We start from the raw sequence: 57,671 nt of genomic DNA, 5'->3' as shown, positions 1-57,671 counted from the left end.
CGGGTTTCCACATGAAGGTGCCCGTGATCGACCGCAAGGCCGCCACGGTGAGTCTGCGCACCATGAAAAACGGTTTTGGGATCGACGTTAAGACCCAGGACAACGTGACTATCGGCCTTGAGGTCTCTGCTCAGTACCACGTGAGCTATGACATGGGAGCCGGCCCGGCAGATTCGGGCATCTACAAGAGCTACTACATGCTGCAGGAGCCCGTCGACCAGATGCGCGACTTCATTACCGATGCCCTGCGCTCTTCCATCCCTGGCTATACCCTTGATGAGGTCTTTGCCAAGAAGGATGACATTGCCAAGGACGTCAACGCCACCGTATCCGAGCAGATGGCCGCCTACGGCTTTACCCTCGTGTCGACGCTCATCACCAAGATCGCGCTGCCGACCGAGGTCGAGAACTCTATGAATGACATCAACGCCGCCCAGCGTAAGCGCGCTGCTGCGCAGGAGCTCGCTGAGGCCGACCGCATCAAGCGCGTTACCGAGGCGACCGCCGAGGCCGAGGCAATGGAAAAGGCGGGCGAAGGCATCGCCAACCAGCGCAAGGCCATCGCGCTGGGTATCAAGGATTCGCTCGAGATTATCCAGGAGACGGGCGTCGGCAACGATGAGGCCAACCAGCTGTTCATGTTTACGCAATGGTCCGAGATGATGACGGAGTTCGCTCGCACGGGTAAAACATCGACGGTCGTGCTGCCGAGCGACTTTTCGCAGTCGGCCTCTATGTTCGAGCAGATGCTGACCGCCGGCAAAGTTCAAAACGATTCGAAGGAGTAGGCGCGCGTGAAGTGCACCGTTGTATGCGTCGGTAAGCTCAAAGAGCGTTTTTGGAAGGATGCCTGCGCCGAGTACACCAAGCGCCTGGGCGCCTATGCCAAGGTGGATATGCGCGAGGTGGCCGATATCGACCCGGCCAAGGCGGGCGGCGTGGATGCCGCGCGCGACAAGGAGGGAGCGGCGATTCTTGCAGCCCTGCCGCCCCGAGCGCATGTGATCCTGCTGGCCATTGAGGGCAAAGAGCGCTCGAGTGAGGAACTCTCGGCGCGGCTCGATGATCTTATGTTGCGAGGCAACAGCGACATCGCCTTTGTGATTGGCGGATCGGACGGCGTGAGCGACGATGTTCGCTCACGAGCTGACGAAATGCTCAGCTTTGGACGCATTACCTTGCCGCATAACTTGGCGCGCGTGGTGCTGCTGGAGCAGGTCTACCGCGCCTGCAAGATTAGCCGTGGTGAGCCGTATCACAAATAGGTCGGCAACACGAAACAATGCCGTGGGACAATAGCTCTCGATTCGAAGAACCTGTCTGAGAGGACTATGAGATATGAAGATTGGATTTGTCGGTTTTGGCAATATGGCGAGCGCTATGGCCGATGGCTGGATTGCCGCCGGTGTGGCTGCGAGCGACATGTGTGCCTGCGCGGGCCGCTACGATGCCCTGGTTGAGCGCTGTGAGGCGCGTGGAATACTTGCCTGTCGTGATGCGGCGGAGGTTGTCGCTGTATCCGATATCGTGGTTGCTGCGGTCAAGCCGTACATGATCGAGAAGGTCTTCGCTCCGCTCAAGGATACTCTTGCCGATAAGGTCGTCCTTTCGGTCGCCTGGACTTGGGACAGTGTCAAGTGGGAGCAGGTTCTGCCGGGTGTCGCGCACATCTCGACGGTCCCCAATACACCGGTTTCGGTGGGCGAGGGCGTCATCGCCTGCGAGAAGTCCTCTACGCTCAACGGCGAGCAGCGTGCCGTGGTGCTCGATCTGCTCGGAAAGATTGGCACTGTCGTTGAGCTCGATACGAGCTTGCTGTTTGTGGGCGGTACCGTGGGCGGTTGCGCCCCGGCATTTGTTGCCATGGCGATTGAGGCCCTGGGCGACGCGGCCGTCAAGCACGGCATTCCGCGCGCCGACGCCTATCGCATTGTGAGCCAGATGGTTCTGGGTACGGCGAAACTGCAGCTTGCAACTGGGAAGCATCCTGCGGCGATGAAGGATGCCGTGTGCTCGCCCGGCGGCGCAACCATCAAGGGCGTCGTCGCGCTCGAGGACGCCGGCATGCGCAGCGCCCTGGTCAAGGCCATCGACGCCACCCTTCAGTAAACCTGCCATTTAGGGACAGGTTTATTTTGGCAGGTTTTTCCTGCGGTTTTATCTCTATAGCGAAAAGCGCCCCGCAACCGGGTTGATACCGGTTGCGGGGCGCTTGCGTTTGCCCAGATAAAACCGACCAAAATAAACCTGTCCCTAAATGGCAGGTTAGTCCCAGAAGCTGTCTTGATCTTCTTCGGATTTGGGCCCGCGGTCGACGTAGAGCTTATGGGTGCGCTTCTCCATTACAAAGGCAAGAATCGCAAACAGCAGGATGCCGCCGGCGAAAAGGATGGCAAAACCGGTGCGGGTGCCAAACAAAAAGGAAAAAACTGCGTCCATTGGGTGCCTTCTTGCGTAGTTGAGTTGGGTCGTAAACGCTCATAAGTATATACTTGCCCATACATGTACAAGGTTGCAACCTAAATGGAATGTATATCGCCGGAGGATCTAATGCTTGATATCAAGTTTGTTCGCGAGAACCCCGATGCCATCGATACCGCCATGGCTAACCGCCAGACGTCTTGGGATCGCGAGAAGTTCTTTGAGCTCGACGATGAGCGTCGTGCCGTCATCACCGAGGTCGAGGAGCTCCAGGCCACGCGTAATGCCGAGTCCAAGAAGATCGGCGCCCTGATGAAGGAGGGCAAGAAGGACGAGGCCGAGGCCGCCAAGGAGGCCGTGCGCGCCGTCAACGAGAAGATCGACGGTCTGGCCGAGCGCCGCACCGTTCTCGAGCAGGAGCAGTACGACTTTATGGCTCACCTGCCCAACATTCCCTGCGAGGCCACCCCGTACGGCAAGGACGAGGACGAGAACATCGAGCGCCGTCGTTGGGGCACCCCGCGTGAGTTCGACTTCGACTTTAAACCGCACTGGGATCTGGGCACCGACCTCGACATCCTCGACTTCGAGCGCGGCAACAAGCTCTCCGGTAGCCGCTTCACCGTTCTCGGTGGCGCCGGCGCCCGTCTGGAGCGCGCCCTCATCAACTTCTTCCTCGATACGCACACCAGCCGTGGTTTTAAGGAGTGGTGGCCGCCCATCGTCGTCAAGCGTCAGACCATGTTTGGCACGGGCCAGCTGCCCAAGTTCGAGGACGACGCCTATCATGTCTCGGGCGATAACTTCCTGATCCCCACCGCCGAGGTCGTGCTTACCAACCTGCATGCCGGCGAGGTTCTCGATGCCAACACCCTGCCGCGCCGCTACACCGCCTTCACCCCCTGCTTCCGCGAGGAGGCCGGCTCTGCTGGTCGCGACACCCGCGGCATCATCCGCCAGCACGAGTTCGACAAGGTCGAGATGGTCAAGTTTGCCAAGCCGGAGGAGTCCGACGAGGAGCTCGAGAGCATGACCGCCGAGGCCGAGTTCCTGCTTCAGCAGCTGGGTCTTCCGTATCGCGTGATTAGCCTGTGCACCGGCGACCTGGGCTTCTCTGCCCGTCAGACCTACGACATCGAGGTCTGGCTGCCGAGCTACAACGCCTACAAGGAGATTAGCTCCTGCTCCAACTGCGGCGACTTCCAGGCTCGCCGCGCCAACATCAAGTATCGCGATCCCGAGAACTTCAAGGGCTCGCGCTACCTGCACACCCTTAACGGTTCCGGTCTACCGGCTGGCCGCACCATGGCCGCCATTCTGGAGAACTACCAGAACGCCGACGGTACCATTACGATCCCCGAGGTTCTGCGTCCTTACATGGGCGGCCTCGAGAAGATCGAGCCGGTCGCGTAGGTTTGCTGCATAAGCGATTTGCGGGGGCGCCCCTATCCGGGGCGCCTTTTTTGTGCGCGGAGCCTTACCATGTCGCGCGGACAGCTCAATAGAAAATACACGAACAAATGTTCTGTATACGGTCGTCTACCTGCTATGCTTTTACTAGATACGAGCGAGAGAAGGGGATGTGATGGACCTGTTTGATGAGCGGGTAGTTTTGTTTGAGAGCGATGAAGGTGGGGAGCACCTGCTAGTTACGTGTGAGCCATCGGGTATGGGTGGCTTGGTGGTGAGGCAAACGAGCGAGGGTCCGTTGACCCAATGGTGCTTTGAGGAGTCGCCACATGTAGTTGAGACCTTTGTGACGCACGAAGGGCTTGCAACACTCGAACGGTTCTATGGAGTCGGGACTTCTAACCAGGTGGCACGCATGCTGAGTATCTCGTTTGCCGAGTATGATTGCGCCCAGCGGGTGCGCTCGCTATTGAGGGATCTCGGTGTTGGGTTCGATGTGGTTGAAAAGCCGATCGATCGTATGGGAAACGGTGATACATGCGGAGCTGCATGAGGAAAATGGTCTAGAAAAAAAATCAAGATTGTGCTTGACTCCAATTAACTAAAATGGTTTCATATGTCTTGCGCTGCGGCGTTACCTCAGCTGGATAGAGGGTCTGACTACGAATCAGAACGTCATAGGTTCGAATCCTATACGCCGCACCAATCGAACTTGAAGCCTCCGGCAACGGGGGCTTTTCTTTTTTGGAAGCCATGCATGGATTCGAACCTCGGTCGAGGCGCGAGCGTAAAGAAAACGCGAAGCGTTTTTAGCGAGCGGGCGAGCGCGCCGGCAGGCGGGCGAAGCCGGTGCGGATCCGCGAAGCGGATGCGCGGAATCCTATACGCCGCACCAATTGACTTTAAAGCTCCCGGCAACGGGGGCTTTTCTTTTTTGGAAGCCATGCATGGATTCGAACCTCGGTCGAGGCGCGAGCGTAAAGAAAACGCGGAGCGTTTTTAGCGAGCGGGCGAGCGCGCCGGCAGGCGGGCGAAGCCGGTGCGGATCCGCGAAGCGGATGCGCGGAATCCTATACGCCGCACCAATCGAACTTGAAGCCTCCGGCAACGGGGGCTTTTCTTTTACGCCGCCATTCGACGCCAGACACTCGACTGGAATCGTGCGCCTCCGCCCGCGGGAGACTATTTCTTATCTACTCGTGTAAGATTCCGAGTAGATGTCGCGGTCCGTCCGCGACCACTCCTTCGCTAGACGACCGATCAGGGTGATATTTCGTGGCAGAGCGTCCGACATACAAGCTCAGGTTTCTCGACCCCAAAAAGCGTTTTCCATCGATGCCAGAGCAACCCGCGGGGCGCTCGTATGGTGTTGTCTGGAAAGTTTTTGGCGAGGATCCTAAAGAGTCTTGCTACGTCGTCGAATTCGTAGGCAAAAGCCACATATCGCTTTTGGGCTACGTGAGCGTGTCAGGTGAGGTCTATAAGGTTGACGGCCCTGTTCAGAAAGTGCCATTGCCCAAGAGCCCCGACATGAAATTGGTCCTTGACGAGTCCGATTCCAGTGTTGGCGAGATTTTGGTGCGGGGAGCCAACGGTGCAATGCGCGCTTGCGCGCGAACGGTCGGCTCTCCCGAAGGGCCCATGCGTGAGCAGTCCGACCACGAGACATGGAATTCGAGCCGTGCTCTCCCTTATGGCGAGTTTATGGCCTCGATGTTCTTGCGCTACGTGATATTTGCCGACCCCAACAACACTCTTGCGAACACGGTACCTGCCGACGAGCTCGATGAGGGTATAAAAAACACCGCCAACAAGATCAAACTCGTAAAGTTGCCCGAGCCGGTCGAGGTGTTTTTGGGCTTTAACACGGCACCGCTCCCCGATGCTATCGAGACGCTGCTCTACCGCGTTGACCATGCCGATAATCCGAGCGGTATCGAGCGTTATGCCGCCGCCCTTATGAGCGAGGTCGATTTGCCCCGACTGCGCACCATCGCTGCCAAGTCCGAGATGGGCCTAGCGCGTATCGACCGCTCAAAGCTGTTCTATCTCAATTTTGATCGTAGCCTGCTGGACCAGGACGAGATTGACATGCTGCTTGCTATCGAGTGTCGTCTTAACCGCCTCTCCGGCATCCTTGAGCGCATCGGGGCCGGATTGGCCCCTGCGGCATCCTCGCCGAGCCTTGAGGGCTGCGCGCTCTTTGACGCGTGGCATATCGCCAAGACGACCAACGATGTTCCCCGACTGCTCGATACGGCCTCGAGTGACAACCCGTGGGGCAAACCGGGTACGGTAGCTTGCCAGCCAGGCGGTGAGTGGGACGTGCGCACCCGTTTTGCGCGCGCGGTCGAAGCCCTCAACGTGGTCACGCGGCTTGACTATACCTATCGGGCAAACGTTGCCGAGGGGATTATGCTCGTTCGGTTTGGGCGCTCGGTCGTGGATGCCATGCCCCAACGTGAATACGACGCCCAGGATGACGTCTGGCGTGAGTTGGACGAGGACGTGCGTACGATTTGGGCCGCGGAGCACGACGCGCGCGTGGCGCTCACGCTGGCAGCGGCTTGTTTTGCTGCCGGTGCCAGCATTACGCGCTGCTACGTTCAGATTGCGGCTCCCGATGGCGAGCAGGGCGAGCGCATCATTGCAACATATTCCTTTGGGCGTGCGGCCTATCTGGCCAATTGCGTTCCCGCCGCTAAGAATTTTGAAAGTATGGATATGGATGATATGCCGTGCAAGCGCATGCTTGAGGCATATGAGTCGGATGCGCCGGATGCGATTGAGCCCGCTGAGGTTCATGCTCGCCCGCGTGACGACCACCGTTCGCTGCCGCCGGCGTTGCGCGACCTGCTGCTTGCCGATACGGCTGATGAGCTTGAGGTTATGGAGGAGGGCGATGACCCGTATGTGGCGCGCGTCGCTGAGTTGCGCGAGCGGGCAAAAGTCGACCGCGCGGGTGCGTTTGAGGGCTTTTCCCGTCTTGTTGAGGAGCTGGAGGCCAAGTGCGCCGTTGCCGAGCTTTTGGCGACAGGACCGGTCCAGACGCTGTTTTGCGACAACCAACTGGTGCGTATGGTGCTGCCGGTAATGGAGGAAGACCGCTCCGTTCGTATTTTGCGCGCTCCCGATGCGCTGTACTTTGCCCAGCATGAGATTTGCAGCTTTTACGCCGATCAGGAGGATTTTGAGCGGGCATTGCCCGAGGTGCGTCATCTTTACGATCTGGCGCGCTCATCCATGCAATCACATTTTGCACTCATCAACGTGCTGGCGCGTCTGGAGCGCTATGACGAGGTCATTGAGGTGGCGCGCCACGGCCTGCGCATTGCCAGTGACCGTTCCTCAATCGGCTACCTGTTCTATCGCCTAGCGTTTGCCTACTGGAACTGCGATCAGCTCGAGCTGGCGTTGGCGTGCTACCGCTTGGTACCGCGCGGTGAGGAGTCGGGTAGCAACGCACTGGAGGAAATGCAGGGCCTTATGAACGAGATGGGTGTCAATGAGCCACCGACGTTCGAGGAAGCGGTTGAGACCATCAGTAAGGCCGGGCTCGAACTGCCGCCGGTGCCCGCCGTGTCCAACCAGCTGGCAGACGCGGCTGTGCAGCTGGTCGATAACGGTTTCTTTTTCCTGGCACGCGTCTGCATCTTCCAAATGTGGCGCACGATGGGAAACGATGAGCTCGGATCCCTCAGCCGGTCGTTGGGATAGGGGTTTGATTTATGGGGGAGGAAAGCCGGCCGGCCAATTATCAAAATTTCCCCTTGCCCGGATTCGAGTGTTTGGTTACTATGGAACGGCTGTTACGGAGAGCTGACCGAGAGGCCGAAGGTGCTCGCCTGCTAAGCGAGTATGCCCCAAAAGGGCATCTGGGGTTCGAATCCCCAGCTCTCCGCCAGTATGACTTGAAAGAAGGGTCCCATTTGGGGCCCTTTTTTGATTAGAAGAATGTTAGCTGGGGATTCGAACCCTCAAAAAATGAGGCGCCCCGTTGGACGCCTCATTTGGTTCGATGTGATATCGCTTTGGCCCTACACCTCAGGAGCCTTGGCTACGGTCTCGCTCTCGGCTGTGAGCGGGCGGTTGTCGATGCGGCGGCCCAGGCGGTCGAGCTTCACGAGCAGCCACTCGATGGGATTGGGCCCCGTTCCTTCCTCGTCGGCAACCAGGTCCATGACGGCAATCTTGGTGCCGTCCTGCTTAAGCGTAACGCTGCCCACCTTATCGCCAACATGCACCGTGCCCGAAAGGTCATCGTAGCTAACCTTTTCGGTCACTTCGCCGGCGAGTGAGAACACCGTTGCCTGCGCGGTGGGGTCGGCAAGCGTGGCGTCGATCGTTTTGTCTGTCCAGTCGGTTTGACTGACACGTGCCATCAGCGGATTTCCGTTGGCGGTCTTCTTTTGCGTATTGGCGATTTCGACCGTTACCTTGTGGTCGTAATACCAACTAGCAAGTGTGGCCGTATCGGCAAAACGCTGGTCGGTGGTGCTGGAGTTCAAGACAACGGTATAGATCTCGTCGCCATCGCGATTGTAGGCGCTTGCAAAGCAGTATCCGGCATTGTCGGTGGTGCCGGTCTTACCGCCGATATTGCCGTCTTGGCCCAATAAAACATTGTGCGTATCCATGGAATGCGAATGATCGGAGCCGTCGGCGCCCGTCACTTCGATCCAGGGATCTTTGCTCGCCATGACTTCGCGAATCGTGTCGTCCTTCATGGCCTCTTGCATCATCAATGCCACATCGTGTGCGGTTGAATGCATATCGCCGGCCCATTCGTCAAAATCCAGCCCGTGCGGGTTCTCGAAGAGCGTTCCCGTGCAGCCGAGCTTCTCGGCCTGCTCGTTCATGGCTTTTACAAACGTAGCGACGGCATCTTTGGTCTTGGGGTCAAGTTTTTTGCCCACGTGTTCGGCAAGCGCGATGGCGGCGTCGTTGCCCGAGGGGATCATCAGGCCGCGCAGCGCTTGCTCGACGGTGAGCTCGTCGCCTTCGAGGAGTCCCGCGGTCGAGTTGCCTACGGCTGCCGCCGCGTTGCTCACGGTGATTTTCTCGTCCATTTTGCAGTTCTCGACCGCGAGGATTGCAGTCATGACCTTGGTGATCGAGGCGATTTTGACTTGCTCGTCGGCGCTACGGGCATAGTAGACGGTGCCGTTTTTACCCATGACAAACGCATTGGAGGCATCGATATCGGGCAGGTCTTCGGCTGCAATGCCGCGTGCATCGGCGGCTTTGCCGCAGATGTTATCGGTCGTGAGCACTTGGGCGCCGGCGACAGACGGAATACCGGCGACAAGGGCGACGGCGCAGGCAAGGCCAACGGTCAGCTGCGCGGAACGCTTTACAAGAGGGGTAAGATGCTTCACTGATTTCGCTTTCGACGGGATGGTCTCCTTTGGCTCTAGAGTATATCGTTTACCGGCTGTGCCGCTTGGGGTTTGGCGCGTGCGGTTTATCTTCGTGTCTGAGCGGACGCTTGGGTGTGCACGGTCGATATGATTGCCCGTCGCGTATCGAGGAGGTCCTTACAAATACTTGACAATACGCTCACGCATATATGAGCTGCGATTTTTACTATCGATATTGCTGATTTGATATCGATGTGGAGGTATGCGGTATGACGGCTGCTGCGGCTGTGGGGCCCACGGAGCTCGAGGAGCTAATGGAAGCGCAGGCCGAGGCCGCGCATGAGCGCGAAGTTGGGGATGCGACTCGCCCCACGGCAGAGGACCTTGCCACCTCGCCGACGCGCATCGATGTCGAGGGCCTCGACCTGTTCTATGGCGATCACCACGCGCTTAAGGATGTGTCCATCAAGATCCGCGACAAGCAGATTACCTCGTTTATCGGTCCTTCGGGCTGCGGCAAGTCGACGTTGCTGCGTTGCTTTAACCGCATGAACGATGGCATCAAGGACTGCCGCATCGAGGGCAAGATTGCGCTCGATGGTCAAGATATCCTGGGCGATTACGACATCTGCCGCCTTCGCCAGCGCGTGGGCATGGTGTTCCAGCGCCCCAACCCGTTTCCCATGAGCATCTACGACAACGTCGCCTATGGCCCCCGCGGTATGGGTGTGCGCGATCGCGCTGTGCTGGATGAGCTGGTCGAGGATTCCCTGCGCCGCGCTGCCCTGTGGGACGAAGTCAAGGACAAACTCAAGGAGTCTGGTCTGGGGCTTTCGGGCGGACAGCAGCAACGTTTGTGCATCGCCCGTGCGCTTGCCGTGCGGCCCGATGTTCTGCTGATGGACGAGCCGACCTCGGCGCTCGACCCCGTGTCGACGCTCGTGGTGGAGCAGCTGGCCTGCGAGCTCAAAGAGACCTGCACGCTCGTGGTCGTTACACACAATATGCAGCAGGCGGCGCGCATATCCGATTCCGTCGCGTTTTTCTTGCTAGGTGAGTTGGTGGAGCACGCGCCCACCGCTCAGCTTTTCAAAAATCCTACCGACCCGCGTACGGCGGATTATTTGACGGGGCGTTTTGGCTGATACCATCTAGTAAAGGTGCCTTTAGGATTAAGATGCGGTCATGCCGGCCGCAAAGGGGTTCAACATGATCTATTACGTCGAGGACGATGACAACATCAGGGATTTGACGGTCTATGCGCTGCGCAAGCAGGGGATCGAGGCCGAAGGCTTTTCGTGCGACGGTGAGTTTAAGGCTGCCGTGGCGCGACGGGTGCCCGATGCCGTGCTGCTCGATATCATGCTGCCCGATACCGATGGCTTGGCGATTATGCGTCGCCTGCGTGCCGATCGCCTGACGGAGACGGTGCCCATCATGATGCTTACCGCCAAGGATACCGAGCTCGACAAGGTGATGGCGCTCGATGGCGGTGCCGACGATTATCTGACTAAGCCGTTTTCGCTCATGGAGCTTGCGAGCCGCTGCCGCGCACTGCTGCGTCGCGGCGGCATGGTCAAGCAGGCGAGCGATGTGCTCAGCGTGGGCGATATCGTGCTTTCGCCCAGCCATCGCGAGGTGACCGTTGCCGGCGAGCCGCTTAAGCTCACCCTGCGCGAGTTCGACCTGCTCGAGTACCTCATGCGCAAGCCCGGCGTGGTCTTTACCCGCGAGTCGTTGCTGCAGAGCGTGTGGGGCTGGGACTTCGACGGCGGTTCGCGCACCGTTGACGTGCACGTGCAGACGCTTCGCCAAAAACTGGGCGAGCATGCCAGCGCCATCGAGACCGTGCGCGGCGTGGGCTACCGTTTGGCCGAGCCTTCTGCCGGTGACGGTGCCGAAGGTGACGACACCGCGGCCACCGCATCGGAGGAGTAACCCGTGGTCTTCGCCCCCCAGGGAAAACATACGCTGTCGCACCGCGTTTTTGTGACGATCTTTGTTTGCGCCATGGCGGTTATCGTGGCGTTTACGGTGCTGGGTGCGTTCTTTGTGCAAAACACCTTGGCGGATGCCACGAGTGCCAATCTGGCGCAGGAAACCGAGCTCATTGCTGCCGCCCTCGACGAACAGCAGGAGCCCATCCCGTTCTTGCGTAGCCTCGATCGCGAGGACTTGCGCATCACGCTGATTAACAAGGATGGATCGGTTGCCTACGACAACGAGGCGTCGCCTTCCTCACTGCCCAACCATGGCGATCGCCCCGAGGTCATCGAGGCCTTTGAGAGTGGTTTGGGTTCCGCGGAGCGCGCAAGCTCTACGCTCGACGAGATTATGCTGTATCGCGCCGTCGCCCTTGATAACGGCCAGGTTGTCCGCTTGGCGCAAGCCCAGCCTGGCGTTGCGGCGATTTTGCTGTCGATGGTGGCGCCGATGCTGCTTATCGCAGCAGCGGGTGCAGTACTCTCGTTTTTTATGGCGCGCCGCGAGTCCCGTGCAATCATCGCGCCGTTGCAAGAGGTGGATTTGGACCACCCACGCCGTAGCTATGAGCACGCCTATGCCGAGATGGTCCCCATGCTTGAGCGTATTGAGTCGCAGCGCCAGGAACTCAAGCGCCAAATGGCGGTGCTAGCGGACAACGACCGAATGCGCCGTGAGTTCACGGCCAATATCACCCATGAGCTCAAGACCCCGCTTACCGCGATTTCGGGGTATGCCGAGCTTATTGCAAACGGCATGGTTGAGGGCGAGGACGACTTGCGCAACTTTGGTGGCCGCATCTATCGCGAGGCGGGCCGCCTGGCAGCGCTCGTCAACGACATTCTTACGCTTTCCAACTTGGACGAGGCGGAGCGAGCATCCGAGGGCGAGGCGGTGCCCATTGGGTCCACAGAACCCATCGAGCTCTCTCGCGCCATGTTGACGGTGGAACAGCGTCTTGAGCAAGTTGCCCGGCAGTCGAATGTGACCATTGGGCACGAGACGAAGCCCATGGTGATCGAAGGCGTGCCGCGCCTGATTGACGAGCTGATCTACAACCTTGCAAGCAACGCCATTCGCTACAACCGACCTGGCGGTACGGTCACGCTGCGCTGCGGGACCAATGACGAGGGTCATCCGTACCTGTCTGTTGCCGATACGGGTATCGGTATCGCGCCCGAGGAGCAGGGTAAAGTGTTCGAGCGTTTTTATCGCGTGGACAAGAGTCGTTCTAAGGCGCGTGGCGGAACCGGCCTGGGTTTGGCGATCGTCAAACACGCCGCTCTGTACCATCACGCCGCGATTGACCTGTCGAGTGAGCCGGGCGTGGGAACCACCATTACGGTAACGTTTCCCGTGCAACAAGAGGGACTGTTCGCGTAGCGGCATAGCAAAAACCGAGGATTAGGCGGTACGCCCGCGCCTCGGCTACCGCGTGAATTGTTGCGCAACTTACACGCGGACGCTGTATCTTATGTATAGAGCTTGGGCATGGTAGAAATATGCGATATTATACGAGCAGTTTTGTCAATACGAACTCGGGAACTGAAAGGCAAGCTGCATGACCCTTCTCGAATTGTTCCAGCTGCTTAAAAAGCATCTCAAGCTGGTCATTACCCTTCCGGTGGTCTGTGCGATCGTCATGGGTATCGCGTCCTTTGCCATGATGGACAATACCTACACCGCCACGACGAGCATGTACATTCTCGCTAAGACCGACGGCGGTCAGATGAGCTATAACGACCTTTCGGCGAGCCAGATGCTTTCCAACGATATCGCCACGCTGCTCGACAGCGATAGCGTTAAGAGTAGTGCCGCCAAGGATCTGGGCCTTTCCGATCTGGATGATTACAAGATTGCCGTTTCGTCTGAGACCACGACGCGCGTCATTACGCTTTCGGTGACGGGTACCGATGCCAAGGAGACGGCCCAGGTTGCAAGGGCCATGGCCAACTCGGTAAGCACGGTCGCCCAAAATGTTGGCGCCGCCCAGAGCATTAACGTGGTCGATGAGGCCAAGACCCCTGAGTCTCCGAGCGGCCCCAAGCGCTTGCTGTACGTTGCCGTTGCGTTCCTTGCCGGCGTCTTTATCGCAATTGCCTACGTTGTTTTGGAAGATATGCTCAACACGCGTATTCGCGGTGCCGAAGAGGCGGAAGAGCTCCTGGGTATTCCCGTTGTTGGCCGAATTCCGGCTATGAAAGGTGGTAAATAGGCATGGCTAAGGCGAAGAGCACCGATAAACTTGTTGTGCAGAATGCCGCCAAGACCCTTTTGGCCAACATTCGCTTTTCGAGCGTAGACGATCCCATTCGCACCATTACCGTTACGTCCTCGATTCCCGACGAGGGCAAGTCTACGGTTTCCATCAACCTTGCCCAGGCTATCGCCACCAGCGGCAAGAGCGTTCTTCTGGTCGAGGGAGACATGCGCCGCAGGTCTCTTTCCGATATGCTTGGCGTTCGTTCGCGTGGCGGACTCTACGCAGTCCTGTCCGAGCAGATTTCCATTGACCAGGCAATCGTCGAGACGGGTCAGAAGAACTTCTACTTCCTCGATGCTGAGCCTCATATTCCCAATCCTGCCGACATCATCGTGTCTCACCGTTTTGCCAAGCTGGTTAAGGCGTTGTCTGCCAAGTTCCAGTATGTCATCTTTGACGCTCCTCCGGTCTGCACCTTCATCGATGCTGCCGAGATCGCCAGCCTGACTGACGGCACGCTGTTTGTGGTGCGCGAAGACTTCACCAAGCGCGAGGAGGCGCTCAACGCCATCGCTCAGCTTAAGAAGTCCGAGAAGGTCAAGCTCATCGGTACCGTTATGAATTACTGCGAGACCGAGACCAGCGATTATTACTATTCTTACTACACCAAGGAAGGTAAGAAGGTAAAGAACGGTTCCCCTGCTCAGGGTGCTTCTAAAATGGGCATCTTTACCAATCGGGCAAACGTTTAGTTGATTAAGGTCGACCTATGCGCGACATTCATTGTCATATCTTGCCGGGTGTAGACGACGGCGCTGCCGATCTTGATGAGAGCTTGGCGATGCTTGCAGCTGCCAAGCAGGCTGGCGTAACCAGAATTGTCTGTACCCCGCATTGCCGAGATCCCTATTTTGACTACGACAAGATGTGGGATGCCTTTGAGCTATTGCGGGATAACGCAGATGGTTTTCCGCTTCAGATGGGCTTTGAGGTCAACCACCGAAAGCTCGTCGAGCTGGGCATCGACGCTGCGGAATACCTGCATTTCGATGGAACCAACGAGTTCCTGCTCGAGCTTTCGACGCATGCTGATTCCTATGCGTTTAGAGAGTACGAGAGTATGATTTACGATTTGCAATGCCGCGGCTACCAGGTGATCATCGCTCATCCCGAGCGATATCGCGCTGTTCAAAAGGATGTGAGTGTAGCCGAGCGTCTGGTCGATATGGGCTGCAAGCTGCAAGCTTCGGCAGACTTTATCGCCGGCGGCCGCTTTGGTCGCGAGAAAAAGCCGGCGCAGCGCCTGTTCGACCAGAACTTGTACAGCTTTATCGCGAGTGACGCCCATAACGTGGGCCACTACGATTGCCTGGCAAAAGCGCGTGCGAAGTTTAGCGTGCGCGGGGCTCATTTTCGCTAAAATCTGTCCCTAACGTTCTTACTGAATGAAGGGGCCGCCTTGGATATCCAACTTAAGACAGGTTGCTTTGAGGACGCGGCGCTGGTGCGCCGCGCCGTTTTTATGGACGAACAAGGCTATGAAAACGAGTTTGACCAGATTGACGAGGACCCGGGCTGCATCCATGTGACGCTGTATGTGGATGGCCAACTCACCGGCTGCTCGCGCGTGTTTCCCGAGGAGCTGGAGCGCGCGGCAGATGCGGAGGCTCCGGTGCCACCGGCGTGCGACTTGGACGAAGGCGTCGCCGCGGGGGAGACCTACATTATGGGGCGCGTCGCCGTGCTGCCGGCTATGCGTCGTCGCGGGTTGGCAAGCGCGATCGTCGAGGCCAGCGATACATGCGCACGCGATGCCGGAGCTAGACTTATTAAGCTGCACGCGCAGGAATACGTGTTGCCACTCTATGAAAAGGCTGGCTACACACAAATTGCCCCGGTTGACTACGAAGACGAGGGTCAGCCCCATGCCTGGATGGCCAAGCGCGTAGATGGCAGATAGGGACGTTCCTTTTCTGTCGACAGTTGGGGACACTCCTTGGCAATTGGCGCATCGGAGTGCTCGGACATACAGTTTTTCGATTCCGCATGTATATATGCGCGCTAATGGGTTATAAAATCTAAGTCTGAACATAGCAGGTCTGCGATACGGCTCGGGCAACCGAGCTGTTTTTGCGGACGGGGGTAGCGCGAAAGGACTGCACATGCGTCAATTTAAGACCGAGAGCAAAAAGTTGCTCGACCTCATGATCAACTCCATCTACACCAACAAGGAAATCTTCCTGCGCGAGCTTATCTCTAACGCGAGCGACGCCGTCGACAAGCTCAACTTTAAGAGCCTGCAGGATCCGAGCGTCAAGCTCGACCAGGGCGACCTGGCTATTCGCGTCTCCTTTGATAAAGACGCCCGCACCATTACCATCTCGGATAACGGCATTGGCATGACCGCCGAGGAGCTCGAGCGCAACCTGGGCACCATCGCCCATTCCGGCTCCGAGGAGTTTAAGACCGAGAACGCCGAGCAGCAGGGCTCGGATGTCGACATCATCGGTCAGTTTGGCGTGGGCTTCTACTCGGCCTTTATGGTCGCCAGCCACGTGAAGGTGGTCAGCCGCGCTTATGGCGAGGATGTCGCCCATGTGTGGGAATCCGACGGTCTTGAGGGCTATACCATCGAGGACGGCGAGCGCGCCGAGCACGGCACCGATGTCATCCTGACGCTGCGCGAGAACGAGAAGCTCGACGCCGATGGCGAGGCCGAGACCTACGATCGCTTCCTGACCGAGTGGGGCCTCAAGAGCCTGATTCAGCAGTACAGCAACTATGTGCGCTACCCGATCCAAATGATGGTCTCCAAGAGCCGCCAGAAACCCAAGCCCGAGGACGCGCCGGAGGATTACAAGCCCGAGTACGAGGACTACCAGGAGCTCGAGACCGTTAACTCCATGACGCCGATCTGGAAGAAGCGCAGCTCCGATGTTGAGCAGAAGGACTATGACGAGTTCTACAAGTCTACGTTCCACGACTTTGACGATCCTGCGCGCACCATCAGCTTCCACGCCGAGGGTACGCTCGAGTACGACGCCCTGCTGTTTGTGCCGGGCCGCGCGCCGTTCGATTTGTACAGCAAGGACTACGAGAAGGGCCTGGCGCTCTACAGCTCCAACGTCCTGATCATGGAGAAGTGCGACGACCTGCTTCCCGACTACTATAACTTTGTCCGCGGCGTCGTGGATTCCGCCGACGTGTCGCTCAACATCTCGCGCGAGACGCTGCAGCAGAACCGTCAGCTCAAGGCTATCGCCAAGCGTGTGGAAAAGAAGATTACCGCCGACCTTGAGGATATGCGTGACAACGACCGCGAGGCCTACGAGAAGTTCTTTGAGAACTTTGGCCGTGGCCTTAAGTACGGCATCTATTCGAGCTATGGCATGAAGGCCGATGAGCTCGCCGACCTGCTGCTGTTCTGGTCTGCCAAGGAGCAGAAGATGATTACCCTGGCCGAGTATGCCAAGGGCATGCCCGAAGATCAGAAGGCCATCTACTACGCCGCCGGCGACTCGCGTGAGCGTTTGACCAAGATGCCCGTGGTAAAGGGCGTACTCGACCGCGGCTATGACGTGCTGCTGCTGACGCAGGATGTGGATGAGTTCACGTTCCAGGCTATGCGTGAGTACGTTGCCGTCGATATGCCCAAGATCTACGAGGACGACGCTGCCCGCGAGGCTGCCGAGAAGGCCGTTGCCGACGGTGCCGAGCCCGAGGTCGAAGATCGTCACCTGGAGCTCAAGAATGTCGCTACCGGCGATCTTGACCTGGCGACCGAGGACGAGAAGAAGGAGGCCGAGGACGCCACTAAGGAGAACGAGGACCTCTTTAGCGCCATGAAGGAGGCACTCGGTGACAAGGTCGAGAAGGTCGCCGTCTCTGCGCGCCTGACCGATGCTCCCGCGTGCATCACCACCGAGGGTCCGCTTTCGCTCGAGATGGAGAAGGTGCTTCAGAAGGGTCCCGAGGGTGCGCCCGACGGTATGCCCAAGAGCCAGCGTGTGCTCGAGCTCAACGCCAAGCACCCGGTCTTTGCCAAGCTCGTCGCTGCTCAGAAGGCGGGCGACGCCGACAAGATCAAGCAGTACTCCGGCCTGCTCTATGACCAGGCCCTGCTCGTCGAGGGTATTTTGCCCGAGGACCCCGTTGCCTTCGCGGCGGCTGTCTGCGAGCTTATGTAATTGGTTCCGCCGTTCTGCCGAACGGCGGACCGGTCGACGCTGCGCGGGCACCAGAGCGACAACTTGTCATTCAAAGAGGACGGCATGACCAGAAGGTCTATGCCGTCCTCTTTGAATGCCAATTTGTTCGCTCTGGTGCCCGCTCGCTGGCATTGCCAAAACATCGACGTTACCGTGGTCCAAACTAGTCGTTGGGGACGTTCTTGTTTGACTGGTCGTTTAAGAACGTCCCCAATGACTAAAGAACGTCCCCAACGACTAGTTGGGTTGCTAATTTGTGCGGGTTGTGGTTTTGTGACCTGCTGAAATTTAAGATACTGTACAACTGTACGTTAACTCATCTTCGTAGTATATTGCTACCCGCAAAACTCAATACCATTGTGCATCGAGACGTTAAAACGCCTTCGTACAATGGTTGTCGATAGTACGATTCGATTCAACGACAGGATGGATGGTCCAAGCGTGAGTCTCGGCAGCAAACTATCCGATGCAAAGGTCTCCTTTGCGATATTTAAGCGTGACATTAAGCGATTGATCGTGAACCCCGTCGCCCTGGTGGTTACCCTCGGCGTGTGCGTTATTCCCTCGCTGTATGCCTGGTACAACATCGTTGCCAACTGGGATCCGTACGGAAACACCCAGGGTATCAAGATTGCCATCGCCAACAACGATCAGGGCACCCAAAGCGATTTGGTGGGCGAGCTCAACGCGGGCGATAAGGTCGTCGATCAGCTCAAGGAGAACGATCGGCTGGGCTGGACCTTCGTCGATTCGGCGGCCGATGCCAAAGAGGGCGTCGAGAGCGGTAAGTACTATGCGGCCATCGTAATCCCCAAGAACTTCTCGGATAACCTGGTTTCGATGCTCGACGGCAACTACCATCAGCCCAAGCTTACGTACTACGTCAATGAGAAGAAGAGCGCTATTGCGCCGAAGGTTACCGACACCGGTGCAAGCACCATCGAGGAGCAGATCAACTCGGAATTTGTCTCCACGGCGGGCGAGACCGTTGCCGGTATCGCCAAGGATGCCGGAGTCGATTTAAAGGACAAGGCAACCCAGACCCAGGATTCGCTGGCAAGTTCGGTGTCCGAGGCATCCGATACCTTGGGCGAGGTGCGTGGTTCGATTGGCGACATGAATGCCGCCATCGATAAGACGAGTGGTTCCATTGCCTCGGCAGATGCAGCACTTGCCGGTCTACAGGGTCAGGCGCCGTCGCTGACGCAGGCGATCTCCCAGGGCAACGACCTGCTGGGCGAGGCTCGCGCCACGGCGGGTAATTCCATCACCTCGCTCTCCAAGGCGCTCTCGGAAGGCAGCCTTGCGCTCACCAAGACGTCAGCCTCCGCGAACGCTGCGATTGGCAAGCTGACGGGCACGGTCACATCTACGACCACCCGTATCGACAACTCGCTTGAGTCTCTCCAGGCGACGATCGACCACAATAAGGCCGTTATCGAGCACTTGGAAATTCTCGTTAATGACACGTCGACAGGTTCCGAGGAAATTGACGCGCGCATTGTATCGACCATCGATTTGCTCCGCGAGCAGAATGAAAAGCTTCAGAGCATCAAGGATAGTCTGTCTGCGCAGTCGAGCGCCATGGCGAATGACGCCGCGGCTGTCTCGGGTGCCAGCGACGCTATCAATAACGCAATCCAGACCGGTGCGACTAACCTTGGCCAGGCCCAGACGGACCTGGGTCAAAACGCGCTGCCGAAGGCCTCGAGCGCGCTTGATTCATTTGCCGCCGTCTCGGGTGATCTGACGGGAATCGTGTCTGGCCTCACGCCTGCTATTGCAAGTGCGCGCGGTACACTTTCGCAACTCAACGCTACGCTCGGTCAGGCCAAGACCACGCTGTCCCAGACCGATGCCTCGCTTGCCAAGGTCCAGGACAAGCTCGCAACCGCCGCCAACGACATTGCGGCGCTGCAGACCTCCGAGTCCATGGGCGAGCTGGCTGATCTGATGGGTGTCGACGTCAATGACGTGGCAGACTTTATGGCATCTCCCGTAGAGCTGACTTCCAAGTCAATTTTCCCGGTCAAGAGCTTTGGCTCGGGCATCGCTCCCTTCTATACCAATCTGGCGCTTTGGGTGGGCGGCTACGTGCTTATCGCTATCTACAAGCTCGAGGTCGACCGCGAAGGCATCGGCAGCTTTACCGCGCGTCAGGGCTACTTTGGCCGCTGGCTGCTACTGGTGATCCTGGGCGCGTTCCAGGCCATTATCGTTACGGTAGGCGATCTGGTGATTGGCGTGCAGTGCGTCAGCCCGCTGCTGTTCGTGCTGGGCGGCATCGCCATTTCGTTCACCTACGTCAATATCATCTATGCGCTGTCCACCACGTTTAAGCATATCGGCAAGGCGATCGGCGTCATTCTGGTTATCGTGCAGATTCCGGGCTCTTCGGGCATGTACCCCATCGAGATGATGCCCGGCTTCTTCCAGTGGCTGCATCCGCTGCTGCCCTTTACCTACGGCATCAATCTGCTGCGCGAGACGGTCGGCGGCATGTATTCGTTCAACTACCTGTTTAACCTGTGCATTCTGGGCGTGTTCTTGATCGTGGCGCTCTTTATCGGCCTGCAGCTGCGTCCGCTGCTGCTCAACCTTAACCTGCTCTTTGATAAACAGCTTTCCACGACCGGTATGATGATTTGCGAGTCCAACGACCTGCCGCGCCAGCGCTACTCGCTGCGCACGGCCATGCGTGTCATGCTCGATTCCGATTCGTACCGTCGCGAGCTGCTCGATCATGCGGTCGCCTTTGAACATCGCTACCCGTACTACATCAAGGGCGGTTTTGCCGCCGTGGTGGGCGTTCAGGTCCTGCTCTTTGTCCTGTCGACGGTTCTCGATATCGACAATAACGGCAAGATCATCCTGCTCGTTATCTGGATCATTTCGGTTATTGCCATCTGCGGCTGGCTTATCAATATCGAATATATCCGCGCGAGCCTCAATACCCAGATGCGCATCTCGGCGCTTTCGGATGAGGACTTGCGTCGCGAGATGCGCGAACACACGGCCGCCATTCCTGCCGCCCGCCACATGTTTGGCCTCAACGCCAGCGAGCGTGGTGTCAAGGGCGGCGATCAGTCCACGGGCCGCTTGCCGCATATAGGCTCGCACCATAAATCTCAGGGCAGCGACAGCACAGCCACAAATGATGGAGATACCACCCCACTTGGCAAGCACTCTAAAGGAGGTGAGGCATAAATGAAGAACATCCTGCACCTGTTTAAGCGCGATGTCCAAAACGTGTCTCGCTCCGTGATCGGCATGATCGTCGTAATGGGCCTCATTATCGTGCCGTGCCTGTACGCGTGGTTTAACATCGCCGGCAGCTGGGATCCCTACGGCAATACCGGCAATCTTAAGATTGCCGTGGTCAACACCGACGAGGGCTACGAGAGCGATCTGATTCCCGTCGAGGTCAACGTGGGCGAAAACGTAACCGCCACCCTGCGCGGCAACGAGAACTTCGACTGGGTTGTCCTCAACGACCGCGATAAGGCGATCGAGGGCGTTAAGTCGGGCGCGTACTACGCTGCCGTCGTTATCCCTAAAACGTTTAGCGCCGACATGATGACGCTTTTCTCGACTGAGGTGAAGCACGCCGATATCGAGTTTTACGAGAACCAGAAGGCCAACGCCATTGCCCAGATTGTGACCGAGAAGGGCTCGAGCGCCGTCCAGAGCCAAGTCAATGAGACCTTTACCAAGACCATCACGACCATCGGCCTTAAGACGGTGTCCAGCCTGCTCGATTACATGAGCACCGACCAGGTGAGCAACTTTATCGCCAATCTGTCCTCTACGCTTGGCGATTCGGTCGAGGACCTGCGGGACGTTCAGGCGAGCGCGACGTCGCTCGCGGGCATTTTGAGCTCTACGTCCGATTCACTGACGTCGGCGAGCGGTATGCTCAAGCAGTCCGGATCGACCGAGGAGTCGGTGAAGCAGCTCATGCAGCATGCCGAGAGCGGTATTGCCGATTCCGAGCAAGCGCTCAAGTCCGCCAGCGATGCCGTCGATTCTGCAATAGACGGAAGCGCGGACTCGTTCGATAACGTATCCACCGAGCTCGCAAATGCATTCGATGCTGCGAAGCAACATGTCGACCTTACCGTGTCTCAGCTTAAGGCCTCTGCCGACTCGCTCTATGCGCGTGCCGACAAGATTGCTGACACGGCGAATGAGCTCCGTAGTCTTGCTGGCCAGGTGAGTAACGATAAGCTCAAGGCAGGGCTTGAGGACGCGGCTGCTGAGCTTGACAAAACCGAGAAGGAGTACCGCAACAATGCCAATGAGCTGTCGAATATCGAGACGTCGCTCACGAACAGTATGTTAGAGGTTAACAAGTCGCGTGCCGAGGTCGACCAGGCAATAGCGGATGCCAAGGCTGGCATCTCGGGCGCCAAGATTGACTATGACTCTACGTTTTCGGTCAAGGCCAAAGAACTCAAGAAGACTATTTCAGGCGTTTTGGATTCGCTCGATGGTATCTCGGGCGATCTGGATAGCGCCGTAGACGGCCTGACCGACGCATCCGGTTCGCTGTCAAAGGGCCTCTCCAAGGCTGCAAAGCTGGTCAACAAGGCTTCCGATCAGCTGGGCGAGGCGTCGGACAAGATCGGCGCGTTTAAGGACGAGCTCGACGGTGCCCTTATGTCTGATGATCTAGCCACGATCAAGACGATGATCGGCAACGACCCCGAGGGCCTCGCCGCGTCGCTTTCCGGCCCCGTTGCGCTCGACCGCAAGCCGGTCTATCCGATCCGCAACTACGGTTCGGCCATGGCACCGTTCTACACGATTCTGTCGCTCTGGGTTGGCTCGATCGTACTGGCAGCCATGATGAAGGTCTCGGTCGACGATGAGCTTATCAACGAGCTCATCCCCGTGCGCCTGCACGAGATCTATTTGGGCCGCTACTTGTTCTTTGGCGGCTTGGCCTTGCTGCAGGCGACGCTCGTGTGCGCGGGCGACATTCTGTTCTTTGGCATTCAGTGCGACAACCCCCTGCAGTTTGTGCTTGCCGGCTGGGTCGCGAGCCTCGTGTTCTCCAATATCGTCTACACGCTTACGGTATCGTTTGGAGATATCGGTAAGGCCCTCGCCGTCGTGCTGCTGGTCATGCAGGTCGGCGGTTCGGGCGGTACGTTCCCCATCGAGATGACCGGTCCCGTGTTCCAGGCGATCTACCCGTTCCTGCCGTTTACCCATGGCATCAATGCCATGCATGCCGCCATGGCCGGTGCCTACCATATGGAGTACTGGGTTGAGCTGGGTATTCTGGCGAGCTATCTGATTCCGTCGCTGGCCCTGGGTGTGGTCTTCCGTCGTCCAGTCATCAAAGCCAACGACTGGATTATCGAAAAGCTGGAGTCGACAAAGCTAATTTAGTGCGGCAACGTTAACGCTGATGTAGAACTAATGCCAGCGAGCGAGCCGCATTTGCGCCAAGGTGACGTGAAATGAAAGGGCGCTGACCTTCTGGTCGCGCCCTTGAAATTGAACGTCAGATTGGCGTGAATGCGGCTCGCGCAGCGTCGGCCGGTCCGCCGTTCGGTAGAACGGCGGAACAAAACGCTTTAGTGGGCTGAATTGCGTGGGCTGCTTGATTGTTGCTACAGTTGCGGGGCGTGCCGGGGGTCCGGCGCGTCCCGTTTTATTTGACCATGAGGCGGCATGCGGTCGCGCGCGTGCGGACACCACGCCCAGACCGAGCGCGAGGATGCCCTATGGCCCATCATGCCGCTATTGAAATCGAAAATATGCCCGATAGCCCTGTAGCCCGCGAAGACCTGGGTGCCGGCGGTGCCTCTCGCGGTGCCGGTGCGCGCTCGCCGCTGTTCTGGAAGGTCTTGCTGCTTTCGATAGCGGTCATCTGGGGCTATTCCTTTACCACCATGAAGGACGCGCTCGATACCATTCCGGTGTTCGAGCTGCTCTACATTCGCTTTCTTCCGGCGTCGCTGGTCATGCTTGCCGTCTTCCACAAGCGCATTGTTGCCCATTTCAACGCTCGAAATCTGATTGTTGGACTTGGCATGGGCGCGCTCATGTGGGGTGCCTACGGTTTGCAGACGATTGGCCTGGCGCAGACCACGGCAGGCAAAAGCGCGTTTTTGACGGGCACGTACTGTATCTTGGTTCCGTTTGCGAGCTATGTCCTAAGCGGCGAAAAACTTACCCGTTACAACTTGGGCGCCGCGTTGCTGTGTCTGGCGGGCATTGGCTTGGTGGCGCTTGATAGCGTCGAGTTCAATGCCGGCGATGTTATTACGCTGGGCGGCGCGGTCTTCTTTGCCATCCAGATGGCGGTGGCCGCTAAGTACGGTCGCAAGATGGACATCAACGTCATTACGTTTTGGATGTTTGCGGGCAACGGTGTGCTGTGCCTGATCTCTTCGCTGCCGTTCGAGACCCAGGCGCCTTTATCCGTGTGGACGCCGAGCTTCATTGGCGTGATGGCATTCCTCTCGGTGGGCTGCACATGCGTGGGCTTGCTCATCCAAAACGTGGGCTTGGCGCATGTCCCGGCCTCGACGGGCTCACTACTGCTTTCGATGGAGTCGCCATCGGGCGTGCTGTTCTCGGTGCTGCTGATGGGGGAGGTGCTCACCTCGCGTTTGTTTGCCGGCTTTGCGCTCATCTTCCTGTCGATTATCTTGAGCGAGACGCACTTTGGCTTTTTGCGTAAAAAGCCGCGAGCGCGTTTGTAAACAATCTGTTGCGCCGTCCCTCTGGGGCGGCGTTTTTTATGCGTCGCCTTTAAAGTTATGCCTTGCACTTTAGAGTATGAAAGTGCTTGCTGCTAAAACCTTACTGGAGGGCATCTATGGCACCAGCTCTGTCCGATTTCCAACCACAACCAGCGCTTCAGACCTCAGCGGCGGCGCAAGCCGCCATTGGTGACGGTCTGGTCAAAGAGGCTCAGGCTTTTGCCGATGAGCTTGCCGCATGGCGTCACGATCTGCATCGGATGCCCGAACTCGGTAACGACCTCCCACAGACCTCTGCGTATATCCAAGCGCGCCTGAACGAGATGGACATCCCATTTTCCACGCTCGTCGATGGTTCCTGCGTTGTGGGCCTTGTCGGTGCCGGTGCCGCCGCGGCCCAGGGCAATGGCGTCTGCACGGACGAACAGGCCGGTACGGTCGTTATGCTGCGCGGCGACATGGATGCCCTGCCCGTTGTCGAGGAATCCGGCGAGCCCTTTGCATCTACCAATGGCTGCATGCATGCTTGCGGTCACGATATGCACGCGACGGCGCTGCTTGGTGCGGCGCGCCTGCTCAAGGCTCGCGAGGCCGCGCTTGTCGACGCCAATGCCACCGTCAAGCTGTTGTTCCAGCCGGGCGAGGAGACCTTTGAGGGGGCACGTGCTGCCATCGCCGACGGCTTGCTCGAGAACCCGCGTCCTCAGGCGGCTTTTGCCATGCATGTCAACAGCCAGTCGCCGCTTGGTCTGGTGCTCTACGGCAGCCCGGCGCTTTCGGGTGTGTACGGTTTCCGCATCACGCTGCAGGGCAAGGGCGGCCACGGTTCGAGCCCCGAGATCTGCATCGACCCCATCACGGCAGGCGTGCATGTGCACCTGGCGCTCCAGGAGCTTATCGCTCGCGAGGTGCCGGCGGCCAAGGAGGTCGCGCTCACCGTGGGTAAGTTTGCCGGTGGCCAAGCGGCCAATGTGATTCCCGACACCTGCGTGCTCGAGGGAACATTGCGCGGCTTTGACGTTGGGCTCATGGAGCACCTCAAGACCCGCATCGCGGAGGTCGTCAAAGGCGTTGCCACGACTTATCGTACGCCGGCGACTATCGAGACGCTCTCGGATGTTCCCCCGCTCGTGCTCGATGACGATATGACCCAGGCTTCGCTTGGCTATGTGGGTGCGACGTTGCCCAAGGCCGCCTTCCTGCCGCTGTTCCATGCCATGGCGAGCGAGGACTTTGCGCTTATCTCGAGCGAGATACCGAGCGCGTACTTTACGTTCGGTGCGGCTGTGACCGATACGGACGAGCACTTTGCCCAGCACCATCCCAAGGCACGCTTTAGCGATGCCGAGTTGCCGCTCGGCGCCGCGGCTTATGCGGCGGTCGCCCTGGGCTATATCGCCGACCACAAGGAGTAATCCATGTCCCAGCAGCATAAATTCTTCCCCGGTTGGCTCGTCGTGGCCTCCGGCTTTGTCATCATGGCCACGTGTTACACGATTTTCGTTAACTGCATGAGCCTGTTTCAGCCGCTTATCGTGAGCGACTTGGGCATTTCCCTTGCTCAGTACAACATCTCCAACGCCATCTCAACCGTGGTGAGCGTTGTCGGCTCGCTTGTCATTGGCCATGTTGCCGACAAAGTGAGCGGTCGCATCTTGGGTTCCCTTACCGTTATCGCCACCTCTGCCGTTCTTGCCGGGATGAGCTTTGTCGGTGAGCTGTGGCAGGTCTACGTGCTCTTTGCCGTCTCGGGCTGCTTTGCCGTCGCCTCGACCCGCCTGCTCATTAGCCTTGTGACCGCCAACTGGTTTACGGCCAAGCGAGGTCTTGCGATCTCCATAGCACTTTCGGGCTCGGGCTTTGGAGGCGCTGTTCTGTCTCCCACCGTGAGCTCGCTTATCGTGAGCGTTGGTTGGCGTTCCGCCTTCCTGGTGCTCGCGGCTATCTGCATGGTGGCGGCGCTGCCCATCACGGCCTATTCCTTCCGCACCAAGCCTTCTGAGATAGGCCTTAAGCCGCTCGGCGAGAACCCGGGCGATCCGTCCGTCTCGACAGCTGGCGACAAGGACGAGCACACGGCTCCCGAGGTTAACGTCGGTTGGTCTCGCATCAAGAAGAGCCCGGCGTTTTGGCTGCTTGTCGTTGCCTTCCTCTTTATGGGCCTCGTTAACGGTGCCATCTTGCCCAACCAGGTCACCAACATGACGAGCGTTACCGTCAACGGCGCCAAGATTGTCACGGGCGGTCACGATCCCGTGTGGGCGGGCACTGTGCTTTCGGCCTATATGGTCACCGTCGTTATCGCCAAGATTTCGCTCGGCGTCATTTACGATCGCTTTGGCCTACGTTTTGGCAACGTGTTGGGATCCGTTGCGTGCATTATCGCCTGCGTCGCCCTGTGCTTCCCCGCGACCGATCTTGGTCCCATCGTGGCTGCCGTGAGCTTTGGTGTCGGAACGTGCATGGGCACCATCACGCCCACTATCGCCGCGTCCAAGCAGTTTGGCATGGCCGATCTGGGCAAGGTCACGGGCACCATTACCTCGCTCGAGATGGTCGGCGGCACCGTGGGTGCCATTGTCTCGGGCGTGCTGTTCGATGCCACGGGCTCCTTTGCGAGCACCTGGATCGTGTGCCTGGTGTGTTCTGCGGTCATGCTCGTATTCCTGCTGGCATCCGAGCCCATCGCCGCTAAGCTGCGTGCGAGCGTGGCGGGGGAGTAGACGTCCGTCGCTCTTTTCTGTTCGCCCCGTGTTCTGTCCGTGGCCGCCTTGGAAGCCGAATGGATGCTCGTACCACCATTCGGTTTCCAAGGCGGCCACGGGCATACAAAATGATCCGTTTTCCTCTGTCCCCAACAGATCGTGTGATTCGAAGGGGGCGGAGGAAAGCGGATCGGCTGCAGCGGCGGCACGTCTGGCCGAACGAGCTCCCATACCCTCGTTCGGTCAGACGCGTCGCCGCGTTTTGTTTTTGTGCCGTATAATGACCACTACCTATGACGCGATACTAAAAGAAAGGTGTTTGCCCATGCAGGCACAGAAGGCGGAGGGAACCCGCGACCTTATCGGCGCCGAGATGCGCGCCTGGCAAAAGATGCAGCGGATCGCTGCCGGCGTGTTTGAGCCGTTTGGCTTTAAGCCCATCGAGACGCCCGCGATCGAGCAGGTGGACGTGTTTGTCCACGGCATCGGCCAGTCGACCGATGTCGTGCGCAAGGAGATGTTCCGCGTGTTTAGCGGCGCCAACCTGGAGCGTGTCTTTACCGAGGGCACCGATGCCAAGCTCAAGCCCAAACAGCGCTTGGCGCTTCGTCCCGAGGGCACTGCCGGCGTGGTGCGCGCCGTCGTGGAGAACAACCTGGTGCCCCAGGGCTCCACGCCGTTTAAGGCCTACTATGCCGAGGCCATGTTTCGCGGCGAGCGCCCCCAGAAGGGCCGCCTGCGTCAGTTCCATCAGGTGGGCATCGAGTGGCTCGGTGCTCCCGATCCGGCTGCGGACGCCGAGTGCATCATTATGCTCATGGAGTTCTACAAGCGTCTGGGCTTCGATCTTTCCAAGCTCCGTCTGCTCATTAACTCGATGGGTGATGCCCAGTGCCGTCCGGCCTATCGCGAGCAGGTCAAGCAGTTCATTCTCGATCACGCCGACGAGATGTGCGATGAGTGCCGCGAGCGCGCCGAGCTCAACCCGCTGCGCGCCTTCGACTGCAAGAACGACCATTGCCGCGAGATCATGGCCGAGGCCCCGCTGATGGGTGACAACCTGTGCGACGAGTGCCGCGAGCACTACGAGCAGGTCAAGCGCTATCTGGATGCCGCCGGCATCGAGTATGTCGAGGATCCCACCCTGGTGCGCGGCCTGGACTACTACACCCGTACCGTCTTTGAGGTCGAGGCCCCCGGCGCCGGCGTCGGCTCCATCGGTGGCGGCGGCCGCTACGACGGCCTGGTCGAGCTCGAGGGCGGCAAGCCCACGGCCGGTGTCGGCTTCGCCGTCGGTTTTGAGCGCGCCCTGCTGGCCCTGCAGGCCTTTGGCAGCGACCTGGGCGCCGATGAGGCTCCGTGTGTCTACGTTGCCAACGCCGGCAAGGAACTGCGTCAGAACGTTTTTGCCATTACGCAGAAGCTTCGCGCCGCAGGCATCGTGACCGAGGCAGACTATCAGGGTCGTTCGCTCAAGGCTCAGTTTAAGCAGGCCGACAAGGTGGGCGCCAAGCTCATTTTGGTCTTGGGCGGCGACGAGCTTGCCGCCGGCAAGGTCAAGGTGCGCGACATGCAGAGCCATGACGAGGTACTGGTCGATTTGTCCAACGTGGTCGAGGCGGTTCGCGAGCGTCTGTAGCGCATCATTTTGAGCTGCGGGTCCGCTAACGCGTCCCGCTCGCGGCGAACGATTGTTACGGGGGTGTTTCGCTTTTATGCGGAATGTCCCCGTTTGCATATGCCGCCCACCGAGAAATACGACCATTTGGGGCAAAAAGCCTTGCAATGCAGAAAATACTTTTGTGTGGTAAAGCGCAATCAGTATCGAAAGTGTTTCTCAAGTGCCTATAATGAATACCGCATGTTACGTGCATAGAAGGAGGAATGGGAGGAAACGTGGCTGAGAACCTAAGCAACCAGTCTGTACCCGAAGCCGCGGCGCGCGTCGCTGCCGTGGTCAACCGCCTCGTTAACCGAATCGGCTCGAATGCCGAGTCCAGGGAGCGTCTCGCCGAGATTGAGATTCCCGAGGAGCTGCGCGACAACCTTGCGCTGTTCCTGCGCCTGGAGCGCCGTGTGCTTAGCGAGTATGATCCCGAGATCGCGGACCTGTTCGACAAGATTCTGTCGGCCGAGATCGTGGCCAATGCCGGCAACCCCGGTAGCCGTGCCGCCGACGAGGCCGTCGACGAGCAGGGCGTGCCCACCGCCGACGAGCCCACTGCTGTGGCGTTTCGCGAGGTCGTCGATTTGATCGACAGCCTGCCGCTCGATAAGCAGCAGGTTATCGTCCGTGCCTTTACGAGCTTCTTCCATCTGGCAAACCTGTCGGAGGAGAACTACCGTGTGACGCAGCTGCGCGAGCGTGAGGCCGGTGCATCGACCGATACCGAGGTCGATCCCGCCAACGAACTCACCGTCGCCTATCACCAGCTGGTGGATGAGATGGGTGTCGAGGGCGCCAACGAGCTGCTCGGCAAGCTTGAGTTCCATCCCGTCTTTACCGCGCATCCCACCGAGGCCCGTCGCAAGGCCGTCGAGGGCAAGATTCGCCGTATCTCTAACCTGCTGGAGGAGCGTCCGCGTCTGGGCGGCTCCGACCTGGTGGAGAACGAGCGCCATATGCTGCAGGAGATCGACGCCCTGGTGCGTACGAGCCCCATCGCGCTCAAGAAGCCCACGCCGGTCGAGGAAGCCGATACCATCATCGACATCTTCGATAACACGCTGTTCGACGTCATCCCCGTCATCTATCGTCGCTTTGACGACTGGGTGCTGGGTGACAAGGCCGGTACCGTGCCGCCGCTGTGCCCGGCGTTCTTCCATCCCGGCAGCTGGATCGGTTCCGACCGCGACGGTAACCCCAACGTCACCGCCAAGGTGAGCCGTGAGGTCGCCGCCAAGTACTTCACCCACATGGTGCTCAAGCTCGAGGACAAGTGCCGCCGCATCGGCCGCAACCTCACGCTCGAGGCCACCTACAGCAAGCCGTCTGCCGAGCTCATCAACCTGTGGAACCATCAGGTCGAGATGAGTGCCCATTACACGGCCCGCGCCGAGCTTATCTCCGAGCACGAGCCGCATCGCGCCGTCATGCTCGTCATGGCCGACCGTCTGAACGCCACCGTACGCCGTATCACCGACACCATGTATCACAGCGCCGACGAGTTCCTGGATGACCTGCGCGTCGTCCAGCGTTCGCTGGCTGCCTGCGGTGCCGTCCGTGCCGCCTACGGCCCGGTGCAGACCATCATCTGGCAGGTCGAGTCCTTCGGCTTCCATATGGTCGAGATGGAGTTCCGTCAGCACTCCGTGGTGCATGCCCGCGCCCTTAAGGATATCCACGAAAACGGTATCCATGGCGACCTGCAGCCCATGACGCGCGAGGTCATCGACACCTTCCGCGCTATCGGCTCCATCCAAAAGCGCTACGGTAAGAAGATGGCACACCGCTACATCATCTCGTTTACCAAGAGTGCCCAGCATGTGGCCGACGTCTTTGAGCTGGCCCACCTGTCCTTCGCACACGAGGAGGACGTTCCCGAGCTCGACGTGATCCCGCTGTTCGAGCAGCTCGAGGACCTCGAGGGCTGTGTTGACGTGCTCGACCAGATGCTTACGCTGCCCGTGGTGCAGAAGCGTCTTGCCCAGACCAACCGCCGCATGGAGGTTATGCTGGGTTACTCCGACTCCTCCAAGGATGCCGGTCCTACCACGGCCATGCTTGCGCTGCACTCCGCGCAGGAGCGCATCGCCAAGTGGGCCGAGAAGAACGATATCGACCTGGTGCTCATGCACGGTCGCGGCGGCGCCGTGGGCCGTGGTGGCGGCCCGGCCAACAAGGCCGTACTGGCGCAGCCCAAGGGTTCAGTCAACTGCTTCTTTAAGCTCACCGAGCAGGGTGAGGTCATCTTTGCCCGTTACGGCAACCGCACGCTGGCTCAGCGCCATGTTGAGTCCGTTGCCGCCGCAACGCTTTTGCAGTCGGCCCCGAGCGTCGAGAAGACCAACACCGAGACCACGCAGAAGTTCTGGGATATGGCCGAGAAACTCAACGCCGCAAGCCACGAGCGCTATCTGGACCTGCTGAACACCGAGGACTTTGCACCGTGGTTCTCGACTGTGACGCCGCTGACCGAGGTCGGTCTGCTGCCGATTGGCTCGCGTCCCGCCAAGCGCGGCTTGGGTGCCAAGTCGCTCGACGACCTGCGTACCATTCCGTGGATTTTCAGCTGGAGCCAGGCACGCATTAACTTGGCCGCTTGGTACGGCCTGGGCACCGCCTGCGAGCAGCTGGGCGATCTTGACCAGCTCAAGGCTGCCTACCAGGAGTGGCCGTTCTTCCGCACCTTTATCGATAACATCGAGATGTCGATTGCTAAGACCGATCAGCGCATTGCCAAGATGTATCTGCATTTGGGCGACCGCGATGATCTGTCCAAGAAGGTCTTTACCGAGATGCAGCTCACCCGTAAGTGGGTCCTTGCCATCGTTGGTGACGAGTGGCCGCTGCAGCGTCGTCGCGTGCTCGGCTGTGCCGTTCGCGTGCGTAACCCCTACGTCGACGCCCTGTCCATCGCCCAGGTCCGCGCCCTTCGCGAGGTGCGTATGAACCAGGACGAGATGGCCGAGGAGAAGAAGGCCGAGTACATGAGCCTGATTCTTTCGACTGTGACCGGCGTCTCGGCAGGTCTGCAGAACACGGGGTAATCGATAGCCCTGTGGCTCTCACCGGGGCCCGACGGGTTTCCCTCTGAATGCGTCCTCGCACTTGAAGCCCCCTTATCCTGCTCCTTCGGAGCTGCGGATAAGGGGGCTTCGTGCTGCGGAATGCATTCAGAGGGAAACCCGTCGGGCCCCTTCGTCCTCGGTCCTCTGGAATTAAAGCTGAGGAGAAGAATGGCGCGCTTCGCGCATAGCGTGGAGTGCGGCGAGGGCTTCTTGCGTCCTGCGGAGTGTGCCTAAAAGTAAACTGATGGCGGGCCCTGCGATGTCCGGTCTTCGGCGGATTACTGCTGGGGGAATAATGGCGCGCTTCGCGCGTTTGGAAAGGGCTTCGTGCTGCGGAATGCATTCAGAGGGAAGCCCGTCGGGCCCCTTCGTCCTCGGTCCTCTGGAGTTAAAGCTGAGGAGAAGAATGGCGCGCTTCGCGCATAGCGTGGAGTGCGGCGAGGGCTTCTTGCGTCCTGCGGAGTGTGCCTAAAAGTAAACTTATGGCGGGCCTTGCGATGTCCAGCTTCAGCGGAAGGCCGCTGGGTGAGGGTGGTGCCTGGGGCGACGTGCAAAAAACGGAGTTTTCAGCAGCCAAAAATCGATGCATAAGGCCATAGCCGGCCCTCGCTGCCTTTGTTGATGATTTTGCAAGACAATTGGGCCTTGGCGATGCTCATATATGGCTGGTTTCTCGCCGCATGTTATCCAGATGGGACGAGTCATGAGGACGATCTACCTTTTGAAAGACTTTTGACACGAAAATCTTATCTTGCGATGCTGAATACTCGCAAAAATGCACGCTCCGGAGGGGGCTACCATGTTGCGGTTCGAAACCCAATGCGTCATTCTATGCAGTATATTGACCTATTTATGCAAGATAGCTTACACGCGCACGCCACAGGATTGATGTTTGCCTCGGCGCTGCGTAATCCACCCTGCCCATAGCTTCTTTGACAGGAGGCCGCGGTCCCGTTTGGGATCGCGGCCGTTTTATTGTGGGTCAAATATGAACGTTGTGTTAACGACTCGGTGGACGGTGGCGTTTTTCGGTGAGCGGCGTATCCTTCCAACGGTTTATCTAGTGTGTCAGTTGAAAGGAAGAGGGCGCTCGTCATTGTTTGAATGTGAACTGCCGTTTGACCACAAGACATTGCATCTGGAGCTCGAGGATAAGAACTTCGCGGGTGTGATGGAAGGTCACCAAAACGAGTTTAAGACTGCAAAATCGCAGGAAGAGCTGGTAGAGGAGTCGCTTGCCAACCCTTATGGATCGCCTTCGCTCGAGGAGCTTTGCGCTGGCAAGAAGGATATTGTCATCATTAGCTCCGACCATACGCGCCCCGTTCCCTCGCGTGTGACGATGCCTATTCTGCTGCATCACATCCACTCCGCTGCGCCTGAGGCGCACGTTCGCATTCTGGTTGCTACGGGTATGCATCGTCCATCGACGCACGAGGAACTCATCAACAAGTATGGCGAGGAGATCGTTGCCAACGAGGAAATTGTCATGCACGTCGCGACCGACGACAGCATGATGGAAAAGATTGGCACCCTGCCTTCTGGTGGCGAGTGCATCATCAACAAGATTGCCGCCGATTGCGATCTACTGCTTGCCGAGGGCTTTATTGAGCCGCACTTCTTTGCCGGTTTTTCTGGCAGCCGCAAGTCCGTGCTGCCCGGCATCGCCAGCTACAAGACCATCATGTACAACCACAACGGCCAGTTTGTGAACGATTCCCATTCGCGCGCCGGCAACCTGTGCCACAACCACGTGAGCGAGGACATGTTTGCCGCTGCCGAGATGGCTCACCTTGCCTTTGTGCTCAACGTGGTGCTCAACGGCAAGCACGAGGTCATCGGCTCCTTTGCCGGCGACATTCACAAGGCGCACGAGGCCGGCTGCGAGTTTGTGAAGAGCCTTGCCGGCGTTGAGCCCGTCGAGTGCGAGATTGCCATCACCACCAACGGTGGCTATCCGCTCGATCAGAACGTCTATCAGGCCGTGAAGGGCATGTGCGCTGCCGAGGCCACACTTCCCGAGGGCGGCGTGATCATCGATGTCGCCGGTTGCGCCGATGGTCACGGTGGCGAGGGCTTCTATCACAACATCGCCGACAACGATCCGGCAGAGTTTGAGCGCGCCTGCATCGACCGTCCTAAGGACGAGACCCTGCCCGACCAGTGGACGAGCCAGATCTTTGCCCGCATCCTGGCGCATCACCCTGTGATCATGGTTACCGACCTGTGCGATCACCAGATGCTCAAGGATATGCATATGACACCGGTCAACACCCTCGAGGAGGCGCTCAAGCTCGCCTTTGAAATGAAGGGTGCCGATGCCAAGGTAGCCGTCATTCCCGATGGCCTGGGCGTTGTCGTCGCTCAGCACTAGCGCGCGGCCTAAACGAATCGTTTGTAACCGACAAGAAAGATAAGGTTTTATGCTTACCAAGCTCCTCTGCGAATTCGGCGCAACGGCCCTCATGATCATCTTTGGCGTGGGCGTACACTGCGATACCGTGCTTAAGGGCACCAAGTATCAGGGCTCCGGCCACATGTTTGCCATCACCACCTGGTCTTTTGGCATCTCGGTCTGCCTGTTTGTCTTTGGCGGCGCCGTGTGCATGAACCCGGCTATGGTGCTTGCCCAGTGCATCGTCGGTCTGGTGCCGTGGAGCAGCTGCATCCCCTTCATGATTGCCGATATGCTCGGCGGCTTTGTGGGCGCCGTAATCGCTTGGTTTATGTATACCGATGAGTTCAAGGCTTCCGAGGGCGTCGTCGACCCCATTGCCCAGCGCAACATCTTCTCGACCAACCCCACCACCGAGGGCACGAACTATGCCCGCAACTTCTTCTGTGAGGCTATCTGCACCTTTGTGTTCATCAGCGCCATCCTTGCTGCCGCTAGCCGCGCCGGCGAGAACGTTCTGATGCTCGCTATCTGCGTCGGCCTGATCGTTTGGGCCGTTGGCATGGGCATGGGTGGCATCACCGGCTTCGCCATGAACCAGGCACGCGACCTTGGTCCTCGCATGGCCTATCAGGTGCTGCCGATCAAGAACAAGGCTGACAACAACTGGAAGTACGGCCTGCTCGTTCCTGGCATCGCGCCGTTTATCGGTGCCGCTCTGGCCGCGCTGTTTGTGCACGGTTTCTTGGGCATGTTCTAGTCCAAGGCCGCATAGTAGTCCGCTGGCCGCATGGGGTGACTTCCCAGCGCGTCCTCGGACATGAAAGAACCCCCGCTGCGCACTACGTGCGGCGGGGGTTCTTTCGTCCTGTGGAATGCGCTGGGAGGTTACCCCATGCGGCCAGCTGCGGGGTCTTTGTTGCATTCGTACAAGCAATCCAACATATTTCTGAATTTGGATGGGAGGGGCTTGTCGCTGTTGGGGGGGGCGTTGAAGTGCGAGTGACACGTTGGGATGCGTGGCGCCTTGGGTTGGGGCAATGCTCTGGGATGAGCCTCTTACTTAAGTGAAGAGGGGTTTTATGGCTGATAGGTAGTCTTTGGCTACGTCGGCCTTGTCGGCTTGGAAGTTGTGCCAGGCCCACCATTGGACGGTGGCTACGAAGCTTGAGGCTATGTGGTGGAGGAGGAAGTTGCGATCCATGGTGCTGGCGGGGCCTGCGGGGTCGACAGGGACGGTTTCGGCTGCGCGCGACATGATGGTCTTGCGGAGACAGTCGGCGAAGACGCGCGAGCCGGCGCCGGCTACGAGGGCGCGTACGCCCTGACGACGATCCCAGAGGTTGTTGAGGATATGTTCGACCTGTACGAGCGGGTCATTGAGGGGTGTACCGTCATCGTCGAGGGCATGGGTGCAGATATCGCACACGAACTCAGCGAGCAGGTCATCTTTGCTCTTGAAGAGGCCGTAGAACGTTGCCCGACCTACATGGGCGCGAGCGATGATGTCGCCGACGGTAATCTTGCCGTAGTCCTCTTCGCGCAGGAGCTCGGAGAACGCCGCAACGATGGCAGCGCGGCTTTTTGCCTTGCGGGCATCCATGGCTATGCGTCCGCGTGAACGAGCAGACAGCGGAGCGTGCCGGAGCAACCCTCGTAGGGGCGTTTGCCGGCGCCGTAGCCGACGGCTTCGATGTGGTAGCGTGAGGGCAGTTGGTCGGACGTGCGCAGCGCGGTGACGATGGCGGCGCCCGTTGGCGTCACGAGCTCGCCGGCGACCGGTGCAGGCGTGAGGGCGATATTGCCTGCCTGGCACAGGTTGACGACAGCGGGGACGGGAATGGGCATGAGGCCGTGGGCGCAGCGGATGGTTCCGTGGCCCTCGGAGAGCGACTCGATCACAACATCCTCAATGCCCAGGTCGTCGAGGCAGATGGCGACAGAGCAGACGTCGACGATGGAGTCGATGGCGCCCACCTCGTGGAACATGACGGTGTCGAGCGTTTTGCCGTGAGCTTTGGCCTCGGCAGCAGCGAGTGCGGTAAAGATGGCGAGCGCGCGACGCTTGGCGCCATCGCTTAGCTGTGAGCCGTCGATGATGGCGGTGACGTCCGCCAAAGAACGGTGGTGATGGTGGTGGGCGTGGTGATGGTCCTCGTGGTCATGGCCGTGGGCCTCATGGTCATGCTCGTGCGTATGCTCGTGGCAGTGTTCGTGTTCATGCCCGCCATGGTCATGATGGTGCTCATGCTCGTGCGTGTGCTCGGCAGCTGCTTCGTTGCCAAAGAGCCAGGCCATATCGTGGTCGTGGTTCTCGAGCTCCTCTGCCAAATGAACGTCAAAGTCGCAGGCGTCGATACCATGCTTGTTTGCACGCGTGACGGCGATCGTAAAGCCGTCGACCGGCAGCGTGGCGAGCTGTTCGCGCAGGTGCTCCTCGCTGGCGCCCAGGTCGAGCAGGGCCGCGACGGTCATATCGCCGCTGATGCCCGAGGTGCCGTCGATGATAAGCGTATGCTGATGGTTGGACATGGAATGCTCCTTAACGGGCGCAGGGTGTTCCGGCGCTCAGATGATTGATAAGACTTGCCTGGTAGGCGGCACCAAAGCCATTGTCGATATTGACGACCGAAACGCCGCTGGCGCAGGAGTTGAGCATGGCGAGCAGCGCGGCTACGCCACCAAAGCTCGCGCCGTAGCCCACGCTGGTGGGAACGGCGATGACCGGACAGCTTACCAGACCGCCGATAACGCTCGCCAGCGCGCCCTCCATGCCGGCGATGGCGATGACCACCTGTGCCTGGGCAAGTTCCTCGGCATGCGCGAGCAGACGGTGCAGGCCGGCGACACCTACGTCGTAGAGGCGGTCGACCTCGTTGCCGTAGAACTCGGCCGTCAACGCGGCTTCTTCGGCGACGGGCAAGTCGCTCGTGCCGGCGCAGGCGACAACGATGCGTCCGTTACCGGTAGGGGAGGGCTTACCGCCCACGAGGGCGAGCTGGGCGTTCGGGACATATCCCAGGTCGATCCCATTGTCGAGAAGCTCCGAGGTGCGGGCTGCTTTTTCGGCATCCAGGCGCGTAACCAGGGTGCGCTCCTGACCGGCATCGCGCAGCGCTTTGATAATGGCGGCAATCTGCTCGGCGGTTTTACCGGCGCCGTAGACAACCTCACCGGCCCCCTGGCGCACCCCGCGCGAAAGATCGAGCTGCGCAAAACCCAGATCGGCGGTCGGCGCCGTTTGGATGCGCGTAAGGGCGACTGCCGGGGTGACTGATCCGCCGGCAACATCGCTCAGCAGCTGCTCTAGATCTCGCTTATCCATATAAGTTCCCTTCGACGGCGCAAAGTCTAGCACTCAAAGGGTATGTTTCCGAACACTAAGACAAAATTGTTCGGAAACTAGATATAGGGGATTTGATTCTGTTGTTAGATGGATCGGCTAGTCACGCAGGATGATATCCATGGCGAGCATCAGGTTGCGCTCGTCGATGGCAAACGGAGCGGCCTCGCGCGTTTTGGGCTTGGCGCAAAATGCGATGCCCGTGCCCGCGGCCTGAATCATGGGGATGTCGTTGGCACCGTCGCCGATCGCCACGGTATGGGCCATATCGACACCGCACTCAACCGCCCAATCCAGTAGCTGGATAAGCTTGGATTCCTTGGTCACAATGTCTGCCGCCAGCTTGCCCGTGAGCTTGCCGTCTACGACCTCCAGGCGGTTGGCCAGGCAAAAATCGATGCCCGCGGCAGCTACGATCTTGTCGGCGACCTCGTGGAAGCCGCCGCTTACCACGCCGACCTTCCAGCCTTTGCTGTGCGCCGAGCGCACAAGCTCCAGTGCGCCGGGGGTAAACGTCACGCGCTCAAAGGTGCGCTCGAAAACGCTCTCGTCCAGGCCGGCAAGCAGCCCCACGCGCTCCTCGAGCGCCTGCTTAAAGTCGAGCTCGCCGCGCATGGCGCGTTCGGTGATCCGCGCAACTTGCCCGCCCACGCCTGCTTCCTCGCCCAACAGGTCGATGACCTCCTGGTTGATGAGCGTGGAATCGATATCCATAACGATGAGGCGTGCAGTCATGGTGGGCCTTTCCGAGTGCGGTTGTATTGTAGGCACATTGTCGCACGTGACAAGCGCGGGCGGGCAGTGCGGTGCGCCAATTGTTTCGTCTCCGTCAAGTCTTTGGGCAAGAGTTACTTTTTCGCGGTACATCGGCGCGGGTGCGATAAGATAGAACGCCATGTCCGGCTGCGCGGTTTACGCAGGCTGGGCAAATCTGTACGACGCCGCCCGGAACGACACGGGGCGGCACAGATCCATAAAGGAGGATCACTGGTATGAGCCAGACCCGTCCCATCGACGAGCATTCCATGCACACCCGTACCTGCGGCGAGCTTCGCCGCGAGAACGTGGGCGAAGAGGTCACCCTTACCGGTTGGGTGAGCCGTCGCCGCGACCACGGCGGCCTTATCTTCTGCGACCTTCGCGACCGCGAGGGCATCACGCAGCTCACCTTCGACCCCGAGCACTCCGACGGCGATGCCTTTAAGATCGCCGAGACCATGCGTCCCGAGTGGCCCATCAAGATTCACGGCGTCGTGCGCGCCCGTGGCGAGGAAACCACCAACGCCAAGCTCGCGACCGGCGAGATCGAGGTCCTGACCGACCACGCCGAGGTGCTCAACACCTCCGTTACTCCGCCGTTCCAGATCGAAGACGGCATCGAGACCAGCGAGGACACCCGTCTGCGCTATCGCTATCTGGACCTCCGTCGTCCCGAGATGATGGCCAACCTCAAGCTGCGCTCCGACTTCACCTTTGCCATTCGCGAGGCGCTTCACAACCGTGAGTTCATGGAGGTCGAGACACCCTCCCTGTTCAAGTCTACGCCCGAGGGCGCCCGCGACTTCATCGTTCCCAGCCGTATTCAGCCGGGTAACTTCTACGCCCTGCCGCAGTCCCCGCAGCTCCTAAAGCAGCTGCTCATGGTCGGTGGCGTCGAGCGCTACTACCAGGTTGCCAAGTGCTTCCGCGACGAGGACTTGCGTGCCGACCGTCAGCCCGAGTTCACCCAGGTCGATATCGAGATGTCCTTCGTGGACCAGAACGACGTCATGAGCGCACTCGAAGAGGTCTTGGCCGACGCCTTCGGTCGCATGGGTGTCGAGATGCCCACGCCGCTGCGTCGCATGGACTACTGGGAGGCCATGGACACCTATGGCTCCGACAAGCCCGATACCCGCTATGGCATGCATCTGGTCGATCTGACCGACATCTTTGCCAACTCCAAGTTCAAGGTCTTTGCGACTGCCGCAAACGAGGAGGGCTCTGTCGTCAAGGCCATCAACGCCAAGGGCGCCGGTGCCTGGGCACGTGCCAAGATCGATAAGCTCGCCGGCGTGGCCTCCACGTTTGGCGCCAAGGGTCTGGCCTGGATCGCTTTCCGCGAGGACGGCTCCATCAACAGCCCCATCGTCAAGTTCTTCTCGGACGAGGAGATGGCGGCTCTGCGCGAGCGCATGAACGTCGAGCCTGGCGACCTCGTGATGTTCGCCGCCGGCCCGCGCCTGCTCTCTGACGAGATCCTGGGCGGCATGCGCTCTCACATGGCCAACGCACTCGAGATCAAACGCGAGGGTCACGACTTCCTGTGGGTCGTCAACTTCCCGCTGTTCCACTGGGATGAGGACCGCAAGGCCTATGCAGCCGAGCACCAGCCGTTCACTCTGCCGACCGAGACCGACATCGCCAAGATCGAGGCCGACCCGTTGGCTGCCGGTTCCTGCACCTACGACTTTGTCATGGACGGTTTTGAGGCCGGCGGCGGTGGCATGCGCATCCATAACGCCGAGATGCAGATGTCCATGCTCAAGCTCCTGGGCTTTACCGAGGAGCGCGCCGAGTCGCAGTTTGGCTTCCTCATGGAGGCGCTCAAGTTTGGTGCGCCCCCGATGGGCGGTTTTGCCCTGGGTCTGGACCGCGTGTGCATGCTGCTTACTGGCTCCGATTCCATCCGCGACGTCATGGCGTTCCCCAAGACGGCCAGCGGCTCCGACCTCATGTCGGGCGCCCCGAGTGCCGTTTCCGGCGCCCAGCTCAAGGACGTCAGCCTGCGCTTGATGTAGGCGAGCGGCTACCTATTGCCCGCAACGAGGGAAGGACGCGTGCCTTCCCTCGTTTTTTGTGGGACGGGGATGCGGCCGGTAACGTACAATAACTACCACGTGGCTGGGTTTGGCCGGCCAAATGTGCGATGCTGCGGGAGGGGACATGGTCGAGTTTACAAAGACGATTAAAGATCCGTTGGGACTACATGCCCGCCCGGTTGCGCTTCTCTATGACATTATCGCCAAGCATCGTAGTGACGTGTCGGTCAGCATCGGCGATCGCCACACGGATGGCCGCGATATCATGGGACTCATGGCCCTCTATGGTGAGTGCGGTGAGAGCATCGTCTTTCGTGTTTCGGGCGTGGATGAGGCCTCCTGCGTCACATCGATCAGAAATCTCTCACTCTAAGCGGAACAATGTAAAAAGGGGAGAGTCCCCTCTGTTGCATACATCGGTATGACAAGGCACCGCAAAGAGACCGTCTTTGCGGAGCCTTTGTTTAAAATGGGAAACTTTTTCGAAAACTGAATAGAGATCCTTTCCAAAAAGTTAACCACGTGTTATTTTACTATTTCGAACATAGACGCGGTTAACTTTTATCGCGTCGATGTTGAGGACGAACCGATGTTAGGAGCTCACTCATGTCTTGCGGACCGCAGATGCCGGCCATGCCGCTTTCGATGGTAAAAGCGGGCGAAACCGTGCACGTGTCTCGTGTAAAGGGCAATGAGGACATGAAGCACCACCTCAAGGACCTCGGCTTTATCGAGGGCAGCGAGATCCACGTGGTGAGCTCAAGTGGCGCCAATATCATCGTCACGGTGCTGGGCGCACGCTTTGGCATCGATTCCAAGGTTGCCATGCACATCATGACCGTCGGTTAATCCGCAGCATTTCATAAAAACCGAAAGGGGGACAAGAGGATGAAGACGTTGGGTGACGTTAAGGTGGGCGAGAGCTCTACCATCGTCAAGCTTCACGGTGAAGGCGCGCTTCGCCGCCACCTTATGGACCTGGGGCTCATCAAGGGCACTTCGTTCAAGGTCGTGAAGGTTGCACCGCTCGGTGATCCGGTCGAGATCAACGTGCGCGGCTACGAGCTTTCCATCCGCAAGGAGGAGGCGGCCGTCGTCGAGGTCCAGTAAGGGCCCACGGCGTTTATTTCTGCAGATAAAGTTAGGGGTTTCTAACTTAATGCAGCAACTTTGAAGCACATTATCCAGCCTGCGCGGAGAAAGCAGCGCGGGCAAACGAGGAAGAAGGATTGAATGGCGGATTCTCAGATCCATGTCGCGCTGGCGGGTAACCCCAACTGCGGCAAGACCACGCTTTTCAACCTGATCACCGGCGCCAACGGCTACGTTGGCAACTGGCCCGGCGTCACGGTTGAGAAAAAGGAGGCCAAGCTCCTAAGCGACAAGAACGTTACCATCACGGACCTCCCCGGTATCTACTCGCTTTCCCCCTACAGCCCCGAGGAGCAATGCTCGCGCGATTACCTCATGAGCGGCGAGCCCGATGTGGTCGTCCAGGTGGTCGACGCCACCAACCTCGAGCGCAACCTGTACCTGGCGCTTCAGGTTATCGAGACCGGCCTACCCGTGGTCGTTGCCCTTAACATGGCCGACTTGGTCGAGAAGAACGGCGACAAGATCGACACGGACAAGCTCTCCAAGAAGCTCGGCTGTCCGGTCATGATGATTTCGGCCCTTAAGAACAAGGGTATTAAGGAGCTGTTCGAGCAGGTTAAGAAGTCCGCTGCTTCCAAGGGCCAGGTGCCGGAGCACAAGTTCGATTCCTCCATCGAGGACGTTCTGGACCACATCGAAAACAACCTGCCGGCGAGCGTTCCCGCCAACAAGCGTCGCTACTACGCGGTCAAGCTGTTCGAGCGTGATGCGGACGCCTGCAAGCTCATCAACCTCACCAAGGAGAAGGCCGCTCGCGTGGAAGAGCTGGTCGCCCAGTGCGAGCAGGACTGCGATGACGACGCCGAGTCCATCATCACCGGTGAGCGCTATGGCGTCATCGCGCACATCATCGACGAGTGCCTCACCAAGGCTCCGGCCAAGATGAGCACCTCCGAGAAGATCGACCGTGTGGTTACCAACCGTATCCTGGGCCTGCCGATCTTTGTGGTCATCATGTTCTGCGTGTACTACATCGCCGTTTCCACCTTAGGCGGCACGGTGACCGACTTCACCAACGACCAGCTCTTTGGTACCGACGGTTGGTATGTGCTCGGTCAGGGCCGCGACGCCTACGATGCAGCCGTCGAGGCTGCGGGCGACGATGCCGACTCGGTTGACCCGGCGCAGTACGGCCCCTATGTCCCGGGTATCACCACCGTGGTGCACGATGCCCTTGTGGCGGGTGGCACCGAGGACGGCGGCCTGGTCGATTCGCTGGTCTGCGACGGCATCGTCGGCGGTTTGGGCGCCATCTTTGGCTTTGTGCCGCAGATGTTCCTGCTGTTCGTCATGCTGTCCTTCCTGGAGGACTGCGGCTATATGGCCCGCGTCGCCTTCATCATGGATCGCGTGTTCCGCCGCTTTGGCCTGTCCGGTAAGTCCTTTATCCCCATGCTCGTGTCCTCGGGCTGTGGCGTTCCCGGCGTCATGGCCACCAAGACCATCGAGAACGAGAAGGACCGCCGCATGACGGTCATGACCACCACGTTTATTCCCTGTGGCGCCAAGCTGCCGATCATCGCCCTGCTCATGGGTTCCATCATCGGCGATTCTTCCACCACCGCCGCGTGGATCAGCCCGCTCTTCTACTTCCTGGGCGTCTTCGCCGTCATCGCCTCGGGCCTTATGCTCAAGAAGACCAAGCTCTTCGCCGGTCGCCCGACGCCGTTCGTTATGGAGCTTCCTGCCTACCACTTCCCGGCGATCCGCTCTTGGGCACTGCACGTGTGGGAGCGCTGCTGGGCCTTTATCAAGAAGGCCGGCACGGTCATCTTCGCATCCACCGTCGTTGTTTGGTTCCTCTCCAACTTTGGAAGCTACAACGGTTCCTTTGGCTTCCTGCCTGCAATGGACGGCATCCCCGAGGAGTTCATGGACTACTCCGTGCTTGCCATGCTCGGTAACCTGGTCGCTTGGATCTTCGCTCCGCTCGGCTTTAGCACCTGGCAGGCAACTGCGCTGACCGTCTCGGGCCTTGTGGCTAAGGAGAACGTCGTCGCCACCGCCGGCTCGCTGCTGTCCGTGGCTGATGCCGCCGAGACCGACCCGAGCCTGTGGACCGCGTTTGCCGGCATGTTCCCCACCATGGGCGCTTGCGTTGCCTTTGGCGCATTCAACCTGCTGTGCGCTCCGTGCTTTGCCGCCATGGGCACTATCCGCAACCAGATGGATTCCGGAAAGTGGACCGCGATTGCCATCGGTTACGAGTGCGCCTTCGCTTGGGTGATCGGCCTGTTCATCAACCAGTTCTACAACCTGCTTGTTCTGGGGCAGTTTGGTATCTGGACGATTGTGGCCATCGTGCTGCTGGTTGCGATGCTCTTCCAGATCTTTCGTCCTATCCCTGCGCATGCATGGACCGACGAGGACGAGACCAGCACTGCTTCCGCCGCAGTTTCCGCTTAAGTCCGAATAAGGATTAGCCCCTTTCCACGAGCCCGGGTGTCCCAGCGACACTCGGGCTTTTTGGCGGTGGGGGAGATGTGGCGTTTCCGCAGATAAAACCGACCAAAATAAACCTGTCCCTTTTTGGTAGGTGGAAATGGGGTAAAGTAAGTGATGGTTAACTAGAGGAGGCTTGCTATGGCACCTATCGATATTGTTGTTCTGGCTGTTATCGGTATTGCGTTTGTCGCGGTATGCGTGCGCATCTACCGCAAGGGCACCTGCGCCGACTGTGCTCAGGGTGGCGTTTGCACGGGGCATTGCTCCAACAAAAAGACGTGTGCCGCACTTAAGGGCGTGGACAAAATCGCCGAAGACTTGGGCCGCGGTATTCATTAGCCGATCGGCGTTTGGGCATGTATGACTGCGGATACGGCAGTTGCTGATACGATAGGTGTGTTAGCAACTGCCGCCGAGCGGCTTAAACGAAAGGAAGCCTGTATGGAGTCCTGTGCCTACCCGATGCTCTTTAGCCCGATCAAGGTCGGTACGACCGAGGTTAAGAACCGCGTCTTTATGCCGCCGGTGTCCACCAACTTGGCCGATCACGGCTATGTGACCGACGACTTGGTCGATCATTACCGTGCCCGTGCCAAGGGCGGCGTGGGCCTCATCATCACCGAGGTCGTGACGGTCGAGCCCACCTATACCTATCTACCGGGTGACATGTGCTGCTACGACGACACGTTTATCCCCGGCTGGGAAAAGCTCGCCGCGGCCGTCCACGAGTATGGCTGCAAGATCATGCCGCAGCTCTTCCACCCCGCCTACATGGCCTTTAACATTCCGGGCACGCCGCGCCTGATCGCTCCGTCCTTTGTGGGCCCGTCCTATGCCCGCGAGGCACCGCGTCCTATCACGGTCGATGAGATTCACGAGCTCACGCATCAGTTTGGCGACGCTGCCGTACGTATGCAGAAGGCCGGTGTCGATGGCGTCGAGGTCCATGCGGCACACGCCCACGGCATGCTCGGCGGCTTTTTGACTCCGCTCTACAACAAGCGTACCGACGAGTACGGCGGCTCGCTCGACGCTCGCATGCGCTTCTTGCTCGAGGTCATCGCCGAGATTCGCGAGCGCTGCGGCAAGGACTTTATCATCGACGTCCGCATCTCGGGCGATGAGTACACCGATGGCGGCCTGACCCTCAACGACATGATCTACGTCTCGCGTCGCCTGGAAAAGGCCGGCGTCGACATGATTCACGTGTCGGGCGGCACCACCATCAAGCGTGGCTCCGCGATTCCCGCCGCCGGTACCCAGCAGGCCTCGCACGCCGCCTGCTCGCGCGAGATTAAAAAGCACGTCAACATTCCCGTCGCCACCGTCGGACGCATTAACGAGGCCTGGATCGCCGAGGAGCTGATTGAGGACGGCGCGGCCGACATCTGTATGATGGGCCGCGCCAATCTGTGCGATGCCGAGTTCTGCAACAAGGCAGCCGCTGGCAACGCCGACGAGATCCGTCCCTGCATCGGTTGCCTGCGTTGCCTGAACGGCATTATGTTTGGCAAGCGCATCTCCTGCACCGTCAACCCGGACGTGGAGCGCGACGAGGCTGGCTACGAGCCTGCCGCCGAGGCCAAGAACGTACTGGTTGTGGGCGCCGGTCCCGCGGGTATGGAGGCAGCCTACATTGCCGCCAAACGCGGTCATAACGTGGTGCTCGTGGATAAGCAGGACGAGCCGGGCGGCGAGATGCGCATCGCAGCCGTTCCGCCGGCAAAGCAGGAACTCACCCGCGTGATCAAGTATCAGTACCGTCGCCTGGCCGAGGCCGGCGTAAAGTGCGTCTTTGGCACCGAGCTTACTGCCGAGGACATTCAGCGTGACTACGCCGGCTACGAGGTCGTCCTGGCCTATGGCGCCGAGCCTATCGCCCCGGCCTTCATGCAGGGCTTTAAGCAGGTTATGACGGCTGACGACCTGCTGGGCGGCAAGGCTTTCCCGGGCAAGAAGATCGTCATCGTGGGTGGCGGCACCGTTGGCTGCGAGACGGCCGATTACCTGGCCCCATTGGTCAACGACCTGTCGCCGGCCAACCGCGACGTCACCGTCATCGAGATGACCAAGACGCTCGCCGCCAACGAGGGTGGTGCCGGTCGCGCGGTGCTCATCACGCGCATGCTCTCAAAGGGCGTTCACGTGCTGACCGAGGCCAAGGTGACCGAGATTACCGAGGACACTATCAGCTACGAGAAGGACGGCGAGGTCCACACCATCGCCGGTGCCGATACGCTGGTGCTTGCTATGGGCTATCGTCCCAATACCAAGCTGGCCGACGACCTGGCGGCAGCCGGCGTTACCACTCACGTGCTGGGCGATGCCAACAAGTGCGGCAACATTCGCGACGCCATCGGCGATGGCTACAAGGTCGCCTGCGAGCTCTAGTCAACCCCTTGTTGCATGGGGACAGGTTGCTTTGCACCAACTTGGTGCATGTGAACCTGACCCCATTGCACCATTTGATAAAACGCAAGCGGCGGCCGTCCCGTGTTTGGGCGGCCGCCGCTTGCGTTTTATCATAGAAAGATCATTGCCGAGCCTTAAATGCCTTTTGTCTGTGTGCCTTCCACAATCATGTTGCGGTTGTAGGCCAGGTGCAGATACATCGTATCGTGATCGATTGAGCCATACGAAAGCGAAATTATGCGTCTTAATTCCGTACGCAAATCAAGACGAAAACCGTTTGCGTCTCGGATAAATCAGTACGCAAACGGTTTTCGTCTTATATCTTGAAGGCCTACAGGCGAAACGATTCGGCAACGGTGGAGGTCGACCGGTTTGAGTATGGCAGGCTGACGCTCGAAGGCAGCAACGTAACGTTCGACGCGCTCACGTCGGCTCGCCAGGACTTGAGTTTTCACACGCTCGAGCATAAGTGTGTTGAACATCTCGGCATTTCTGAGCTAACGCCGGATATTATGCGCACGCTTCGCTTGCTCGGCAAAGATGGCTATACCAACGCTGCGGCGATTTTGGCGGATAAGAATGATTTTCCGGGCATCGACTGCGTCCGTTTTGGTGATACCGAGGATGTGATCTTGGATCGCGAGGCGGCGACAAATGTATCCGCAATTGAGCAGGTGGACAGGGCGGTGGCTATGTTTGCACGCTACTACCGTTATGAGCGTATCGAAGGGATGGAGCGCGTCCAAATCGATCGAATTCCTCTCGAGGCGTTTCGCGAAGCTGTCGCAAATGCTTTGGTGCATCGGACGTGGGACGTTCGAGCTATAGCAACCCGCATAGCGCGCCTTGATCATCAACCGCCCGTATTTCGCAGCAACTTATTACAGGCTCGGGGTGCCAATTTGGGGTGCAGTAGTGCTGCGCCACGAAAAGGGCCTATCTACTACGTTTAAGCCGCAGGGGTCAACCATAGTCGGCTTTTTCGAAAATCGACAAGCTGCCTACCTGCGGTTTTGTTTTCACGGTTTTTGGTATGGCCGAGGCTATCCGTGTTAACGTAGCAGATGGGCCACTTTTGTGGCAAGGGGCCGATCTGCGGGCTAGGGTAGCTAAAAGAGCCCCGTCCCAAAATGACTGATTGGGAGCTGGGGCGTGTCGATGCGATAGTATTGCATGGTGGTATTCGACTAACCGCGGGCTTCATCCGAGGGCTTTATGGAACAGCACCAGCATAATCAAAGCTTGCAAGATCAGGCATACAATGCACTGCGCTCCAAGATCATCTATGCCGAGCTCAAGCCCGGCACGCGCCTTTCGGCGATTGGTCTGGAAAAGGAGACGGGAATCGGGCGTACGCCCATTCGCGAGTCCTTTGTGCGCCTGCGTGAACAGGAGCTGGTGGAAACGCGTCCCAAAAGCGGCACCTACGTCTCTAAGATCAGCATGGAGCGCGCCGAGAACGCCTGTTTCTTGCGCGAGAAACTCGAGCGAAGCGTACTCATTAAATGCTGCTCGGTCGCCACGCCCGAGCAAAAGCATCGGCTCGATCAGATTCTTGCCGAGTCCGAGTCGCTCGACCATGGCGAAACGCGTCGTTTCTTTGACCTGGACAACCTGTTCCATGAGACGTGTTTTGAGATTGCCGGCCGTCACATGTTGTGGGAATGGATGAAGAGCGTCAATACGCATTTTGAGCGATACAACTGGTTGCGTATGGTGTCGCAGGATCTAGATTGGGAGCCGATTCGTCGGCAGCATCGCCGGATTCTCGAGGCCATTAAGAGGGGCGATACCGACGCGGCGAGCTATCTGGCCGAGACACACCTGCACCTGATGCCCGAAGAGCAAGGTCCGGTTATCGCCTTACATCCCGATTATTTTGAGCTGTCCAAAGACTCGGCTATCTAGCCCATTATCGCATCTGCTCGAGACGCAAAAACGATGCTGCTCACCTACAGCGTTTTGCAACCGAGAATTTTAAAAATGCCTAAAATGGCTCAGACTGCCGACAATGGGGAAACGGGGTGCGCTATGGCGCAGATGAGAATCAAGGACATTGCCGTCGAGGCGGGTGTGAGCCCGGCCACGGTCTCGCGCTATCTCAATAACCGCCCCGGGCAAATGACCGAGGAAACCCGTGCTCGCATCGCGGCGGTTATCGAGCGTACCGGCTATCGCCCACGTGCCGCCGCGCGCAATCTGCGCAGCTCGCGTACCAACCTCATCGGCGTGATCTTGGCCGACATCGCCAACCCGTTCTCCAGCGCCATGCTCGAGGGCCTTTCCGCCAGCGCCGCCGCGCGCGGCTGCTCGCTCATGACAGCCATTAGCGGCAACGATCCCGCCAAGGAGGCCGAGTCGCTCACCAGGCTTATCGACGCTGGCGTGGACGGCCTGGTCGTCAATACCTGCGGTGGTAACGACGAGGCGATCGTCGCGGCAGCGGGACGCCTGCCCGTTGTGCTGCTCGACCGCGACGTTGCCGACGGCGGTGTCGATCTGGTGACATCTAACAACCGTGAGCTGGTCGCCGGCCTGGTAGACGCCTTGGCTGCTGCGGGCAGCGAGCACCTGTGCCTGCTCGCCGAGGCAAGCGACGACAGCCCCGTCCGTCGCGAGCGCGCCGAGGCCTTTACCGACGAGCTTTCGCGCCGCGGCCTTTCCGGCGAGGTCGTCACCCTGGCCGATGGCGGCGCCACGGGCGTCGGCCGCCTGGACAAGACCATCCGTGGCTATGCAGGAAAAGAGCTCGGCCTCATTACCGTCAACGGCCTGGTTTTCCTGCGCCTGACCGAGGCGCTGGCGCAGCTTGGTCCCTCGCTGCCGGCGGGGCTCAAGATCGCGACGTTTGACGACTATCCCTGGAACCATGTGCTCTTTGGTGGAGTTACCACGGCCGCGCAGGACACCCTCACCATCGCCGAGCGCGTGGTCGATCGCCTCTCCGAGCGTATCGACGTTGTTACCACCACCGTGGGCGATGCCGCAAAGCTCGCCCCTAAACGCATCGAGGTTCCCGGCCACATCGAACACCGCGCTTCGACCTCACGTTAGCCGCTCGTTCGTAACTGCCTGTTCGCGCACGTTTTTGGGCGCTTGATACGCTTTAACCCTGCGGAAACATTTTTCTGCGATAGTATCTGCGATATAGACCAGTCGAAACCCGCCCAAAAGAAAGGGGAGCGACATGAACCAGCAGAACATCGATTACGTACTCCGTTCCGTAGAGCAGCGTGACATCCGCTTTGTGCGTCTGTGGTTTGTCGACATTCTCGGCCGCCTCAAGAACTTTGCCATTAGCCCCGAAGACCTCGAGGTCGCTTTTGAGGAGGGTATTGGCTTTGACGGCTCCGCCATCGAGGGCTTTGCCACGCCCGAGGAAGCCGACATGCTCGCGTTCCCTGACGCCTCGACCTTCCAGATCCTGCCGTGGCGCCCGAGCCATAACGGCGTCGCCCGCGTGTTCTGCGATGTGTGCACTCCCGATCGCAAGCCGTTTGCCGGCGACCCGCGCGACGCCCTGCGCCGCATGTTCTATAAGGCCGAGAAGGCCGGCTACCTGCTCAACGTGGGTGCCGCGCTGGAGTATTACTACTTCCCCGACGAGCACACCCCCGAGCCGCTCGACAACGTGGGCTACTTCGACCTTTCGGTGAGCGATGCCGCTCGCGACCTGCGCCGCAATACGGTGCTCACGCTCGAGAAGATGTCCGTGCCCGTGGAGTACACTTTCCACGCCGCCGGCCGCTCGCAGCACGGCATGAGCTTGCGTCACGCCGAGGCCCTGAGCATGTCCGACGCCATCACCACGGCCAAACTCATCATTAAGCAGCAGGCCTACGAGAGCGGTTGCCACGCCTCCTTTATGCCCAAGCCGCTGGCGGGCGAGGACGGCAGCGCCATGTTTTTGCATCAGTCGCTGTTCGACCACGACGGCAACAACGTCTTTTGGGGCGAGGACGACGAGAAGTACCACCTCTCCGATATCGCCAAGCACTATATGGCCGGCATTCTGGCACACGCGCGCGAGATCAGCGCCATCACCAACCCCACGGTCAACTCGTACAAGCGCATCACCACGGGCGGCGACTCCGTGCCACAGTACGCTACGTGGGGCCTGCGCAACCGCGCGAGCATGGTCCGCATCCCGGTCTACAAGCCCGGCAAGCAGCTGTCCACGCGCATCGAGCTGCGCAGTCCTGATCCCATGGCCAATCCGTACCTGGTCAACGCCGTCACGCTGGCGGCTGGTCTGGACGGCATCGAGCGCAAGCTGGAACTCCCGCCCGAGGCAACGGCCGAGACGCTCAAGCTTACCGACCGTCAGATGGTCGAGGCCGGCTATACGCCGCTGCCGCGCTCGCTCAAAGAGGCGCTCGACGTGTTTGAGGACTCGCAGTTTATGAAGGATGCCCTCGGCGAGCACATCCACAGCTTCTTCCTCAAAAAGAAGCGCGACGAGTGGCATAAGTTTGAGTCCACGATTACCGAGTGGGAGATCAAGCATTATCTGGCGAACTCCTAATCGCGCTGGTTCGTTCCAGTACGATTGAGCTCATTTCCTTGGAGGCCGATATGTCCGAAAAGAGTGCCCTGTTCATGGCGCGCACGACGCGCTTCCACGAGTTTGCCCGCAGCTTGACGACCACCCTGGGTGTCGAGGTGAGCCTGGCAACCCCCGATTCGCCGACTGCGGCGCATGACTTTGACCTGCTGATCCTCGATTCCGATGGCATCCGCAGCGACCGCATCGATCAGATTGCCAAATGGCTCGACGACCGCGGCGGCGTTCCCATGTTGGTAATCGTCGACGACGAGGCGCTCGGCGCCCTGCGCCTGCCCAATCACGCGCATGCCGACTTTGTATGCCCCACGGCGACGCCCAACGAGCTTAAGGCTCGTGCGCAGCGCCTGATGGGCGAGGAGGAGACCGTCGCCGCCGACGATGTGCTCAACATCGATAACCTCGAGATTAACCTGGCTACCTACCAGGTGACACTCGACGACGAGCCCATCGACCTGACGTTGATGGAGTACTCGCTGCTGAGCTTTTTGGCGACGCATCCCAACCGTGCTTACAGCCGCGAGGTGCTGCTGCACCGCGTGTGGGGCTTTGAGTACTGCGGCGGCACGCGCACCGTCGACGTGCACATTCGACGCATCCGCTCCAAGGTGGGCCCGCAGATCGCGGCGCACATTACCACCGTCCGTGGCGTGGGTTATCTGTTTAAGGACTAGCTTTTCACCGCAAAGGGGGCAGGCGCCTTCGTGGTGGTTTTGCCGCATGCGTGGATCCCTTTCGAGTTTGCAGCAGAACTTAAGCATTCCTTAAAGATTGCGTTCTCATACACGTTCGCCCGCATATTGGGGTACAACTCAACGTGAACAATGATGGCCCGCCACATGTTTGGCGGGCCTTTGGTTATTAGACGAAAGGATCGCAGTCATGAGCGAGAACGATTCCCAGCGTCCCCAGGATGCGGGCAACGCTGGCGAGACCCAGCAGCAGCCGCGCGTGCAGGTGGAGTCGACGCCTGCCGACGGCAACATTCCCTACGTGCAGGCCTACGACACACGGACCGGCCAGCCGCTGGGCGGTCAGCAGGTTGTAACCAAGCACACGGTGGTCAAGACCAAGACCAAAAAGCTGCCGATCTTTATTACGGCGCTCGCCGGCTGCGCCTGCGGCGCCCTGCTGGTCATCGCGCTCATTATGAGTGGCACGCTCAACATTGGCGGCGGAAAGAATGTCGTGACGGCGGGTGCTTCGGGTTCATCGACGCAAAAGATTACGATCGACTCCGAGGACACCACGCTTGCCGAGGCCGTTTCTGCCAAGGCCCTGCCCTCCGTCGTTTCCATCACCGCCACTTCGAGCGGTAGCCAGAATGGCTCGCTTTCGCAGTCTGCCGACGAGTCGGATGGTTCGGGCAGCGTCGGTTCGGGCGTGGTGCTCGATACCGAGGGCCACATCCTCACCAACAACCATGTGGTCGATGGTTACGATCAGTACGTGGTTACCATGGACGACGGTACCACCTACGAGGCCGAGTTCGTGGGCAACGACGCCTCGAGCGACCTGGCCGTCATCAAGCTCAAGGATGCTGACGCCTCCAAGCTCACGCCGATCGAGATTGGTGATTCCTCCAAGCTCAACGTGGGCGAGTGGGTCATGGCGATCGGCTCGCCGTTCGGCAACGAGCAATCTGTCTCCACGGGCATTGTGTCGGCGCTGTATCGCTCCACGGCCATGAGTTCTACCAGCGGCAACACCATCTACGCCAACATGATTCAGACCGATGCCGCCATCAACCCGGGCAACTCCGGCGGCGCGCTCGTTAACGACAATGGCGAACTCGTGGGTATTAACTCTCTTATCGAGAGCTACTCGGGCTCCAGCTCGGGCGTGGGCTTTGCCATTCCGGTCAACTATGCCAAGAACATCGCCGACCAGATCATCGACGGCAAGACGCCGGTTCATCCGTACCTGGGCGCCACGCTTTCGAGCGTCAACGCGCTCAACGCCCGCACTAACAATCTCGGCACCGATAGCGGCGCGTATGTGGCGAGTGTCGTCGAGGACGGTCCTGCCGCCAAGGCGGGCATCCAAGAGGGCGATGTCATCACCAAGCTGGGTGACGATGAGATTACGAGCGCCGATGGCCTGATTATCGCGCTGCGCAGCCACGAGGTGGGCGAGAAGGTCGAGATTACGCTCGTGCGCGGCAAGGAAGAGAAGAAGGTCACGGTCGAGCTGGGTTCTGATGAGGAGCTGCAGAACCAGCAGCAGAACGACAGCGCGACCGACACCGGCAACGGCGGCATTACCGACGAGCAACTGCGCCAGTACCTGGAAGAACTGCTGGGCCAACAGGGTCAGGGGCAAGGCTACGGTCAGGGTTTCTAACGAGCTGTATCGCACATATCGAAGCCAGAGGGGCTGTTCCGCCAGCGCGGGACAGCCCCTCTTCTCTTATTGATCCGTTGGGGACGGAGGAAAACGGATCATTTAGAAATGGCAAGGGCATGGTTCGGAACGGCTTGGACAGTTAGTTCAGATTTGTATAAAACGGGTGCGGTCTGAGGCGTGTTTTGAGCGGTTTTGAAATGAAAGATGGGCCGAGATGGGTGTCTCGAAGACGGAAGCAAACCTAATTTGCCGTCCAGAACGATTGATTGGGGCGAAAAGCCGATATTTCACCTCGATTCGGCGCGCGTAATTATACAAATCTGAACTAACTGTCCAACCCCGGTCTGGCGGCTGCCGATTCGGTGCGGTTTGAGACTGCTATTCGGCCCCATCGCGACCGGTGGTACTCTTGTATCCGTTTGAAATCGAGCGAAGGAGTGCCGCTATGGAGCAATCGAGCCTGTTTGGTGACGGCGTGGACATCGATACCGAAACGCCAGCGAGCACGGATACCGCCGCGCCGGCCGATACCCGTGCCCAGGCGGCAGCGCGCGCGGCTGAGTTGCGCCACGAGCTCGATTACCACGCCTACCGCTACTACATGCTCGATGCGCCCGAGATCACGGACGCTGCCTTTGACAAAATGCTCGTTGAGCTGCAGGAAATCGAGGCTACCTACCCCGACCTGGTGACGCCCGACAGCTATACCCAGCGCGTGGGCGGCTACGTGAGCGAGCAGTTTACGCCGGTCACGCACATGGCGCGCATGTATTCCATGGACGATGCCATGGATCTGGACGAGCTCGACGCTTGGCTCCAGCGCACCGAGGATGCGCTCGGCGCCGGTAGCGTCACCTATGCCTGTGAGCTTAAGATCGACGGTCTGGGCGTCGCGCTTACCTACCAAAACGGCACCTTTGTGCGCGCCGCCACGCGCGGCGACGGCACCACGGGCGAGGACGTGTCGCTTAATGTGCGCACTATCAAGGATGTGCCCATGCACCTATCCGAGCCGGCGCTCGCTCACATGGGCGCCGACCGCGAGCGTACCATCGAAGTGCGCGGCGAGGTGTACATGCCCAAGGGCAGCTTTGTTCGTCTGAATGAAGAGGCCGATGCCGAGGGCCGCGACCCCTTCGCCAACCCGCGCAACGCCGCTGCCGGATCCTTGCGCCAGAAGGATCCCAAGGTCACGGCGCGCCGCGACCTGGCCACCTTTATCTATGCCATCGCCGATACCGATCCGCTGCACGTCCACAGCCAGCGCGAGTTTCTGGACTGGTTGCGTAGCGCCGGCTTTAGCGTCAACCCTAACGTGGCTCGTTGTGCCACGCCGGCCGAGGTCCACGAGTTTTGTGCCCAGGCGCTCGAGCACCGCGGCGACCTGGATTACGACATCGACGGCGTGGTCGTAAAGGTTGACAACTTCCAGCAGCAGCTCGACCTGGGCTTTACCGCTCGCGCACCACGCTGGGCCATTGCCTTTAAGTTTCCGCCCGAGGAAAAGCAGACCATCTTGCGCGAAATTCGCATCCAGGTGGGCCGCACCGGTGTGCTCACGCCGGTCGCCGAGTTCGACCCGGTGACGGTTGCCGGCTCCACCATCGCGCGCGCCACGCTGCACAATATCGACGAGATCCGTCGCAAAAACGTGCGCGAGGGCGACACCATCATCGTGCACAAGGCGGGCGACGTTATCCCCGAGGTCGTGGGCCCGGTGCTCGACAAGCGCCCGGCCGATTCGGTTGACTGGCACATGCCCGAGGTCTGCCCCGTGTGCGGTAGCCCCGTGGTCCACGAGGATGGCGAGGTGGCTTACCGCTGCGTGTCCATCGACTGTCCCGCACAGCTCAAGGAGCGCCTGCTCCACTGGGTGAGCCGCGGCTGCATGGACGTCGATGGCCTAGGCGACGAGATCGTCGACAAGATGATCGCCGCCGGGCTGATTCACGACGTCGCAGACTTCTACCAGCTCACGGTCGACGACATCGCAGGCCTGGACACGGGGCGCGTGGTAAAAGGAGGACATCGCAAGGGCGACCCCATGCTCGATAAGCATGGAAAGCCGATGCTCAACGCAGATGGTACTCCAAGGCTTTACAAAGCCGATCGAATCGTTAAAAATGCGGGCGAGCCTATACCGGTGGGTGTTAAGACGGCTGAAAAGATCATCGATGAGCTCAATAAATCTCGGCAGCTGCCGCTCTCAAGGGTTCTATTTGCTTTGGGAATTCGCTTGGTGGGAAAGAGCGTTGCCGAGCTTATAGCTCGGCGCTACCTTTCAATTGATGCGCTCGTTGTAGCTGACGAGGTAGATATGGCCCAGATCGAAGGAGTTGGACCGGAAATTGCAAAAAGCATAAGGGAGTTCCTCTCTATTCCGGAAAATCTTGATGTTCTCCAACGACTTCGTGAATACGGTCTTTCTCTCGAGGAAGATCTTATGGGCGAGATGCAAACAAAGTCTGAGCAAGCTGGCATTTCCGTTGATCTCGCTTCAGGGCAACCACTAACTGGATTGACTTTTGTGTTGACCGGTACGCTTGAGAAACGTACGCGTTCCGAGGCCGGAGAAGCGCTCAAGCTTCTCGGCGCAAAGGTTGCAGGCTCGGTATCAAAGAGGACATCGTTTGTTGTGGCTGGTCCGAATGCCGGTTCCAAGCTTTCAAAAGCTGAATCGCTCGGAGTGCCGGTGTTAAACGAGGAAGAGCTTGAAGAGATCCTGCGGACCGGTGCTGTCCCGGAGCGATAGGAGATTCATATGGATCTAACATTTTTTGATGTCGAGACTCCTAATAAGAAAAACGATCGGATAAGTTCGATCGGGCTTATCCGGGCGACTTCGGAAGGCAAAATAATCGACCGCGTTCAGTTCACGGTTAATCCCGAGGAACCTTTTGATGACTTTAACATGCGTCTAACGGGCTTATCTCCCGTTGCGGTAAAAGACAGTCCTTGCTTTCGGTTTCTTTGGGAAAACGAACTGTCGGATAGAATCGAGGGGTCGATTCTCGTTGCCCACAATGCGCCCTTTGACCTATCTGTTTTAAGCAAGTCTTTGCTTGGCTATGGGTATGAAAAGCCGGATTTTGTCTATGCGTGCACTTTGGAAATGGCCAAAAGACTGCATCCTGAGTACGAGAATTACAAGCTTCCGACTGTCTGTAGCAACTTGGATATTTCCATGGGATGTCACCATAATGCTATGGATGATGTTGATGCCTGTTTTGAAATATATTGGAAGCTGTGTGAGGAGGAGCGTTCGGAAGAGCGTTTTAAGTCATTTAGCTTGGGCAGTCTAGAGCGTCATGAAAGGCGCACTTGCCATGAAAGACATTACTCATCGCGAACGGAGGCTCTGCGCGGCCTTATCGCCCTGAGCCATGAAGTCATCTCAGGCGGTTCCGTATCCTTTGATGAGGCAATGAGCATCATGGCTTATATCGAGGGCCACATTGACCTCAGGGAAGATGCTACGGTTTCGCGTATCTATGAATTGATGGCCGAGATGCTTATCGATGGTGATATCGACTCTGAGGAATCGGATGGCCTTATTGAGTTATTCGGAAGGCTTGAGGATCCCGTAGCCCATGGGTCTGGTAAGGAAGTCTGCTTTGAAGGGCGCAATTTCTGCTTGAGTGGAAACTTTGAGCATGGTCCTAAGGATGCAATTGCTTCCTACATTGAGAAAATGGGTGGTAGCTGCGTCAAAAGCGTAGCCAAGAAGTGTAACTATGTGGTTGTGGGTGGCTGCGGAAACGAAATGTGGTCAACCGGAAAATATGGATCGAAAGTTAAAAAAGCTATGGACTGGCAAAACAAAGGGGTTCCCATCGAGATAATTGGTGAAGACGAGCTAGGGATGTAGAAAAGTTCCATCGGACACCATGCTGAAGACGACGTAATGGGGCCGCCCCCATTACGTCATTGTTTTGATTAGCTATACGCACATTCGTTTCCCTACTCGTGCGCAAAACGAACACTTAACTAGTAAAAAAGTTGAGCAACAATATGAAATAAAACCCACTGACCGATTGAAAACAACCAGATGAAGCTCCGGCGATAATTCGCCCTTCTTTCCCGCCTCTTATGATTGAGAATGGTAATCAATGATGGTGAGAAAAGGAGGACAGATGGCTAACATCATTGACGATGAACAGGATAAAGCTGATGTCGGAGAAAAATTAGATAAGCTCAACAATGAGAAAGAGGATTTGGATCAGATTGGCAGTTTATCTAGTGAAGAATCTAATAAAACCCCTGAAGCTGTGAAAAATGAAGCTAATAATGATGGAGCAAGCGTGAAGCGGAAGAGGCCAATCATTATTGTTACCGCTGTCGCTGTATTGTTGGTTGCCTTTTTAATATGAGAAAGCCATTGTCAATAGGCGTGTTTGTTCGAGCCCGGTTTTAAACCGGGCTTTTTCGTTTCCCGTCGGGAGGGCCCGCGCACGCTGCGCGTTTAGTCGA

At 58.8% G+C, this 57,671-nt stretch carries 45 protein-coding genes and 2 tRNA genes (1 of these 47 running past the window's edge); 41 read left to right on the top strand and 6 right to left on the bottom strand.

The window, feature by feature from the left end:
- From ACTQ48_RS08610 to proC, 3 genes are all read left to right on the top strand, one after another.
- A protein-coding gene (locus ACTQ48_RS08610) for an SPFH domain-containing protein (RefSeq protein WP_441570611.1) crosses the window boundary here: on the top strand, positions 1-788 show its 3' portion. 151 nt of this gene lie to the left of the window's left edge; only the last 788 of its 939 coding nucleotides appear in the window; its start codon lies off the left edge, out of view; its stop codon occupies positions 786-788.
- Positions 789-794: 6 nt separating this feature from the next.
- On the top strand, positions 795-1,265 hold the full coding sequence (gene rlmH, locus ACTQ48_RS08605) for a 23S rRNA (pseudouridine(1915)-N(3))-methyltransferase RlmH (RefSeq protein WP_370450649.1): 471 nt from the start codon (positions 795-797) through the stop codon (positions 1,263-1,265).
- Positions 1,266-1,338: 73 nt separating this feature from the next.
- Positions 1,339-2,109: a pyrroline-5-carboxylate reductase gene (gene proC, locus ACTQ48_RS08600; RefSeq protein WP_441570609.1), complete on the top strand. Its 771-nt coding sequence runs from the start codon at positions 1,339-1,341 to the stop codon at positions 2,107-2,109.
- 156 nt (positions 2,110-2,265) lie between these two features.
- Here proC and ACTQ48_RS08595 read toward each other — a convergent pair whose 3' ends face one another.
- On the bottom strand, positions 2,266-2,439 hold the full coding sequence (locus ACTQ48_RS08595; RefSeq protein ID WP_195838594.1) for a DUF6724 family protein: 174 nt from the start codon (positions 2,437-2,439) through the stop codon (positions 2,266-2,268).
- A gap of 111 nt (positions 2,440-2,550) precedes the next feature.
- On the opposite strand from ACTQ48_RS08595, the gene serS reads away from it, so the two are divergent.
- From serS to ACTQ48_RS08570, 5 genes are all read left to right on the top strand, one after another.
- Positions 2,551-3,834: a serine--tRNA ligase gene (gene serS, locus ACTQ48_RS08590; protein WP_441570607.1), complete on the top strand. Its 1,284-nt coding sequence runs from the start codon at positions 2,551-2,553 to the stop codon at positions 3,832-3,834.
- Between the two features lie 172 nt (positions 3,835-4,006).
- Positions 4,007-4,384 (top strand): hypothetical protein, encoded by a 378-nt coding sequence (locus tag ACTQ48_RS08585; protein ID WP_154517675.1) that lies wholly within the window; start codon positions 4,007-4,009, stop codon positions 4,382-4,384.
- 75 nt (positions 4,385-4,459) lie between these two features.
- Positions 4,460-4,536: transfer RNA gene (locus ACTQ48_RS08580), tRNA-Arg, on the top strand.
- Between the two features lie 825 nt (positions 4,537-5,361).
- Entirely contained in the window at positions 5,362-7,548 is a 2,187-nt protein-coding gene (locus tag ACTQ48_RS08575) for a tetratricopeptide repeat protein (RefSeq protein ID WP_441570605.1), read from the top strand.
- Positions 7,549-7,644: 96 nt separating this feature from the next.
- Positions 7,645-7,735 (top strand) — tRNA-Ser (locus ACTQ48_RS08570).
- A gap of 133 nt (positions 7,736-7,868) precedes the next feature.
- On the opposite strand, the gene ACTQ48_RS08565 is transcribed toward ACTQ48_RS08570, so the two are convergent.
- Positions 7,869-9,209: a D-alanyl-D-alanine carboxypeptidase family protein gene (locus tag ACTQ48_RS08565; RefSeq protein WP_441570603.1), complete on the bottom strand. Its 1,341-nt coding sequence runs from the start codon at positions 9,207-9,209 to the stop codon at positions 7,869-7,871.
- A 251-nt stretch (positions 9,210-9,460) separates the two neighbouring features.
- Between ACTQ48_RS08565 and pstB the strand changes: the two genes are divergently transcribed.
- The 17 genes from pstB (at position 9,461) to larD (ending at position 34,895) form a co-directional block, all read left to right on the top strand.
- Positions 9,461-10,336: a phosphate ABC transporter ATP-binding protein PstB gene (gene pstB, locus ACTQ48_RS08560; RefSeq protein ID WP_441570601.1), complete on the top strand. Its 876-nt coding sequence runs from the start codon at positions 9,461-9,463 to the stop codon at positions 10,334-10,336.
- 64 nt (positions 10,337-10,400) lie between these two features.
- Entirely contained in the window at positions 10,401-11,129 is a 729-nt protein-coding gene (locus tag ACTQ48_RS08555; RefSeq protein ID WP_154517679.1) for a response regulator transcription factor, read from the top strand.
- A 3-nt stretch (positions 11,130-11,132) separates the two neighbouring features.
- On the top strand, positions 11,133-12,557 hold the full coding sequence (locus ACTQ48_RS08550) for a sensor histidine kinase (RefSeq protein ID WP_441570599.1): 1,425 nt from the start codon (positions 11,133-11,135) through the stop codon (positions 12,555-12,557).
- Between the two features lie 178 nt (positions 12,558-12,735).
- A complete protein-coding gene (locus ACTQ48_RS08545) occupies positions 12,736-13,389 on the top strand; it encodes a YveK family protein (protein ID WP_441570597.1) in 654 nt (217 codons plus the stop codon).
- 2 nt (positions 13,390-13,391) lie between these two features.
- Positions 13,392-14,129, top strand: coding sequence for a CpsD/CapB family tyrosine-protein kinase (locus ACTQ48_RS08540; RefSeq protein WP_441570595.1), 738 nt, complete (start codon positions 13,392-13,394; stop codon positions 14,127-14,129).
- A gap of 17 nt (positions 14,130-14,146) precedes the next feature.
- Positions 14,147-14,797, top strand: a complete 651-nt coding sequence (locus tag ACTQ48_RS08535) for a tyrosine-protein phosphatase (protein ID WP_441570593.1) — start codon at positions 14,147-14,149, stop codon at positions 14,795-14,797.
- A gap of 39 nt (positions 14,798-14,836) precedes the next feature.
- Positions 14,837-15,337, top strand: coding sequence for a GNAT family N-acetyltransferase (locus ACTQ48_RS08530; protein ID WP_154517683.1), 501 nt, complete (start codon positions 14,837-14,839; stop codon positions 15,335-15,337).
- A 202-nt stretch (positions 15,338-15,539) separates the two neighbouring features.
- Positions 15,540-17,564, top strand: a complete 2,025-nt coding sequence (htpG, locus tag ACTQ48_RS08525) for a molecular chaperone HtpG (RefSeq protein WP_427719038.1) — start codon at positions 15,540-15,542, stop codon at positions 17,562-17,564.
- Positions 17,565-18,026: 462 nt separating this feature from the next.
- Positions 18,027-20,792 carry a YhgE/Pip family protein gene (locus ACTQ48_RS08520; RefSeq protein WP_441570591.1) on the top strand — a complete coding sequence of 922 codons (2,766 nt, stop codon included), beginning with the start codon at positions 18,027-18,029 and terminating at the stop codon, positions 20,790-20,792.
- Positions 20,793-22,982, top strand: a complete 2,190-nt coding sequence (locus ACTQ48_RS08515; RefSeq protein WP_441570589.1) for a YhgE/Pip family protein — start codon at positions 20,793-20,795, stop codon at positions 22,980-22,982.
- Positions 22,983-23,320: 338 nt separating this feature from the next.
- Positions 23,321-24,304, top strand: a complete 984-nt coding sequence (locus ACTQ48_RS08510) for a DMT family transporter (RefSeq protein ID WP_441570588.1) — start codon at positions 23,321-23,323, stop codon at positions 24,302-24,304.
- A gap of 116 nt (positions 24,305-24,420) precedes the next feature.
- Positions 24,421-25,719, top strand: coding sequence for a M20 family metallopeptidase (locus tag ACTQ48_RS08505; protein WP_441570587.1), 1,299 nt, complete (start codon positions 24,421-24,423; stop codon positions 25,717-25,719).
- Positions 25,720-25,722: 3 nt separating this feature from the next.
- Positions 25,723-27,027, top strand: a complete 1,305-nt coding sequence (locus tag ACTQ48_RS08500; RefSeq protein WP_441570586.1) for an MFS transporter — start codon at positions 25,723-25,725, stop codon at positions 27,025-27,027.
- Between the two features lie 307 nt (positions 27,028-27,334).
- Positions 27,335-28,648 carry a histidine--tRNA ligase gene (gene hisS / locus ACTQ48_RS08495; RefSeq protein ID WP_154517690.1) on the top strand — a complete coding sequence of 438 codons (1,314 nt, stop codon included), beginning with the start codon at positions 27,335-27,337 and terminating at the stop codon, positions 28,646-28,648.
- A 257-nt stretch (positions 28,649-28,905) separates the two neighbouring features.
- A complete protein-coding gene (locus tag ACTQ48_RS08490; RefSeq protein ID WP_441067968.1) occupies positions 28,906-31,719 on the top strand; it encodes a phosphoenolpyruvate carboxylase in 2,814 nt (937 codons plus the stop codon).
- A gap of 1,117 nt (positions 31,720-32,836) precedes the next feature.
- Positions 32,837-34,114 (top strand): nickel-dependent lactate racemase, encoded by a 1,278-nt coding sequence (gene larA, locus ACTQ48_RS08485; protein WP_441570585.1) that lies wholly within the window; start codon positions 32,837-32,839, stop codon positions 34,112-34,114.
- 49 nt (positions 34,115-34,163) lie between these two features.
- Positions 34,164-34,895, top strand: coding sequence for a D/L-lactic acid transporter LarD (larD, locus tag ACTQ48_RS08480; protein ID WP_441017382.1), 732 nt, complete (start codon positions 34,164-34,166; stop codon positions 34,893-34,895).
- 303 nt (positions 34,896-35,198) lie between these two features.
- Here the strand turns inward: larD and ACTQ48_RS08475 are convergent, their stop codons facing one another.
- From ACTQ48_RS08475 to serB, 4 genes are all read right to left on the bottom strand, one after another.
- Positions 35,199-35,738, bottom strand: coding sequence for a TetR/AcrR family transcriptional regulator (locus ACTQ48_RS08475; RefSeq protein ID WP_154517701.1), 540 nt, complete (start codon positions 35,736-35,738; stop codon positions 35,199-35,201).
- A gap of 2 nt (positions 35,739-35,740) precedes the next feature.
- On the bottom strand, positions 35,741-36,667 hold the full coding sequence (locus ACTQ48_RS08470) for a LarC family nickel insertion protein (RefSeq protein ID WP_441570584.1): 927 nt from the start codon (positions 36,665-36,667) through the stop codon (positions 35,741-35,743).
- Between the two features lie 10 nt (positions 36,668-36,677).
- The gene (larB, locus tag ACTQ48_RS08465; RefSeq protein ID WP_441570583.1) at positions 36,678-37,460 is read right to left on the bottom strand and encodes a nickel pincer cofactor biosynthesis protein LarB; all 783 of its coding nucleotides are present in this window, start codon (positions 37,458-37,460) and stop codon (positions 36,678-36,680) included.
- Between the two features lie 117 nt (positions 37,461-37,577).
- Complete coding sequence (gene serB, locus ACTQ48_RS08460) at positions 37,578-38,213, bottom strand: phosphoserine phosphatase SerB (RefSeq protein ID WP_427747576.1); 636 nt, start codon at positions 38,211-38,213, stop codon at positions 37,578-37,580.
- 257 nt (positions 38,214-38,470) lie between these two features.
- On the opposite strand from serB, the gene aspS reads away from it, so the two are divergent.
- From aspS to ACTQ48_RS08380, 16 genes are all read left to right on the top strand, one after another.
- Complete coding sequence (gene aspS, locus ACTQ48_RS08455) at positions 38,471-40,258, top strand: aspartate--tRNA ligase (protein ID WP_427729277.1); 1,788 nt, start codon at positions 38,471-38,473, stop codon at positions 40,256-40,258.
- 145 nt (positions 40,259-40,403) lie between these two features.
- Positions 40,404-40,652, top strand: coding sequence for an HPr family phosphocarrier protein (locus tag ACTQ48_RS08450; RefSeq protein WP_441064094.1), 249 nt, complete (start codon positions 40,404-40,406; stop codon positions 40,650-40,652).
- A gap of 233 nt (positions 40,653-40,885) precedes the next feature.
- Positions 40,886-41,128: a FeoA family protein gene (locus ACTQ48_RS08445; protein ID WP_441570582.1), complete on the top strand. Its 243-nt coding sequence runs from the start codon at positions 40,886-40,888 to the stop codon at positions 41,126-41,128.
- A gap of 39 nt (positions 41,129-41,167) precedes the next feature.
- Positions 41,168-41,389 carry a FeoA family protein gene (locus ACTQ48_RS08440; RefSeq protein ID WP_006234774.1) on the top strand — a complete coding sequence of 74 codons (222 nt, stop codon included), beginning with the start codon at positions 41,168-41,170 and terminating at the stop codon, positions 41,387-41,389.
- Positions 41,390-41,512: 123 nt separating this feature from the next.
- Positions 41,513-43,840: a ferrous iron transporter B gene (gene feoB / locus ACTQ48_RS08435; protein WP_441570581.1), complete on the top strand. Its 2,328-nt coding sequence runs from the start codon at positions 41,513-41,515 to the stop codon at positions 43,838-43,840.
- A gap of 177 nt (positions 43,841-44,017) precedes the next feature.
- Entirely contained in the window at positions 44,018-44,218 is a 201-nt protein-coding gene (locus ACTQ48_RS08430) for a hypothetical protein (RefSeq protein ID WP_117634210.1), read from the top strand.
- Positions 44,219-44,320: 102 nt separating this feature from the next.
- On the top strand, positions 44,321-46,270 hold the full coding sequence (locus ACTQ48_RS08425; RefSeq protein WP_441067981.1) for an NAD(P)/FAD-dependent oxidoreductase: 1,950 nt from the start codon (positions 44,321-44,323) through the stop codon (positions 46,268-46,270).
- A 377-nt stretch (positions 46,271-46,647) separates the two neighbouring features.
- Positions 46,648-47,244, top strand: a complete 597-nt coding sequence (locus ACTQ48_RS08420; RefSeq protein ID WP_441570580.1) for a hypothetical protein — start codon at positions 46,648-46,650, stop codon at positions 47,242-47,244.
- Positions 47,245-47,506: 262 nt separating this feature from the next.
- A complete protein-coding gene (locus tag ACTQ48_RS08415) occupies positions 47,507-48,199 on the top strand; it encodes a GntR family transcriptional regulator (protein ID WP_441570579.1) in 693 nt (230 codons plus the stop codon).
- A gap of 123 nt (positions 48,200-48,322) precedes the next feature.
- Entirely contained in the window at positions 48,323-49,345 is a 1,023-nt protein-coding gene (locus ACTQ48_RS08410; protein WP_441570577.1) for a LacI family DNA-binding transcriptional regulator, read from the top strand.
- A 133-nt stretch (positions 49,346-49,478) separates the two neighbouring features.
- Positions 49,479-50,816 carry a glutamine synthetase family protein gene (locus ACTQ48_RS08405; protein ID WP_427747568.1) on the top strand — a complete coding sequence of 446 codons (1,338 nt, stop codon included), beginning with the start codon at positions 49,479-49,481 and terminating at the stop codon, positions 50,814-50,816.
- Positions 50,817-50,866: 50 nt separating this feature from the next.
- On the top strand, positions 50,867-51,529 hold the full coding sequence (locus ACTQ48_RS08400) for a response regulator transcription factor (protein WP_441570574.1): 663 nt from the start codon (positions 50,867-50,869) through the stop codon (positions 51,527-51,529).
- A gap of 208 nt (positions 51,530-51,737) precedes the next feature.
- Entirely contained in the window at positions 51,738-53,198 is a 1,461-nt protein-coding gene (locus ACTQ48_RS08395; RefSeq protein WP_441570573.1) for a S1C family serine protease, read from the top strand.
- A 448-nt stretch (positions 53,199-53,646) separates the two neighbouring features.
- Positions 53,647-55,953 carry an NAD-dependent DNA ligase LigA gene (ligA, locus tag ACTQ48_RS08390; protein WP_441570572.1) on the top strand — a complete coding sequence of 769 codons (2,307 nt, stop codon included), beginning with the start codon at positions 53,647-53,649 and terminating at the stop codon, positions 55,951-55,953.
- 9 nt (positions 55,954-55,962) lie between these two features.
- A complete protein-coding gene (locus ACTQ48_RS08385; RefSeq protein ID WP_441570570.1) occupies positions 55,963-57,069 on the top strand; it encodes an exonuclease domain-containing protein in 1,107 nt (368 codons plus the stop codon).
- 265 nt (positions 57,070-57,334) lie between these two features.
- Positions 57,335-57,571 (top strand): hypothetical protein, encoded by a 237-nt coding sequence (locus tag ACTQ48_RS08380; protein ID WP_441570569.1) that lies wholly within the window; start codon positions 57,335-57,337, stop codon positions 57,569-57,571.
- Positions 57,572-57,671: the final 100 nt, after the last annotated feature.

Source organism: Collinsella sp. Sow4_E3, from assembly GCF_052116285.1.
Lineage (GTDB): Bacteria > Actinomycetota > Coriobacteriia > Coriobacteriales > Coriobacteriaceae > Collinsella.
Note: the sequence above shows the minus strand (reverse complement) of the source record. Positions and strands in the feature narration are given on the sequence as shown.

Excerpts from the sequence above, each read along its gene's own strand:
- ACTQ48_RS08555 (WP_154517679.1), top strand. The coding sequence starts at position 10,401 with ATGATCTATTACGTCGAGGACGATGACAACATCAGGGATTTGACGGTC.
- larB (WP_441570583.1), bottom strand. The coding sequence starts at position 37,460 with ATGGATAAGCGAGATCTAGAGCAGCTGCTGAGCGATGTTGCCGGCGGA.
- ACTQ48_RS08440 (WP_006234774.1), top strand. The coding sequence starts at position 41,168 with ATGAAGACGTTGGGTGACGTTAAGGTGGGCGAGAGCTCTACCATCGTC.
- ACTQ48_RS08430 (WP_117634210.1), top strand. The coding sequence starts at position 44,018 with ATGGCACCTATCGATATTGTTGTTCTGGCTGTTATCGGTATTGCGTTT.
- ACTQ48_RS08410 (WP_441570577.1), top strand. The coding sequence starts at position 48,323 with ATGGCGCAGATGAGAATCAAGGACATTGCCGTCGAGGCGGGTGTGAGC.
- ACTQ48_RS08450 (WP_441064094.1), top strand. The coding sequence starts at position 40,404 with ATGGTCGAGTTTACAAAGACGATTAAAGATCCGTTGGGACTACATGCC.
- ACTQ48_RS08475 (WP_154517701.1), bottom strand. The coding sequence starts at position 35,738 with ATGGATGCCCGCAAGGCAAAAAGCCGCGCTGCCATCGTTGCGGCGTTC.
- hisS (WP_154517690.1), top strand. The coding sequence starts at position 27,335 with ATGCAGGCACAGAAGGCGGAGGGAACCCGCGACCTTATCGGCGCCGAG.
- ACTQ48_RS08415 (WP_441570579.1), top strand. The coding sequence starts at position 47,507 with ATGGAACAGCACCAGCATAATCAAAGCTTGCAAGATCAGGCATACAAT.
- ACTQ48_RS08380 (WP_441570569.1), top strand. The coding sequence starts at position 57,335 with ATGGCTAACATCATTGACGATGAACAGGATAAAGCTGATGTCGGAGAA.
- ACTQ48_RS08400 (WP_441570574.1), top strand. The coding sequence starts at position 50,867 with ATGTCCGAAAAGAGTGCCCTGTTCATGGCGCGCACGACGCGCTTCCAC.
- ACTQ48_RS08545 (WP_441570597.1), top strand. The coding sequence starts at position 12,736 with ATGACCCTTCTCGAATTGTTCCAGCTGCTTAAAAAGCATCTCAAGCTG.
- ACTQ48_RS08515 (WP_441570589.1), top strand. The coding sequence starts at position 20,793 with ATGAAGAACATCCTGCACCTGTTTAAGCGCGATGTCCAAAACGTGTCT.
- ACTQ48_RS08405 (WP_427747568.1), top strand. The coding sequence starts at position 49,479 with ATGAACCAGCAGAACATCGATTACGTACTCCGTTCCGTAGAGCAGCGT.
- ACTQ48_RS08445 (WP_441570582.1), top strand. The coding sequence starts at position 40,886 with ATGTCTTGCGGACCGCAGATGCCGGCCATGCCGCTTTCGATGGTAAAA.
- pstB (WP_441570601.1), top strand. The coding sequence starts at position 9,461 with ATGACGGCTGCTGCGGCTGTGGGGCCCACGGAGCTCGAGGAGCTAATG.
- htpG (WP_427719038.1), top strand. The coding sequence starts at position 15,540 with ATGCGTCAATTTAAGACCGAGAGCAAAAAGTTGCTCGACCTCATGATC.
- ACTQ48_RS08500 (WP_441570586.1), top strand. The coding sequence starts at position 25,723 with ATGTCCCAGCAGCATAAATTCTTCCCCGGTTGGCTCGTCGTGGCCTCC.
- ACTQ48_RS08505 (WP_441570587.1), top strand. The coding sequence starts at position 24,421 with ATGGCACCAGCTCTGTCCGATTTCCAACCACAACCAGCGCTTCAGACC.
- ACTQ48_RS08470 (WP_441570584.1), bottom strand. The coding sequence starts at position 36,667 with ATGTCCAACCATCAGCATACGCTTATCATCGACGGCACCTCGGGCATC.
- serB (WP_427747576.1), bottom strand. The coding sequence starts at position 38,213 with ATGACTGCACGCCTCATCGTTATGGATATCGATTCCACGCTCATCAAC.
- ACTQ48_RS08395 (WP_441570573.1), top strand. The coding sequence starts at position 51,738 with ATGAGCGAGAACGATTCCCAGCGTCCCCAGGATGCGGGCAACGCTGGC.
- ACTQ48_RS08595 (WP_195838594.1), bottom strand. The coding sequence starts at position 2,439 with ATGGACGCAGTTTTTTCCTTTTTGTTTGGCACCCGCACCGGTTTTGCC.
- ACTQ48_RS08385 (WP_441570570.1), top strand. The coding sequence starts at position 55,963 with ATGGATCTAACATTTTTTGATGTCGAGACTCCTAATAAGAAAAACGAT.
- ACTQ48_RS08425 (WP_441067981.1), top strand. The coding sequence starts at position 44,321 with ATGGAGTCCTGTGCCTACCCGATGCTCTTTAGCCCGATCAAGGTCGGT.
- aspS (WP_427729277.1), top strand. The coding sequence starts at position 38,471 with ATGAGCCAGACCCGTCCCATCGACGAGCATTCCATGCACACCCGTACC.
- ACTQ48_RS08575 (WP_441570605.1), top strand. The coding sequence starts at position 5,362 with ATGAAATTGGTCCTTGACGAGTCCGATTCCAGTGTTGGCGAGATTTTG.
- ACTQ48_RS08510 (WP_441570588.1), top strand. The coding sequence starts at position 23,321 with ATGGCCCATCATGCCGCTATTGAAATCGAAAATATGCCCGATAGCCCT.
- ACTQ48_RS08535 (WP_441570593.1), top strand. The coding sequence starts at position 14,147 with ATGCGCGACATTCATTGTCATATCTTGCCGGGTGTAGACGACGGCGCT.
- ACTQ48_RS08585 (WP_154517675.1), top strand. The coding sequence starts at position 4,007 with ATGGACCTGTTTGATGAGCGGGTAGTTTTGTTTGAGAGCGATGAAGGT.
- proC (WP_441570609.1), top strand. The coding sequence starts at position 1,339 with ATGAAGATTGGATTTGTCGGTTTTGGCAATATGGCGAGCGCTATGGCC.
- serS (WP_441570607.1), top strand. The coding sequence starts at position 2,551 with ATGCTTGATATCAAGTTTGTTCGCGAGAACCCCGATGCCATCGATACC.
- ACTQ48_RS08540 (WP_441570595.1), top strand. The coding sequence starts at position 13,392 with ATGGCTAAGGCGAAGAGCACCGATAAACTTGTTGTGCAGAATGCCGCC.
- ligA (WP_441570572.1), top strand. The coding sequence starts at position 53,647 with ATGGAGCAATCGAGCCTGTTTGGTGACGGCGTGGACATCGATACCGAA.
- larD (WP_441017382.1), top strand. The coding sequence starts at position 34,164 with ATGCTTACCAAGCTCCTCTGCGAATTCGGCGCAACGGCCCTCATGATC.
- feoB (WP_441570581.1), top strand. The coding sequence starts at position 41,513 with ATGGCGGATTCTCAGATCCATGTCGCGCTGGCGGGTAACCCCAACTGC.